This is a genomic window from Longispora urticae, from assembly GCF_053902585.1.
This window is the reverse complement of the sequence record NZ_JAQZSH010000035.1, coordinates 57,672-115,342: the sequence shown is the minus strand read 5'-3', so window position 1 is coordinate 115,342 and position 57,671 is coordinate 57,672. Positions and strand designations below refer to the sequence as shown.

At 71.7% G+C, this 57,671-nt stretch carries 54 protein-coding genes (2 of these 54 cut by a window edge); 21 read left to right on the top strand and 33 right to left on the bottom strand.

The window, feature by feature from the left end; translation table 11 throughout:
• The 6 genes from PT931_RS23045 to PT931_RS23020 form a co-directional block, all read right to left on the bottom strand.
• On the bottom strand, positions 1-1,102 hold the 5' portion of the coding sequence (locus tag PT931_RS23045) for a family 16 glycosylhydrolase (RefSeq protein WP_456247832.1). 275 nt of this gene lie to the left of the window's left edge; only the first 1,102 of its 1,377 coding nucleotides appear in the window; its start codon is at positions 1,100-1,102; its stop codon lies off the left edge, out of view.
• Positions 1,103-1,235: 133 nt separating this feature from the next.
• Positions 1,236-2,399 carry an ABC transporter substrate-binding protein gene (locus PT931_RS23040; protein ID WP_456247831.1) on the bottom strand — a complete coding sequence of 388 codons (1,164 nt, stop codon included), beginning with the start codon at positions 2,397-2,399 and terminating at the stop codon, positions 1,236-1,238.
• Between the two features lie 91 nt (positions 2,400-2,490).
• A complete protein-coding gene (locus PT931_RS23035) occupies positions 2,491-3,207 on the bottom strand; it encodes an ABC transporter ATP-binding protein (RefSeq protein ID WP_456247830.1) in 717 nt (238 codons plus the stop codon).
• Complete coding sequence (locus PT931_RS23030; protein WP_456247829.1) at positions 3,204-3,971, bottom strand: ABC transporter ATP-binding protein; 768 nt, start codon at positions 3,969-3,971, stop codon at positions 3,204-3,206. The genes PT931_RS23035 and PT931_RS23030 overlap by 4 nt, the downstream gene beginning before the upstream one ends.
• Positions 3,968-4,942 (bottom strand): branched-chain amino acid ABC transporter permease, encoded by a 975-nt coding sequence (locus PT931_RS23025; RefSeq protein ID WP_456247828.1) that lies wholly within the window; start codon positions 4,940-4,942, stop codon positions 3,968-3,970. The genes PT931_RS23030 and PT931_RS23025 overlap by 4 nt, the downstream gene beginning before the upstream one ends.
• Positions 4,939-5,808 carry a branched-chain amino acid ABC transporter permease gene (locus PT931_RS23020; protein ID WP_456247827.1) on the bottom strand — a complete coding sequence of 290 codons (870 nt, stop codon included), beginning with the start codon at positions 5,806-5,808 and terminating at the stop codon, positions 4,939-4,941. Before PT931_RS23020 ends, PT931_RS23025 begins: the two co-directional genes overlap by 4 nt.
• Positions 5,809-6,181: 373 nt before the next feature.
• Between PT931_RS23020 and PT931_RS23015 the strand changes: the two genes are divergently transcribed.
• The 5 genes from PT931_RS23015 (at position 6,182) to PT931_RS22995 (ending at position 12,535) form a co-directional block, all read left to right on the top strand.
• Entirely contained in the window at positions 6,182-10,273 is a 4,092-nt protein-coding gene (locus PT931_RS23015; RefSeq protein WP_456247826.1) for a nitrate- and nitrite sensing domain-containing protein, read from the top strand.
• The gene (locus PT931_RS23010) at positions 10,270-10,683 is read left to right on the top strand and encodes a roadblock/LC7 domain-containing protein (protein ID WP_197006867.1); all 414 of its coding nucleotides are present in this window, start codon (positions 10,270-10,272) and stop codon (positions 10,681-10,683) included. The genes PT931_RS23015 and PT931_RS23010 overlap by 4 nt, the downstream gene beginning before the upstream one ends.
• Before the next feature lie 29 nt (positions 10,684-10,712).
• Positions 10,713-11,078 carry a DUF742 domain-containing protein gene (locus PT931_RS23005; protein ID WP_363730761.1) on the top strand — a complete coding sequence of 122 codons (366 nt, stop codon included), beginning with the start codon at positions 10,713-10,715 and terminating at the stop codon, positions 11,076-11,078.
• Position 11,079: 1 nt separating this feature from the next.
• Positions 11,080-11,685, top strand: a complete 606-nt coding sequence (locus PT931_RS23000; RefSeq protein ID WP_372445278.1) for a GTP-binding protein — start codon at positions 11,080-11,082, stop codon at positions 11,683-11,685.
• A 127-nt stretch (positions 11,686-11,812) separates the two neighbouring features.
• Positions 11,813-12,535: an HAD family hydrolase gene (locus PT931_RS22995; protein WP_456247825.1), complete on the top strand. Its 723-nt coding sequence runs from the start codon at positions 11,813-11,815 to the stop codon at positions 12,533-12,535.
• A 14-nt stretch (positions 12,536-12,549) separates the two neighbouring features.
• On the opposite strand, the gene PT931_RS22990 is transcribed toward PT931_RS22995, so the two are convergent.
• The 8 genes from PT931_RS22990 to PT931_RS22955 form a co-directional block, all read right to left on the bottom strand.
• Positions 12,550-12,912: a roadblock/LC7 domain-containing protein gene (locus PT931_RS22990; RefSeq protein ID WP_231400526.1), complete on the bottom strand. Its 363-nt coding sequence runs from the start codon at positions 12,910-12,912 to the stop codon at positions 12,550-12,552.
• Positions 12,913-12,939: 27 nt separating this feature from the next.
• A complete protein-coding gene (locus PT931_RS22985; RefSeq protein ID WP_456247824.1) occupies positions 12,940-15,075 on the bottom strand; it encodes a transposase in 2,136 nt (711 codons plus the stop codon).
• Between the two features lie 34 nt (positions 15,076-15,109).
• On the bottom strand, positions 15,110-15,979 hold the full coding sequence (locus PT931_RS22980) for a DNA primase (protein WP_456247823.1): 870 nt from the start codon (positions 15,977-15,979) through the stop codon (positions 15,110-15,112).
• 183 nt (positions 15,980-16,162) lie between these two features.
• Complete coding sequence (locus PT931_RS22975) at positions 16,163-17,797, bottom strand: enoyl-CoA hydratase-related protein (RefSeq protein WP_456247822.1); 1,635 nt, start codon at positions 17,795-17,797, stop codon at positions 16,163-16,165.
• A gap of 159 nt (positions 17,798-17,956) precedes the next feature.
• Positions 17,957-18,772, bottom strand: coding sequence for an aldehyde dehydrogenase family protein (locus tag PT931_RS22970; protein ID WP_456247821.1), 816 nt, complete (start codon positions 18,770-18,772; stop codon positions 17,957-17,959).
• Entirely contained in the window at positions 18,765-20,183 is a 1,419-nt protein-coding gene (locus PT931_RS22965; RefSeq protein WP_456247820.1) for an aldehyde dehydrogenase family protein, read from the bottom strand. Before PT931_RS22965 ends, PT931_RS22970 begins: the two co-directional genes overlap by 8 nt.
• The gene (deoC, locus tag PT931_RS22960; RefSeq protein WP_456247819.1) at positions 20,183-21,115 is read right to left on the bottom strand and encodes a deoxyribose-phosphate aldolase; all 933 of its coding nucleotides are present in this window, start codon (positions 21,113-21,115) and stop codon (positions 20,183-20,185) included. Before deoC ends, PT931_RS22965 begins: the two co-directional genes overlap by 1 nt.
• Positions 21,116-21,156: 41 nt before the next feature.
• Positions 21,157-21,501, bottom strand: coding sequence for an MmpS family transport accessory protein (locus PT931_RS22955; RefSeq protein ID WP_456247818.1), 345 nt, complete (start codon positions 21,499-21,501; stop codon positions 21,157-21,159).
• Positions 21,502-21,546: 45 nt separating this feature from the next.
• On the opposite strand from PT931_RS22955, the gene upp reads away from it, so the two are divergent.
• Positions 21,547-22,179: a uracil phosphoribosyltransferase gene (upp, locus tag PT931_RS22950; protein WP_363730780.1), complete on the top strand. Its 633-nt coding sequence runs from the start codon at positions 21,547-21,549 to the stop codon at positions 22,177-22,179.
• A 120-nt stretch (positions 22,180-22,299) separates the two neighbouring features.
• On the opposite strand, the gene PT931_RS22945 is transcribed toward upp, so the two are convergent.
• A complete protein-coding gene (locus PT931_RS22945; protein WP_456247817.1) occupies positions 22,300-23,946 on the bottom strand; it encodes a phospho-sugar mutase in 1,647 nt (548 codons plus the stop codon).
• A gap of 32 nt (positions 23,947-23,978) precedes the next feature.
• Positions 23,979-25,778, bottom strand: coding sequence for a serine/threonine-protein kinase (locus PT931_RS22940; protein ID WP_456247816.1), 1,800 nt, complete (start codon positions 25,776-25,778; stop codon positions 23,979-23,981).
• A 453-nt stretch (positions 25,779-26,231) separates the two neighbouring features.
• On the opposite strand from PT931_RS22940, the gene PT931_RS22935 reads away from it, so the two are divergent.
• Entirely contained in the window at positions 26,232-27,482 is a 1,251-nt protein-coding gene (locus PT931_RS22935; RefSeq protein WP_456247815.1) for an amidohydrolase, read from the top strand.
• 53 nt (positions 27,483-27,535) lie between these two features.
• On the opposite strand, the gene PT931_RS22930 is transcribed toward PT931_RS22935, so the two are convergent.
• From PT931_RS22930 to PT931_RS22920, 3 genes are read right to left on the bottom strand one after another with little or no spacing between them, the layout of a single operon-like run.
• Positions 27,536-28,300: a class I SAM-dependent methyltransferase gene (locus PT931_RS22930; RefSeq protein ID WP_456247814.1), complete on the bottom strand. Its 765-nt coding sequence runs from the start codon at positions 28,298-28,300 to the stop codon at positions 27,536-27,538.
• Complete coding sequence (solA, locus tag PT931_RS22925; protein WP_456247813.1) at positions 28,284-29,411, bottom strand: N-methyl-L-tryptophan oxidase; 1,128 nt, start codon at positions 29,409-29,411, stop codon at positions 28,284-28,286. The genes PT931_RS22930 and solA overlap by 17 nt, the downstream gene beginning before the upstream one ends.
• Positions 29,398-30,024, bottom strand: coding sequence for a hypothetical protein (locus tag PT931_RS22920; RefSeq protein WP_456247812.1), 627 nt, complete (start codon positions 30,022-30,024; stop codon positions 29,398-29,400). Before PT931_RS22920 ends, solA begins: the two co-directional genes overlap by 14 nt.
• Before the next feature lie 83 nt (positions 30,025-30,107).
• On the opposite strand from PT931_RS22920, the gene PT931_RS22915 reads away from it, so the two are divergent.
• Positions 30,108-32,075 carry a hypothetical protein gene (locus PT931_RS22915; protein WP_456247811.1) on the top strand — a complete coding sequence of 656 codons (1,968 nt, stop codon included), beginning with the start codon at positions 30,108-30,110 and terminating at the stop codon, positions 32,073-32,075.
• Here PT931_RS22915 and PT931_RS22910 read toward each other — a convergent pair.
• Positions 32,072-33,460, bottom strand: coding sequence for an NAD(P)H-quinone dehydrogenase (locus tag PT931_RS22910; protein ID WP_456247810.1), 1,389 nt, complete (start codon positions 33,458-33,460; stop codon positions 32,072-32,074). The genes PT931_RS22915 and PT931_RS22910 overlap by 4 nt on opposite strands.
• 75 nt (positions 33,461-33,535) lie before the next feature.
• On the opposite strand from PT931_RS22910, the gene PT931_RS22905 reads away from it, so the two are divergent.
• Positions 33,536-33,979 carry a gamma-glutamylcyclotransferase gene (locus PT931_RS22905; protein WP_363730801.1) on the top strand — a complete coding sequence of 148 codons (444 nt, stop codon included), beginning with the start codon at positions 33,536-33,538 and terminating at the stop codon, positions 33,977-33,979.
• Between the two features lie 138 nt (positions 33,980-34,117).
• Here PT931_RS22905 and PT931_RS22900 read toward each other — a convergent pair whose 3' ends face one another.
• Both PT931_RS22900 and PT931_RS22895 read right to left on the bottom strand, forming a co-directional pair.
• Positions 34,118-35,059 (bottom strand): GNAT family N-acetyltransferase, encoded by a 942-nt coding sequence (locus PT931_RS22900; protein ID WP_456247809.1) that lies wholly within the window; start codon positions 35,057-35,059, stop codon positions 34,118-34,120.
• 49 nt (positions 35,060-35,108) lie between these two features.
• Entirely contained in the window at positions 35,109-35,852 is a 744-nt protein-coding gene (locus PT931_RS22895) for an SCO6745 family protein (RefSeq protein WP_456247808.1), read from the bottom strand.
• A gap of 131 nt (positions 35,853-35,983) precedes the next feature.
• Here PT931_RS22895 and PT931_RS22890 point away from each other — a divergent pair, with 131 nt between their 5' ends.
• Positions 35,984-36,961, top strand: a complete 978-nt coding sequence (locus tag PT931_RS22890; protein ID WP_456247807.1) for a DUF4349 domain-containing protein — start codon at positions 35,984-35,986, stop codon at positions 36,959-36,961.
• 64 nt (positions 36,962-37,025) lie between these two features.
• Here the strand turns inward: PT931_RS22890 and PT931_RS22885 are convergent, their stop codons facing one another.
• Positions 37,026-37,466 (bottom strand): DoxX family protein, encoded by a 441-nt coding sequence (locus PT931_RS22885; RefSeq protein ID WP_456247806.1) that lies wholly within the window; start codon positions 37,464-37,466, stop codon positions 37,026-37,028.
• A gap of 72 nt (positions 37,467-37,538) precedes the next feature.
• On the opposite strand from PT931_RS22885, the gene PT931_RS22880 reads away from it, so the two are divergent.
• A complete protein-coding gene (locus tag PT931_RS22880) occupies positions 37,539-38,072 on the top strand; it encodes a TetR/AcrR family transcriptional regulator (RefSeq protein ID WP_456247805.1) in 534 nt (177 codons plus the stop codon).
• Between the two features lie 354 nt (positions 38,073-38,426).
• Complete coding sequence (locus PT931_RS22875) at positions 38,427-38,954, top strand: helix-turn-helix transcriptional regulator (protein WP_456247804.1); 528 nt, start codon at positions 38,427-38,429, stop codon at positions 38,952-38,954.
• A gap of 127 nt (positions 38,955-39,081) precedes the next feature.
• Here the strand turns inward: PT931_RS22875 and PT931_RS22870 are convergent, their stop codons facing one another.
• The 4 genes from PT931_RS22870 to PT931_RS22855 all read right to left on the bottom strand — a co-directional run bounded on the left by PT931_RS22870 (position 39,082) and on the right by PT931_RS22855 (position 44,179).
• Positions 39,082-40,827: an acetyl/propionyl/methylcrotonyl-CoA carboxylase subunit alpha gene (locus PT931_RS22870; RefSeq protein ID WP_456247803.1), complete on the bottom strand. Its 1,746-nt coding sequence runs from the start codon at positions 40,825-40,827 to the stop codon at positions 39,082-39,084.
• 287 nt (positions 40,828-41,114) lie between these two features.
• Complete coding sequence (locus PT931_RS22865) at positions 41,115-42,467, bottom strand: ABC transporter substrate-binding protein (protein ID WP_456247802.1); 1,353 nt, start codon at positions 42,465-42,467, stop codon at positions 41,115-41,117.
• A gap of 12 nt (positions 42,468-42,479) precedes the next feature.
• The gene (locus PT931_RS22860) at positions 42,480-43,286 is read right to left on the bottom strand and encodes a carbohydrate ABC transporter permease (protein WP_456247801.1); all 807 of its coding nucleotides are present in this window, start codon (positions 43,284-43,286) and stop codon (positions 42,480-42,482) included.
• A complete protein-coding gene (locus tag PT931_RS22855) occupies positions 43,283-44,179 on the bottom strand; it encodes a carbohydrate ABC transporter permease (RefSeq protein WP_456247800.1) in 897 nt (298 codons plus the stop codon). Before PT931_RS22855 ends, PT931_RS22860 begins: the two co-directional genes overlap by 4 nt.
• A 160-nt stretch (positions 44,180-44,339) precedes the next feature.
• Here PT931_RS22855 and PT931_RS22850 point away from each other — a divergent pair, with 160 nt between their 5' ends.
• Genes PT931_RS22850 through PT931_RS22840 form a run of 3 tightly spaced genes read left to right on the top strand, consistent with a single transcriptional unit; the run spans position 44,340 to position 47,290 of the window.
• Positions 44,340-45,293, top strand: coding sequence for an ATP-binding cassette domain-containing protein (locus PT931_RS22850; protein WP_456248191.1), 954 nt, complete (start codon positions 44,340-44,342; stop codon positions 45,291-45,293).
• A complete protein-coding gene (locus PT931_RS22845; RefSeq protein WP_363730831.1) occupies positions 45,290-46,060 on the top strand; it encodes an ABC transporter permease in 771 nt (256 codons plus the stop codon). The genes PT931_RS22850 and PT931_RS22845 overlap by 4 nt, the downstream gene beginning before the upstream one ends.
• Positions 46,061-46,111: 51 nt before the next feature.
• Positions 46,112-47,290, top strand: a complete 1,179-nt coding sequence (locus PT931_RS22840; RefSeq protein WP_456247799.1) for an MFS transporter — start codon at positions 46,112-46,114, stop codon at positions 47,288-47,290.
• A 36-nt stretch (positions 47,291-47,326) separates the two neighbouring features.
• Here PT931_RS22840 and PT931_RS22835 read toward each other — a convergent pair whose 3' ends face one another.
• The gene (locus PT931_RS22835; protein ID WP_456247798.1) at positions 47,327-47,944 is read right to left on the bottom strand and encodes a Maf family protein; all 618 of its coding nucleotides are present in this window, start codon (positions 47,942-47,944) and stop codon (positions 47,327-47,329) included.
• Between the two features lie 153 nt (positions 47,945-48,097).
• Between PT931_RS22835 and ddaH the strand changes: the two genes are divergently transcribed.
• The 4 genes from ddaH (at position 48,098) to PT931_RS22815 (ending at position 51,155) form a co-directional block, all read left to right on the top strand.
• A complete protein-coding gene (ddaH, locus tag PT931_RS22830; RefSeq protein WP_456247797.1) occupies positions 48,098-48,898 on the top strand; it encodes a dimethylargininase in 801 nt (266 codons plus the stop codon).
• The gene (gene rocD / locus PT931_RS22825) at positions 48,898-50,091 is read left to right on the top strand and encodes an ornithine--oxo-acid transaminase (protein ID WP_456248190.1); all 1,194 of its coding nucleotides are present in this window, start codon (positions 48,898-48,900) and stop codon (positions 50,089-50,091) included. The genes ddaH and rocD overlap by 1 nt, the downstream gene beginning before the upstream one ends.
• A gap of 148 nt (positions 50,092-50,239) precedes the next feature.
• Positions 50,240-50,599 (top strand): nucleotide pyrophosphohydrolase, encoded by a 360-nt coding sequence (locus PT931_RS22820; protein WP_456247796.1) that lies wholly within the window; start codon positions 50,240-50,242, stop codon positions 50,597-50,599.
• 10 nt (positions 50,600-50,609) lie between these two features.
• Positions 50,610-51,155, top strand: a complete 546-nt coding sequence (locus PT931_RS22815; protein WP_456247795.1) for a UTRA domain-containing protein — start codon at positions 50,610-50,612, stop codon at positions 51,153-51,155.
• A 3-nt stretch (positions 51,156-51,158) separates the two neighbouring features.
• On the opposite strand, the gene PT931_RS22810 is transcribed toward PT931_RS22815, so the two are convergent.
• The gene (locus tag PT931_RS22810; RefSeq protein ID WP_456247794.1) at positions 51,159-51,371 is read right to left on the bottom strand and encodes an acyl-CoA carboxylase subunit epsilon; all 213 of its coding nucleotides are present in this window, start codon (positions 51,369-51,371) and stop codon (positions 51,159-51,161) included.
• Positions 51,368-52,945 (bottom strand): acyl-CoA carboxylase subunit beta, encoded by a 1,578-nt coding sequence (locus PT931_RS22805; RefSeq protein ID WP_456247793.1) that lies wholly within the window; start codon positions 52,943-52,945, stop codon positions 51,368-51,370. Before PT931_RS22805 ends, PT931_RS22810 begins: the two co-directional genes overlap by 4 nt.
• Before the next feature lie 15 nt (positions 52,946-52,960).
• On the opposite strand from PT931_RS22805, the gene PT931_RS22800 reads away from it, so the two are divergent.
• Entirely contained in the window at positions 52,961-53,764 is an 804-nt protein-coding gene (locus PT931_RS22800) for a biotin--[acetyl-CoA-carboxylase] ligase (protein ID WP_456248189.1), read from the top strand.
• Positions 53,765-53,809: 45 nt separating this feature from the next.
• Positions 53,810-54,328 (top strand): PH domain-containing protein, encoded by a 519-nt coding sequence (locus PT931_RS22795; protein ID WP_456247792.1) that lies wholly within the window; start codon positions 53,810-53,812, stop codon positions 54,326-54,328.
• Positions 54,329-54,364: 36 nt separating this feature from the next.
• On the opposite strand, the gene PT931_RS22790 is transcribed toward PT931_RS22795, so the two are convergent.
• The 3 genes from PT931_RS22790 to PT931_RS22780 all read right to left on the bottom strand — a co-directional run.
• A complete protein-coding gene (locus tag PT931_RS22790) occupies positions 54,365-54,835 on the bottom strand; it encodes a GtrA family protein (protein WP_363730853.1) in 471 nt (156 codons plus the stop codon).
• A gap of 111 nt (positions 54,836-54,946) precedes the next feature.
• Positions 54,947-55,429, bottom strand: coding sequence for a GtrA family protein (locus tag PT931_RS22785; RefSeq protein WP_456247791.1), 483 nt, complete (start codon positions 55,427-55,429; stop codon positions 54,947-54,949).
• A gap of 10 nt (positions 55,430-55,439) precedes the next feature.
• A protein-coding gene (locus tag PT931_RS22780) for a sigma-70 family RNA polymerase sigma factor (protein ID WP_456247790.1) crosses the window boundary here: on the bottom strand, positions 55,440-57,671 show its 3' portion. 231 nt of this gene lie beyond the right edge of the window; 2,232 of the gene's 2,463 nt are visible here — the last part of the coding sequence; the start codon falls outside the window, past its right edge — the gene reads right to left on this strand; the stop codon is at positions 55,440-55,442.

The window sequence follows — 57,671 nt, the reverse complement described above, 5'->3', positions numbered from 1 at the left end:
TCTGGTTCGCGCCGTCGTGACAGCCCCACAGGTGCAGCCGCTCGCCGTCGGAGGGCGAGCCGCCGGGGATGTCGATGCACTTACCCCCGAAACCGATCAGACGGGTACCGGTCGGGGTGCCGCCGTACGTCTGCACCCGGACGTAGTCGACGACCATCTGCTGGGGGAACGCGGTGCTCGCGTCGGGGTAGCCCGGCCAGTCCCCGCCGACGGCCACGTTCATGATCATGAAGAAGGGGTGGTTGAACACCCAGGTCTTGCCGGGGATCGCGGCCGGGGTGACCCGGAAGTACTCCTGGCCGTCGAGCTTCCAGACGATCAGGTCGGGGCTCCACTCGACGCCGTACCGGTGGAAGTTGTCAGCGAGCTTCTCCCCGTTCGGCAGGGTCCGCGAGCCGCCCTTGCCGCCCGCGCCGGAGTAGCCGGGGCCGTGGATGGTGCCGTACACCGTGGAGGGTTCGCGGCCGATGTTCTCCATGATGTCGATCTCGCCGCGGTCGGGCCACGTGGAGCCCTCGCCGAGCATCCAGAACGCGGGCCAGATGCCCTGCCCGCGCGGGATCTTGATGTTGGCCTCGAAGGTGCCGTACGTCTGGGTGAACGTGGCCGCGGTCAGCAGCCGCGCGGAGGTGTAGGAGCCGTTGGCCTCCTTCCGGGCCGTGATCACCAGGTGGCCCTGGCCGTCGTGGGCGGAGTTGGCGGTGCTGTTCGTGTACGTCTGCAGCTCGTGGTTGCCCCAACCGCCGCCGCCGAGGTCGTACCGCCATTTCGTGGAGTCGGGCGCGGTGCCGGCGGGCCGGTCGAACTCGTCCCCCCAGGAGGCGGCGAGGGCCACGGCGGGACCGGCGCCGGGCGCGAGGGCCGCGGAACCGGCGGCGGCGAGCGGGCCGGAGCCCGGTGCGGAACCGGTGGCCGTCCCGGGCGCGGCGTGCGGCGCGGAACCGGTGGCGGCGAGCGGGTGGGAGCCCGAAGCGGAACCGGCGGCCGTCCCCGGTGCGGAACCGGGTCCCGCGACGGTCCCCGCGTTCCCGGTTGCCGGCGCGGCCAGCACGGCGGCGAGCAGCACCCCGGCCGTACCCATCAGACGCATTATTCTGAACACGGTTCCTCCTGAGGGGATGGAGAAGATCAGTGTCGATATGTGTATCGCGAGAGCGCTCTCTCAACAAGGGTTGTGATCAGATGCGGCACGAAAAAGGCCCCCTCCGCGGAGGGGGCCTTTCACGGGGTCACGCCTAGGAGGCCAGGCGCCACTCGCCGTTCTTCACGACGACGATCTTCAACGCGTCGGGCTGGAGCCCCGAGTGGTTCTCGGCCGTCATCTTGATCGGGCCGGTCATCCCGTCGAGCTGGATCGTCTCGAACGCGTCCCGCAGCTTCTCCGGGTCGGTGTTGCCCGTCTTCTTGACCGCCTCGGTGATCAGCGACACCGCGTCGGCCCCGAACGAGGCGAAGCCGGAGTAGTTGCCGTAGGCCGTGGAGTAGTCCTTGAACCACGCCTTCTGGGCGGTGACCTGCGGCGTCGTCGCGACCGCGTCGTTGATCGCGAGGATGCCCGGGAACACCATGTACGTGTTCTCGGCCGCGTCCTGCGCGCCCTTCACGAAGAGCTCGGCCCCGGCACCGGCGTCGAGGTACACCGCGCCGGTGAACTTGGCGGTGCTCAGCGACTGGGCGATCAGGCCGGCGGCGGGCATGACGGCCCACGCCACGATCGCCTGCGGGTTCTTCTCGACGAGCTTGCTGACCTGGACGGTCATGTCCTTGTCGTCCTGGTTGAACTCCTCAGCCGCGACGACCTGGATGCCCTTGGCCTGCGCCTTGGCGGTGACCTGGGCCTTGCCGTCCTGGCCGTAGACGTTCTTGACGCTGATCAGGCCGATCTTCGTGATGTTCTTGCGGGCCAGCTCGTTGACGATCACGTCGGCGTCCTCGGCCGGGTTCGGCGCGATCTTGAAGACGAACTTGCTCTCGGCGATCGGGCTGGTGATGGCGCTCGCGGCGCCCAGCGCGATGATCGGCACCTTCTTGGTGTTGGCGACGGCCTTGGCCGGCACGACGCAGCCGCTGCAGCCACCCGTGATGATCGCGGAGACCTTCTCGTTGTCGATGAAGTGGTTGACGTTCTTGACGCCCTCCGCCGGATCCGTGCGGTTGTCGCGAATGATCAGGTTGATCTTCCTGCCGTTCACCCCGCCGGCATCGTTGATCTGCTTGACCTTGAGCTTCAGTGCCTTCTCGAACGTGGTACCGATCGAGGCGGTCGCGCCCGACAGCTCCAGGCTCGCGCCGATCTTGATCTCGCCCGCCGGCGCCTTCTTGTCCTCAGCGGCACAGCCAGCCATGCCGGCAGCGACACTTAAGGACAGCAGTGCGACGAGAATGCGGGGTTTCCTCACGGGTGGTCCTCTCCGTTATCTCCCCAAGTCAGGTTCGCTCGGGATGCTATGGGCGATATTCGAGCGCGGTCAAGACCTCGTCACGGAGAGTTCACACAGTCTCGCCCAGATACGCCGCGCGGACCCGGGGGTCCGTCCGGAGTTCATCCACGGGTCCTGAGAGGACGACCCGGCCGCGATCCAGCAGGTAGCCGCGCTGCGCGACCTTGAACGCGACGTGCGCGTTCTGTTCGACCAGGACCAGCGTGGACCCGCGACGGACCAGTTCACAGAGGACTTCTGTGACCTCACCGACAGCCTTGGGCGCGAGGCCCAGTGACGGCTCGTCGAGGAGTACGACACTCGGGCGGGCCATCAGCGCCCGACCGATGGCCAGCAGCTGCTGCTCGCCACCCGACAGGGTGCCGGCCTGCTGGTGCCGGCGCTCGGCCAGCCGGGGGAAGAGTTCGTACACGTCGGCGCTGGTCTCGGCCCTTTCGGCCCGGCTGCGGTGGTACCCGCCGAGTTTGAGGTTGTCGGCGACGCTGAGGCCGGCGAACACCCTGCGGCCCTCGGGGACCAGCACCAGGCCGTCCCGGGACCGCTTCTCCGCCGCCCGGCCGGTGACGTCGCGGCCCTGCCAGGAGACGGTGCCCCGCCAGGGCCGGATCAGGCCGGCGACACTCTTGAGCAGCGTCGTCTTGCCCGCGCCGTTCGAGCCGATCAGGGTGACCGCCTCGCCCCGGGCCACGGTCAGGTCCACGCCGTGCAGGGCCTCGATCCGGTCGTACCCGGCGACGAGCCCGCTCACCTCCAGAACGGCGGTCACTCTTCTTCTCCCAGGTAGGCGGCCCGGACGAGCGGATCGGCCGCCACCTGGGCCGGGGTGCCGTCCGCGAGCAGCGCGCCCCGGTCCAGGACCAGCACCCGGTGGCTGACGCTCATCACGCTCGCCACGTCGTGCTCGACCAGGATCACGGTCACGCCGTCGGCGGCGAGTTTGCCGCACAGTGCGGTCAGGTCGGCGCTCTCGGAGCGGGACAGGCCCGCGAGCGGCTCGTCGAGCAGCAGGAGCTGGGGCCGGGCGGCCAGGGCGCGGGCGATCTCCACCCGGCGTTGCAGGCCGTACGGCAGGCTCGCGGCGTTCGTGTCCGCGTACGCCGAGATCCCGACCCGGTCGAGCAGGCCGGCGGCGAACGCGGCCTGGGCCCGGCGGGACCGGCGTGCGGCCGGCAGCCCGACCAGCCCGGCGACCGCGGTGGCCCAGTGCCCGACGAGCTGGGGGACGAGCACGTTCTCCGTCACGGTCAGCGAGCCGAAGAGCTGCAGGTTCTGGAACGTCCGGGCCACGCCGAGCCGGGCGACCCGGTCCGCCGGGTACCGGCCGATGCTCCTCCCGTTGAGCCGCAGGGTCCCGGACGTGGCCCGCCCGACGCCGGAGAGCACGTTGAGCAGGGTGGTCTTGCCCGCGCCGTTCGGGCCGATCAGCCCGACCACCCCGCCGGAGTCGTGCCGCAGGGTGACCCGGTCGACGGCGGTCACCCCGCCGAACCGGACGGTCAGGTCGTCGAGTTCCAGGGTCGCCGTCGTCATGTCCGCGCCGTCCTCAGCCGTCGCCACAGGGAGGTCAGCCCGCCGGCGACGCCGTTGGGCAGGAAGACGAGCACCAGGATCAGGGCCAGGCCGTAGACCACGATCTCGTAGCTGCCGCGCGCGTTGGGCAGCACCAGCGGGATGTACAGCTTCGACATCTCCGACAGCGTGGTCACCGCGAACGCGCCGAGCAGCGGGCCCCACACCGTGCGCAGGCCGCCGACCGTCGCGAAGATCAGCAGGTACACGGAGTTGAGGATGTGCAGCATGCCCGGGTCGACCGTCATCTGCCAGTGCGCGTGCAGCGCCCCGGCCAGCCCGGCCAGGCCGCCGGCCAGCGTGAACGCCCACCGCCGCAGGGCCGAGATCGAGATCCCGCTCGCGGCGGTGGCGATCGGGCTGTCGCCCAGCGCGGTCAGGGCCCGGCCGATGTCGGAACGCAGCAGCGCGTCGACGGCCAGCACCGCGAGGAAGAGCACCGCGGCGATGAAGTACCACATGGTGACGTTGTCGGACAGGTCCAGCCCGAACGGGCGCAACGGCGGCAGACCGCTGAGCCCGTTGTTCGCCCCGGTGAACTCCAGCTGGTTGAACAGGAAGCCCAGCGCCAGGCCGAACGCCAGGGTGGCCAGCGCCAGGTAGTGCCCCTGGGTGCGGAAGATGAACAGCCCGACCAGCCAGGCCACCAGCGCGCCGAGCGCGACCCCGGCGAGAACCGAGAAGAGCACGCCCATGTGGTACTTGGTGGTGAGCAGCGCCGTCGTGTACGCGCCGATCCCGTAGAACGCGGCCTGGCCCATGGAGACCTGCCCGGCCCGCCCGGTCAGCGGCACGAGGCCGAGCGCGGCGAGCCCGAACAGCGCGATGAAGATGGCCACGCTCATCGTGTAGAACGGCACCCGGGTGAACACCGCGGGCACCGCCAGCAGGACCGCGGCGAAGACCGCGAACCCGAGGACCCTGTTCCTCATACCTTGACCACCGAGGCCCGGCGCAGCAGACCGGTCGGCCGGAACAGCAGCACCGCCAGGAGCAGCCCGAACCCGATCGTGTCCTTGTACGTGCTCCCGATGTACCCGGCGATCATCGCCTCGGCCACCCCGAACATCAGCCCGCCGGCCACCGCGCCCGAGGGCGAGTTCAGCCCGCCGAGGACGGCCGCCGCGAAGCCCTTGAGCCCGAGCGGCACCCCGACCATCGCGTCGAACTGCTGCAACGGGGTCAGCACGATCCCGCCGAGCGAACCGAGCGCGGCGGCCAGCGCGAACGCGAGCAGTGCCATCCGGGCCGGGGAGACGCCCATCAGCTGGACGGTCTCGCGGTCCATCGAGGTGGCGCGCATCGCGGTACCCATCGTGGTGCGGGTCAGGAAGAGCCACATGGCCACGACGGCCACGGCCATGGTCCCGGCGCACCAGACGTACTGCGAGTCGATGAGTACCCCGAGGATCTCCACCGACCGGTTGGAGCTGAACCGTGGGGTGACGTGCGGGTCGGGCCCGAACGCCAGGAGCGCCGCACCCTGTAACGTGATCGAGGCCCCGATCGTCAAGATGATCAATCGGTCGTGGGTGGCCTTGCGGGCCGGCGCGATGACCAGGAGATTTATCAGAGCTCCGACGGCCGTGGTGACGCCGAGGGCGATCAGTGCCGCCTCGATCGTGCCCATGTGCTCGGTGAGAATCGCGAAGAGAACGCCGCCGAGCATCACGAAATCGCCCTGTGCGAAATTGATGACTCCGGTGACCTGGTAGACGAGAGCGATGCCGAGACCTACCATCGCGTAGGTGGTCCCGGTTGCGAGTCCAATAAGGGCGTAATTAAGAAATTGTGCCATTTGTCCCACCGGGAGAAAGATCACCAAGCCACCGGCCATCCTGTCGGCACTCCTCCCCGCCAGTCAAGGGAACGCCCAAATAGTGTCTTCCTCGACCGTTCTACGCTTACCGACAGTCCGTGAACGGACACGTTGTGCGATCGATCGGGCCAATGATGGCGGGGAATAGACGCACAGGCCGGCAAAGTGGACCGAGGGGCTCTTTCTCTTTGCCACAGACCGTGATGGAATCTCGGGGGCTCGATATCGTCAAGACAGCATCGAGTACGTCGAGCACCGCGTCGGGAGGACGTCAGTTGTGAGCACGCCGACCACCAAGGCGACGGTCTCCGCGCCCCGCCGTGGCCGTTTTCCTCGGCTTCGCGACTTTCGGGTGCGTTCCAAGCTGGGGTTGATCCTTGCCGTCCCCATTACGGCAATCGTCACCCTGTCGGCGATCAGCCTCATCGACGCCGGGCAGCGGGCGGTTGTCGCCGACAACGTCAACTCCCTCGCCAAGCTGAGCGCGGACGCCTCCGAACTCGTCCACCACCTGCAGAGCGAACGCACCGCCGCCGTGAACCTGCTCGCCGGGCTCAGCGACGTGCCTTCCTACACCGCGCAGCACAACGGCACCGACGTCGCCGTCGACGCCTACAAGAGCAGCCGCAACGGCCTCACCGACCTCAGCCCGGCCGTCACCGACAAGCTCAAGCCGATCGACGACAGCCTCGCCAAGCTCAAGGACCTCCGCGGCGAGGTCACCAAGGAACGCGGCGTCGACCGACTGTCCCTCGGTGCCGCCGTGTTCCGGTACGACGTGCTGGTCGACAACCTCCTCGCCTACCGGGACACGGTGTGGCAGAGCAGCGACGACGCCAACGTCACCGACGAGGTCCGGGCCGCCTCCGCGTTCTCCCGCGCGAAGGAGTACGCGGCCCAGGAGCAGACCATCGTCCTCGGCTTCGGCGGCAAGGCCTCCCCGGCCCAGTTCCGCGCGTACCAGATCGCGACCGCCGGCCAGCAGGAAGCGCTCCGCGAGTTCTACAACGCGGCGACGCCCAGCCAGCGCATGGTCGTCGAGTCCCTGGTCAAGGGCCCGGCGGTGCAGGACGTCGAGAAGATGGAATCGCAGATCAACGAGGCGATGTCCAACAGCAACGTCCCCGTCGCCCCCGGTGACTGGGTCCGCGCCACCGTCGGCAAGCTCGAACAGATGCGCGCCGCCGAGCAGCAGCTCGACCAGCTCGCCTCCGGCAGCGCCACCAGCGCCCTCAACACCGTGCGCCGCCAGGTGATCACCGAGTCCGCGCTGGTCCTCGCGACCCTGCTGCTGGCCGTCGTGCTCACCCTCGTCGTGGCCCGGTCCATGGTCCGCTCGCTGCGCCAGCTCCGGGAGGCCGCGATCGGCGTGGCCTACGAGGGCCTGCCCAAGGCCGTCGCCCGGCTCCGTGACCCGGAGGTGGCCGGCGAGGCCAACCCGGAGACGATCGCCGCGCAACTCGACGATCCACTGCCCGTGCGCGGGCGCGACGAGTTCGGCCAGGTCGCCCAGGCCTTCAACGTCGTGCACCGCGAGGCGGTCCGGATCGCGGCCGAGCAGGCCGTACTCCGCGCCAACGTCTCCACGATGTTCGTCAACCTGGCCCGTCGGTCCCAGATCCTGGTCGACCGGCTGATCGGCCACCTCGACCGCCTGGAGAAGGGCGAGGAGGACCCGGACCGGCTGGCCGCGCTCTTCCAGCTCGACCACCTGGCCACCCGGATGCGCCGCAACGACGAGAACCTCCTCGTCCTCGCCGGTGCCGACTCCACGCGTATCCAACGCGACCCGGCCCCGCTGGGTGACGTGCTGCGCGCCGCCCAGTCCGAGGTCGAGCACTACACCCGGATCGAGTTCGGCGTCATCGAGCGCGACATCGAGATCGCGCCGCACGCGGTCAACGACCTCGTGCACCTGGTCGCCGAGCTGTTCGACAACGCCACCGCCTTCTCGCCCCCGGACACGGCCGTCGTCGTGGACGCCCGGCGGGTCGGCGAACGGGCCATCCTCCAGGTCGAGGACCGGGGCATCGGCATCTCCGCCGAGCAGCTCGCGTCCCTCAACGACCGGCTGGCCAACCCGCCCATGGTCGACGTCGCCGTCTCCCGGATGATGGGCCTCGTCGTGGTCGCCCGGCTGGGTAACCGGCACGCCGTCCGCGTCGAGCTCCAGCCGGCCAGGGAACGGGGCATCATCGCCCAGGTCCTGCTGCCCGCCGAGGTGCTCGCCGGCGCCCGGGGCCCCGCCCGCAACGCGCCGAACGCCCTGCCCCAGCCGGCCTCGCCGCTGGCCCTGGACAGCGCGCCGGCCCGGACGAACACCGGCTCCATGTTCGCCACCAACCCGGCCCCCGCGCCCGCGCCCGGAGCCAACGGCACCCCGGTCAACGGTGCGACCATCGCCGCGGCCCTGGCCGGCGGGCGTACCGAGCTGCCGCCGCGCGACACCGGCGGCTTCGCGACCACCCCGCCGCCGAGCGGGCCGCAGGGCGGGGCCACCCGTCCCGTCCCGGCCTGGCACGACCTGACCGGCGCGGGCCCCGCCACCGAGGACCGGCCGACCCCGCCGCCCGCGGCCCCGGACGCCGACCAGGCCAGAGGCGGGCTCCCCGTCCGCCGGCCCGGCGCGACCGTGGACGCGTCGGGGGAGTTCCCCGCCGTCGGTTCGCCCACCACCGCGCTGCCCACCGTGAGCCCGGCCGTCGGCTCCCTGGTGCCGGTCAACCGGCCCGGGGTGCCCGGCGACGACATCGTCGAGGCCGAGATCGTCGAGGACGAGCCGGCCGCCAAGGGCATCCCGCGCCAGCTGCCGTCCTCGCCCGAGGTCCCGCCGCCGGCCGACCACCCGACCGGGCTGCTCGGTCTCGTCGCCCCGCCGGTCCCGCCGACCGTCTCCCCGTACGCGCCGTCCGCCCCTCCCGGGCAGAACCGGCCGGACGTCACGTTCGAGATGCCGACCGTGGACCCGGCCGAGGCCGCCGCGCCGCAGACCTTCTCCGGTTTCGAGCCCCGGCCCGCCCAGGGCGAGTCCGCCGACCCGCCCCGGCAGGTCTCGGGGAACACTGAGTCCTCGGCGACCGGCGCGCTGCCGACCGTGGGCCGGTCCTCGGGAGCCTTCCCGACGGTGTCGGGGGACAAGACCTCGACGGGTACGGGTTCCTTCCCGACCACCTCCCCGACCCCCGCCGGGTCCGGTGCCTCCGGTGCCGAGTCCACGGGCCGGCACTCCGGGGCCTTCCCGACCGTGGTGCCCACCAACTCGGGCGCGTTCCCGTCGGTGCGGACCAACACGGGTGCGTTCCCGGCGGTCGGCACCCCGGTGGGGCCGGACGGGTCGTCGCAGGGCCCGGCAGCCGGGAAGGACGCTTCCGGTCAGCCGGCAACTCAGCCGACGGCCGGCCAGGATGCTTCCGGCTCGACGGCCACCGGCCCGGGTGCGCCCGGCCAGCCAGTGTCCGAGCAGGCTGTTTCCGGCCAGGCTCCGTCCGCCCAGACCCCGTCCGGTCAGGACGTGAACGGTTCGGCAGCCGGCGGTCCGACGGCGGGTGCGGCCACGGCCTCCGACCCGACCGCCGGTTCGGCCACGCCGACCGAACCCGCCACCCCGGCCACCGGCCCGACGTCCGGACCGGGTCCGGTGTCGACCTCGGCTCCGACGCCCGGCCAGACGACGCCGCCCCCCGCCGCCGAGCCGACCCCGGCCGCCCCGGCCGCCCCCGCCACCCCGGCCCCGGCACCCGACGCCCTGAGCGCCGCGCTGCCCGCCGAGGACGACGGCGAGGAACTCCTGATCTTCCGGGAGATGGAGTCGGCATGGTTCACCACCGGCCACGACGTCCCTGAGCTGCACAGCGAGCCCGAGCCCTGGTCGTTCGGCGCCGACGCCCCCGTGGCCGAGGCGACGCCGGCCGACGCCGGGGCCAAGCCGTCCGACGCTGGGGCGGTGACCTCGGCGCCGGATCCGGCTACGGTGGTCGCACCGGTACCAGTACAGGAGGCGCCCGTGGTCGCGGAGCACAACCCACCGCCGACCCCGGCCCGCGTCCCCGTGGAGGCGCCCGCCCCGGCCCCGCGCCGGGTCAGCCCCGCCCCGCCGCCGTCCGCCGACGAGAGGTGGCAGACCGCCGCCGACCGTGGCTGGCAGGCAGCGTCCGCCGCGTCCGCGCCGGCCGTGGGCGGCACGACGGGTACCGGCCTGCCGCGCCGGGTGCCGATGGCGCAGCTCGTTCCCGGTGGCGTGGCCGCCGGGAGCAACGTCACGGACAAGCGGAACCCGGAAGCGGTCCGGGGCCTGCTCTCCGCGTACCACCGCGGCGTGCAGCGCGGCCGACAGCGTCCCAACGGCGAGGGCGACGCGCCCGCACCCGGTGACGAGTCCGGCCAGCCCAAGACGACCACCCCTCAGCACACCCAGAACGGCCCAAGCAAGGAGCAGAAGGCATGACATCCCAGATGGGAATCCAGGATCTCAGTTGGCTCCTCGCGAGCTTCGCCGACCGTGTGCCCGGAGTGGCACACGCGGTGGCGGTGTCCGCGGACGGGTTGCTCCTCGCGGCCTCGCGGGACCTGCCCCGGGACCGCGCCGACCAGCTCGCGGCAATCGCCTCGGGTCTGGTCAGCCTGACCCAGGGCGCGGCCCGCTGCTTCGAGGGCGGTGCCGTGCTGCAGACGGTGGTGGAGATGGATAACGGGTTCCTGTTCCTGATGTCGATCTCGGACGGTTCGTCGTTCGCGGTCCTCGCGGCGCGTTCCTGCGACGTCGGTCAGGTCGGGTACGAGATGGCGCTGCTCGTGGACCGGGTCGGCGAGGCTCTCACGCCTCCGCCGCGTCCGACCGCGTCAGCACTGAACTAATGTCCGACGAGTCGGGGGAGTGAGGCAACATGGCTGAGCGTGATGAGCCGACCGGGGCACTGGTCCGGCCGTACGCTGTCACCCGTGGCCGCACCAGGCCCCGGCTGGATATAGCACTGGAGGCACTGGTCGAGACCACGGATCGTGGTCGGCGCGAAGGGCTGGTGTTCGGGAGCGAGCAGCAGCACATCGCCGGGCTGTGCACCGGACGACTCCAGTCCCTCGCGGAGATCTCCGCCAGAATGGCGCTGCCCCTCGGCGTCACGCGGGTCCTGGTCGCGGACATGGCGACGGATGGATTGGTAGCGGTGCACGCGCCCTCCGGAATAGATGCCAACGGTGGCGTAGGCACAGATTTGCTGGAGCGAGTTTTGAGTGGACTTCGGAGGCTGTGACGTGACGTACGAGAATGCGGCGTACGACGCTTCGGCCGCCCAGAGAGTGACCTCCGCGAAGATCGTGATCGCGGGCGGTTTCGGCGTCGGCAAGACCACGCTGGTGGGCTCGGTTTCGGAGATCACCCCGCTGACCACCGAGGCGATCATGACCTCGGCCAGCGTGGGCGTCGACGACAACAAGGACGTGCCCGGCAAGACGACCACGACGGTGGCCATGGACTTCGGTCGGATCACCATCGACCGGGATCTCATCCTGTACCTGTTCGGCACCCCCGGCCAGACGCGGTTCTGGTTCATGTGGGACGAGCTGGTACGCGGTGCGATCGGTGCCGTGGTGCTCGTGGACACCCGACGGCTCGCGGACTGCTTCGCGGCCATCGACTTCTTCGAGCACCGCCGGCTGCCGTACCTGATCGCGGTGAACTGTTTCGACGGCCAGAACTTCCACGAGCTGCAGGACGTCCGCGAGGCCCTGGCGATCCCGGACGACATTCCGGTGATCTCCACGGACGCGCGGAGCCGGGAGTCGACCAAGCAGACTCTCATCACCCTCGTGGAGTACGTGCTGTCGATGCGCAAGCCGCGCGCGGGAGCACCCGTCTGATCCGAACTGGACGCGGCCCCCGGATTCCACAGTGGAGTCCGGGGGCCGTGTTTTTCGGGGCTACGGGCGAGGTGGCCGGCGGCTAGAGTTCGGCGGGTAGCCGATCCGTTCCGCTCGGGAGTGCGCCGTGCCGACCAGCCATGTCCTGTTCGACTTCTTCGGCACCCTCGTCGGTTACTCCGGTCGGCCGGCCCGCCCCGTACCGCACCGGACCCACGCGCTGGCCCGCGAGTTCGGGGCGGAGGTGGGACTCGGGGAGTTCACCGCCGGATGGTCGGCTGTCCGGGCCGAGTTCAAGGCGCGATGCGACGTCGATGACAGCGAGTACGCCACGGTGGACGCCGCCGCCGAGTACCTGACGAACCGGTTGGGCCTGCGGTCGACGCGCGCCGAGGCCGAGGCGTTCGCCGACTGCCTTCTCGACGAGTGGGCCTCCGACCTGGTCTGGTTCGACGGGCTCGCGCAGCTGCTCCGTACGCTGCGCGCCGACCACCGGCTCGCCGTGGTGTCCAACACGCACAGCTCGACCCTGGTCCCCCGGTGTCTGCGGAACCTGGGGGTGGCCGACCTCTTCGACGTGGTGGTGCTGTCGGTGGATGTCGGCTGGCGCAAGCCGCACCCGAGGATCTACGCGGCGGCCCTGGCCGAGCTGGGCGCGGAGCCGGCCGACGCGGTGTTCGTGGGCGACACGCATCTCGCTGACTTCCTCGGCCCCGAACGGGCCGGCATCCGGTCCTACCTCATCGACCCGCGGGGCGAGGCTCCGATCCCGGACGACCGCAGGCTGTCCACGGTGTTCGACCTGCCGGACGCGCTGGCCCGGCACGCTGCCGGCCCCGGTCCCGCGTAGCCCCGCCGAACCGCCTAGAGCAGGGTCACCAGCAGCGGCCGGACCCGGTCCACGAACAGCCCGACCTCGTACCCCAGTCGTTCGCGGTCCGCGTCGCTGTTCGCCAGCATGGTCAGGCCGACCCGGGCCGCCACCGGCGCGGCCAGCACCAGCCCCATCTGCATCTCGACGATCACCTGGTGCGGGGCGCCGAAGCCCATCACCTGACCGGCGCCGCTGGCGATGCTCAGCAGCCCGGCGCCGATGCCGGCGAGCTGCTCGGCGCGGTCGGTCGGCAGGCCCGGCGACACGGCGACGGGAATGCCCTCAACGGAGGCCAGGACGGCATGGGTGAGCCCTGGGGTGTCGGTGACGAGCGTGCCCAGCAATGAGCCCATGCTGCTCGCGTAAAAATCCACTTCCGCCTATGCTTCGACGCCGCGTCCGCGCTGCCAGCCGCGGAAGTATCCACTGGTGTGTGCCGCGATCTCGGCCGCGTCCCGTCGGGCGGGCATCGGCCTCTCCACGGTGAGCGGGGCCGCGCTGCCGGGCACCAGGTTGGCCTGGGGCACCCGACGGGGCAGCCCTCCGCCCGTGGTGCCGCCGACGGCCGGCCGGCTGGCCTTGTCCGCCGCACGCCATCCGGCGTCGGCGGTGCCACCCCATTCGAACTCGGACTCCGGGTTCGGGTCGGTGAACCACGCGGACCGGGCCGCGGAGAAGATCAGAAGTTCGCCGTCGCCGCCCTCTTCGGGGATCGGGGCGGTCCGGGGCTCGACGGTGGCACGCGCGGCGGGCCGGCGCCGGGACCCGGCACGACCGCCGTCCCGCTCGCCGACGAGCCGCAACGGGCGCTCCTCGGGGGCGTGCGGGGCGGGGGCCAGGGAGTCCGGGCCGTCGAGATTGAGCGTGGGCTCGGGGCCCGGCATCAGCGAACCCTCGGCGAAGCTGGGCTTGCGCGGGGGCGCGGCCTGCGGCGGCGGGGGCGGCGGCTGGCGCAGTGCCGGGTCGGCCAGCGGGGCCGGCTCGACCAGGCGGAGCGCCGGCGGCTCCTCCGGCAGGTCGTCGGACTGCCACGGCGGGGCGATCCGGGTCTGCTGGGGCTGGTTCGGCGGGGCCGGCAGCAGCGTCGGCTGGGTGTTCACGATCGTCGGCGCGACGGGCGGCGGCACAGGCATGACCCGGGGCGTGAACGGCGCGGACTGCTCGGTCGGCGCCGGGGGCTGGGCCGGCGGCGCGGGCGGGGGCGTGGGCTCGGGGCCCCGGCGGCGGCCGGAGACCTGGCCGGGCATGGTCGAGAACGCGCCCGACAGGTTGCGCCGGCCGCGACCGGTGGTCTGCTCCTCGGAGGCCGCCGGTACGACGGGCATCGCGGCCGTGGTCGACGACGGGGTCGGGACGCTCGTCAGGGTCAGCTTGGGCTGCGGCCAGTCCTGGGAGGTGGGCGGGGTGGCCGAGGCGGCGGGGGCCAACGGGGCCGGCGTACCGGGGAAGACCGGCACGATGCCCGGGGGCGGCGGCGGCAGCGTACCCCCCGTGCGGGTGGGCAGTTTCTCCACCGGCGGCTGCGGGGCCGCGGCGGCGGCCGGGGGGAAGGACTCGGGCGCGGCGGGCGGGAAGGCCTGCGGCGCGGGGGTCGGCTCCGGCTCGGGACGGGCCCGGCGGCGGGTCGACGGCGCGGCCGGGGCGGCCGGCGGCGGGGTCGTGGCCCGGTTGGCGGCGGTGATGGCGGCGGCCGGCCGGCCGGGCAGGCCCGGGGGCTCCAGCCGGTCGTTGAGCGCCTCGACGAGCGCGGCGGCCCCGGACTCCCCGGCCCGGACGGCGGCGACGGCCTGACGCACCGCGGCGGCCACGGCGGCCGTCGTGGAGCGGCCCAGGCCGGCCTTGCGGGGGGAGCCGGTCACGGCGGTGCGCAGCGCCTCGATGGAGGCCGCGACCTCGCCCACGTCGGCGGCGAGCCCGTCGTTGACCAGGTTCTCGGCGAGCTGGGCGGGCTTGACCCGGACGGGCAGGCCCGGCTCGGGCAGCGAGTCGAGGACGGCGAGCGGGATCAGCTCGGCCGGGTCCCGGTACGCCCGGAGCGCGGCCGGGTACAGCTCGCGGAGCACCTCGCGCAGGGCGACCGCGCTGGCCTGCCGGCCCGTGATCAGGGCGGAGTGCGCGGCGAGCACCGGACGCAGTGCGGCCAGGTCGCGGGGGGCAGGGTGTGGCGTGGGCAGCAACGCGCCGCGCTGCAGGGCCCGGGCGAGCATGCCCGCGTGCCCCGCCTCGTCGCGGCCGTCGGTGTCGGGGTCGCCGACACTGGACGGGTCGGCGAACGCGATCAGCCGACCGGCCGCCGCGAAGAGCCGGGCGATGACCCGGGTCTCGGCGTCGGCGGCGATCGGCACGGCCGCGGGCGTCGCCGTCTGCTCAGCGAGCAGCCCGACGACGGTGCCGTACCCGGCCGGGTCGTCCGTCACCTCGACAACGGCGAGAACGCGCCCGGCGTCGTCGACAACCGCGACGCCGAGTCGTTCACCGGCTTGTGCCAGTCCGCAGTACACGCCCAACGATGCCACCTCCAAGGACTACACCGATGCTCCCTGGTCAGGGTCAGTCGCGCCAGTCCGTAGCGGCAGAGATCTTGCCGATGATCGTGCGCCAGGCGAGAGCTGCCTGTTCTGCCCCGATTTTCTTGGTACGCCGCTTCGCGAGGAAGCCGCCGAATCCACCCTCGACACTCTTGCGGAGCGACTCGTCGAGATCGTCGAGCGGGGAACCGGGGGAGATCGAGGTCCGGACCGACTCGAGCTTGAGCGCGTAGGCCAGATCGCGGGTCAGTTCGCCTGCGGAGATCAGCAGGTCAGCGTCCCAGGCGTCGTGGCCGCCGCGGAGGTTCTCCACGACCAGGTCCAGCTCGTAGGTGTCGTCCTCGGCCGGGACCAGCTGCTCGACGGACAGTTTGCCGGCGACCTTGTCCCACCCGTCGAGCGCGGCGAGGTCGTGCGGCGCTTCGGAGGAGACAAAAGCGGCGAGCCCTTCCACGGTACGGAAGAGCAGCAGCTTGCCCCGGCGCGACAGGAAGAGCGGAACCTCCTCGACCACGGGTTCCGCCGGCTCGGCGTCCTCGTCGTCCTCGGGCTCGTCCTCGAAATCCTTGGGGTCGGGCTCGTCGTAGTCGGCGTCCTCGGGGTCGACGTCGTCGTCCCCGTCGTGGTCGACCTCGGCCTTCTCCTCGCCACGGACGACCCGGCGGCGGGCCACGGGCTCGTCGTCGTCGGCGACCCGGGTGACCAGCTCGTCGGTCTCGGACGCCTCGTCGTCGGAGGTGTCCTCCTCGACGGCCTCGGGGAGTTCGTCGGACATCCGATAGGCGCGGAGTGTGTAGCCCACGCCGGCGGGCAGTGCCACGCACACCGGCTGAATCCGGACATCGGTCCAGAACTCGTCTACCTCGTCGGTCCGCTCAAACTCGTTATCCACAGCGTTGTCCACAACTCCGCTACCCGATGCCACGTGGTCCCCGCCACCCTACCGTCTGGGCGCTCAGGCGCTCGCCAACCGAGGCTCGCGACTTCGCACCTTAGTCCTTGCCGACCACAAACACACGGACGAGGGGCCCGCCAAACCCGGATCATCGGGTGAGGCGGGCCCCTGACACCGATGTCAGGGTCGGCAGGTGAGCTTCGCCGGGGTCTCGCTCGGACGCCGTTTGTGGACGAAGGTGTCCCGGGCGGCGGCGAACCCGCTCCGGTCGTCGTACATGTCCACGGCCATCTCCGCCAGCTCCCTGGCCTCGTAGTAGTCGAGCGGCCGGTCGCCGGTGTGCCGGGCGTCGACGATGTTGCGCCACGCGCCCGGCTCGGCGTACCGGTCGGCGAGCGACGCCAGCCAGCTGTCGAACTCGGCGGGCGCGCCCGGCCCGACGAGGTCCACGAGGCCGAGCTTCATGGCGCGTTCGGTGCCGACGGGCAACTTGGCGCCGAGGAGCTCCAGCGCGGTCTCCTGGCCCACCCGGCGGGGCAACGTCAGGGAGTGCAGCTCCGAGCCGTACAACCCGATGTCGTAGTAGGGGTTGAGGACGACGCCCGAACGGGCGGTGACCACGTCGGCGCCGAGGGCCATCATGACCCCGCCCGCGCCGGCGTTGCCGGTGAAGGCGGTGATGGTCAGCTGGCCGGTGGACTCGATCAGGGCCCGGCACACGTTGTTGATGGCCCGGATGTTGGCCCAGGCCGCGGCGGCCGGGTCGGTGGCGGCCTCGATCTCGCCGAGGTGGATGCCGTTGCAGAACACGTCGTGCCCGGCCCGCAGGACGAGCACCCGGGTGTCCTGGCCGGCGGCGTGTCGCAGGGCCGCCTCCAGCCGCATGCACTGTTCGACGCCGGCCGCGCCGTTGTAGAAGGTGAAGGTGAGCTCGCCGACGGGGCCACGCCGCCGGTACCGGATCTCGCGGGGGCCGTCGGCGACCCGGGGCGCGTGCACGGGCAGCACGGTCGTCGCGGGCAGCTTGATCCCGCCGGGCAGCTTGAGCTGGCCGATCCAGACGGCGCCCTTCCCGGCGGCGACGAGCAGGTGCCCGTTGCGCCGGCCGACGATCTGGCCCGGTTCGCCGGGGGCGGTGCCGGGTGGGGCGAGCCGGGCGTCGAAGGCGCTGACCTCGGTGCCGTGCAGCACGGTCCGGACGCCGGGGTAGCCGTCGGCCGCCCGGATCCGCCGGACGATGTCGGCGGCGTCGTCGGCCCAGTCGAAGCCGCGGGCGGCCTGCTTGAGGACCGGCTGGGACCGGGTGCCGGGGACGGGGCGTTCGGCCTCGGCGAGCGGGACGGGGTGGAAGCCCGGGTCGGCGGCCTTCTCGGCGACCTCCAGGGCGATCTCGACGGCCGCCTCGGTGACGGGGCCGCCGTAGAGGGCGGACTTGCGGACCGGCTCGGTCGGCATGGGGAACGTCCGGTGGGCCCAGATCGGGCCGGCGTCGAACTCCTCGACGGCCTGGATGGCGGTGACCCCCCACACGGGGGCCGCTTCCATGATCGCGCGGTCCAGTGAGGACGGACCCTGATCGCCGACGGGTCCGGGATGGATGATGACCGTCGGCCACTTCCGCCAGACCTCGGCGGGAACCCTCTCCTTCAGGTACGGGCACAGGACCAGGTCCGGTTGCGCTGCGTGCACGGCGTCGGTGACCTGCTCGGAGTCGAGACACAGCTCGACGGTGACGTGATGGCCCTTTGTTCTGAGTTCGTCCCAGACGCGCTGGGTCAGGCCATTGAACGCGGAAACCAGGAGGAGTATGCGCACGAATACAGAGCGTACGGATGACTACGCGAAAGGGACAAGAGAACAACTCCACTTTGGCACAGTCTGCATCATGCACTGTATCGAACTGGTTCAGTTCGGTCACGAACGCGCCAACGGGCACACAGTACTAACGCTGTGTGCCCGTCGTGCGTTACGCGGTCAGGAGCCCTTGGGGTGCCAGACGGTCTTGGTCTCCAGGAAGGACGTCAGCCGCTTCAGGCCCGGCTCGGCGGCCCAGTCCGGGGTCGACGGCCGCAGGACCCGCTTGAGGTTCTGGGCCGCGGCGATCTCCAGGTCCACGCCGAGCGCGGGGTCGGAGACGCCGGTCAGGTCGAGGGCGTTGACGTCGAGGTGCGAGGCCAGCCACGGGGCCACCTCGGCGGTCGAGCCGGTCAGGATGTTGACCACCCCGCCGGGCAGGTCCGAGGTCGCCATGACCTCGCCGAGGGTGACCGCCGCGAGCGGGGACTCCTCGGACGCGAGCACGACGACGGTGTTGCCGGTGGCGATCACCGGCGCGATCACGCTGACCAGGCCGAGCAGCGGCGAGGCGGGCGCGACGACCGCCACGACACCGGTGGGCTCGGGGGCGGACAGGTTGAAGTACGGGCCGGCGACCGGGTTCGCGCCGCCGACGACCTGGGCGATCTTGTCGGTCCAGCCCGCGTACCAGACCCAGCGATCGACCGCCGCGTCCACCTCGGCCGGCTTCGAACCGAGCGCGACGAACTCGTCCCGGCGGCCCTCCAGCATCTCGGCGATCCGGTAGAGCACCTGGCCCCGGTTGTAGGCGGTCGCCCCCGACCAGCCCTTCACGGCCGCCCGGGCGGCGAGCACCGCGTCCCGGGCGTCCTTGCGCGACGCCTTGGCGACGTTGGAGTCCTGCACCCGGTACGTCCGTCCTGACTCGCTACGCGGGAACTTGCCCCCCACGTACAACTTGTAGGTCTTGAGAACCGCCAGCCGGTCAGACATCGAGGTACCCCTCCAGGCCGTGCCGGCCGCCCTCCCGGCCGTAGCCGGACTCCTTGTAGCCGCCGAACGGCGACGTGGGGTCGAACTTGTTGAACGTGTTGGCCCAGACAACACCGGCGCGCAGCTTGTCCGCCATCGACAGGATTCGGGAGCCCTTCTCGGTCCAGATCCCGGCCGACAGACCGTAGGGGGTGTTGTTGGCCTTCTCCACCGCCTCGGCTGGGGTGCGGAAGGTCAGCACGGACAGCACCGGCCCGAACACCTCCTCCTGGGCGATCCGGTGCGCCTGGGTCACGCCGGTGAAGATGGTCGGCGCGAACCAGAAGCCCTTGCTCGGCAGCTCGCACGGCGGCGACCAGCGCTCGGCCTCCGCGGAACCGATCTCCGCGAGGGCGGTGATCCGGGCCAGCTGCTCGGCGGAGTTGATCGCGCCGATGTCGGTGTTCTTGTCCAGCGGGTCGCCGACGCGCAGGGTCGCCATCCGGCGCTTGAGGGCCTCGAGCACCTGGTCGGCGACCGATTCCTGCACGAGCAGCCGGGAGCCGGCGCAGCACACGTGGCCCTGGTTGAAGAAGATCCCGTTGACGATGCCCTCGACGGCCTGGTCGAGCGCCGCGTCCTCGAAGACGATGTTGGCGGCCTTGCCGCCCAGTTCCAAGGTCACCTTCTTCCGGGTACCGGCGACGCTGCGCGCGATCAGCCGGCCCACCTCGGTCGAACCGGTGAAGGCGACCTTGTCCACGCCCGGGTGGTTGACGATCGCGGCCCCGGTCGCGCCCGCGCCGGTCACGATGTTGACCACGCCCGGCGGCAGGTCGGCCTGCTGGCAGATCTCGGCGAACAGCAGCGCGGTCAGCGGGGTGGTCTCCGCCGGCTTGAGCACCACGGTGTTGCCGGTGGCCAGGGCCGGGGCGATCTTCCACGCGAGCATCAGCAGCGGGAAGTTCCACGGGATGACCTGGCCGGCCACGCCCAGCGGCTGCGGGTTCGGGCCGAAGCCCGCGTACGACAGCTTGTCGGCCCAGCCGGCGTAGTAGAAGAAGTGCGCGGCGACCAGCGGCACGTCGACGTCGCGGGACTCCTTGATCGGCTTGCCGTTGTCCAGGGACTCCAGCACCGCGAGCTCGCGGGCGCGCTCCTGGAGGATCCGGGCGATCCGGAACAGGTACTTGCCCCGCTCCTTGCCCGGCATCTTCGACCACTTCTTGAACGCCTTGCGCGCGGCGGCCACCGCCCGGTCCACGTCCGCCTCGTCGGCGAGCGCGACCTCGGCGAGGACCTCCTCGGTGGCCGGGTTGATCGTCTTGAACGCGCCGGAGCCGTCGGTGAACTTCCCGTCGACGAACAGCCCGTAGCTGGGCTTGAGGTCGACGATCGCCGTGGACTCGGGGGCGGGAGCGTACGTAAACATCAGTCCACCGTCATGTAGTCGGGGCCGGAGTAGTGGCCGGTCCGCAGCTTGTGCCGCTGCATGAGCAGGTCGTTGAGCAGGGTGGACGCGCCGAACCGGAACCAGTCCGGGTCCAGCCAGTCGGGGCCGGCGATCTCGTTGACCGTCACCAGGTACTTGATCGCGTCCTTGCTCGTCCGGATCCCGCCGGCCGGCTTCACGCCGATCTTGGTGCCGGTGGCGTCGCGGTAGTCGCGGACGGCCTCCAGCATCAGCAGCGTCGTCGGCAGGGTGGCGGCGGGGGACACCTTGCCGGTGGAGGTCTTGATGAAGTGCGCGCCGGCCATCATCGCGAGCCAGGAGGCCCGGCGGATGTTGTCGTAGGTGGCGAGCTCGCCCGTCTCGAGGATCACCTTGAGGTGGGCGTCGCCACAGGCCTCCCGGACCGCCTTGATCTCCTCGTAGACGTGCAGGTAGTCCCCGGCCAGGAAAGCGCCCCGGCTGATCACCATGTCGATCTCGTCGGCGCCGGCCGCGACCGCCGCCCGGGTGTCGTCGAGCTTCACGTTCAGCGGGGCCTGCCCGGCGGGGAACGCGGTGGCGACGCTGGCGAGGTGGACCTTCGACCCGCGAAGCTCCTCGTGGGCGACCGCGACCATGCTCGGGTACACGCAGACCGCCGCCGTCGAGGGGCAGTCCGGGTCGCTCGGGTCGGGCCGCATCGCCTTGGCGCACAGCGCGCGCACCTTGCCCGGGGTGTCCGCGCCCTCCAGGGTGGTCAGGTCGACCATCCGCAGGGCGAGGTCCAGCGCGTACGCCTTCGCCGTGGTCTTGATCGAGCGGGTGCTCAGGCCAGCGGCCCTCTGCTCCAGCCCGACCGCGTCAACTCCCGGGAGACCGTGGAGAAATGCGCGTAAAGTCGCATTCGAGGGACTGGTTAACAACGCCGTCATGCCCCGGAGTCTAGTGCGGGGGCATAACGGGCGGACCCGTCTCAGCCCAGAGTGGTGTCACACTTCACGACGGGTACGTCCGTGCTGGTCTTCGTGCTGACCACCTGCCCGTCGACCTTCAGGACGCAGACCAGCGCGCCGTCGCCGGCCCCGTTCGTCAGCACCGACATGTAGGCGCCGGTGCGCGATTTCACGGTCAGCGTCCACGGCAGGGCCACCACCTGACCCTTGATCAGCTGGGCGTCGCCGTTGACGTACGCGACCTCGGCCGTCTCCTGTCCCGACACCTCGTACACCACCGTGTGCTCGCGGGTCGGCTCCCGGCCGCCACACGCCCCGGTCACGGCCACCGCGGCGCACAGCACGCCGATTCGCAGGAAGGACATGGCGGACAAGATACCGTGACGCCGGACACCCGCTAGCCTGAGTCCGTGGATGTCCTCGTTGTCGAACACCCCCTTGCCCAGGCCCGGCTCACCGTCATGCGCGACGAGCGCAGCGACTCGGCCACCTTCCGGGCGGCCCTGCACGAACTGACCACGATGCTCGCGTACGAGGCGACCCGTGATCTCGCCGTCGACCGGCCGGCGATCCGGACGCCGGTGACCGACACGTACGGCATCGCGCTGGCCAACCCGCCGCTGCTCGTACCCGTGCTGCGCGCCGGCCTCGGGATGGCCGACGCCGCCCTGGGCCTGCTCCCGGAGTCCTCGATGGGCTTCGTCGGCCTGGCCCGCGACGAGGCCACCTACGAGCCCCGCGCGTACCTGGAGTCGCTGCCCGCCGACCTGACCGGCAAGCCCGTGATCGTGCTCGACCCGATGGTCGCGACCGGCGGCTCGCTGGAGCACTGCGTCCGGCTGCTGCACGACCGGGGCGCCACGGACATCACGGTGCTGTGCTGCCTGGCCGCCCCGGAGGCGCTGCGCCGGCTCGACGAGAGCGGGCTGCCGATGCGGATCGTCACGGCGAGCATCGACGAGGGCCTCAACGAGCACCGGTTCATCGTCCCGGGCCTCGGCGACGCGGGGGACCGCCAGTTCGGCGGCATGCCTCGGTTCTAGGCATACCGTGCCCCAAGGCATGCCCCGCTTCTAGGCATACCGTGCCCCAAGGCATGCCTCGGTTCTAGGCATACCGGAGCCGGCGCCGCCCGCGTCCCGCGCGGCCGGCGCCCGCCCGACTCACCAGATCCCCAGTGCCGCTGCCATCTCCGTGCGCAACGCCGAGATGGCAGCGGACCCCAACTGCCGGGCCGCCGCCACGTCCCCGTCGTGCACCGGCTCCACGACCTCCAGGTACGCCTTCAGCTTCGGCTCCGTCCCCGACGGCCGCACCACCACCCGCAGCCCGTCGCCGCGCAGGATCACCACGTCCGCGTCGGGCAGCAGGTCCTCGACCCGGACGGACTCGTCCAGGAGCGTGGTCGGCGGCTTCGCCCGCAGCCGGGCCATCGCGCTGGTGATCTCGGACAGGTCGTCCACCCGGACCGCGAGCTGGTCGGTGACGTAACAGCCGAACTCGCTCGCCAACTCGTCCAGCCGGTCGCCCAGCCCGCGCAGTTCGGACCGCAGCCCGGCGGCGAGCTCCGCGACGGTCAGCGCGGCCGTGATCCCGTCCTTGTCCCGGGCGATGGCGGGGGCGACGCAGTAGCCGAGGGCCTCCTCGTAGCCGAAGGCCAGGTCCTCGCCGGCCCGCACGATCCACTTGAACCCGGTCAGCGTCTCGCCGTAGGGCACGCCGCGCTTCGCGCACAGCGCGCGGAGCATGGAGGAGGACACGATCGTCGTCGCGTACCGGCCGCGCACGCCCCGGCGGATCAGGTGGTCGGCGAGCAGGATGCCGACCTCGTCCCCGCGCAGCGTCCGCCAGCCGGTGGGGGTGGGGATCGCGACGGCGCACCGGTCGGCGTCGGGGTCGGTGGCGATCGCGATGTCCGCGCCCACCTCGCGGGCCAGCGCGGTCACCAGGTCCATCGCCCCCGGCTCCTCCGGGTTGGGGAAGGCCACGGTCGGGAAGTCCGGGTCGGGCTCGGCCTGCAACGGCACGACGGCCGGGGCGGCGAAGCCGGCCCGGGTGAACGCCGCCGGCAGGACGGCCCCGCCGACCCCGTGCATCGGCGTGTACGCCACGGCCAGCCCCCGGGGCGAGTCGGCGTCCACGACCCCGGCGGCGGCCGCCAGGTACCCGTCGAGCAGTTCCGGTCCGAGCACCTCCCCGGACTGGCCGAGCGGCACGTCGGCGAGCGGCCCCACGGCGCGGATCGCGGCCTCGATCTCGGCGTCCGCCGGCGCCACGAGCTGGGCGCCCGCGCCGAGGACCCCGCCGAGCTGGGCCCCCAGGTACACCTTGTAGCCGTTGTCCTGGGGCGGGTTGTGGCTCGCGGTGACCATCACGCCCGCCGCCGCGTCGAGCTTGCGGACGGCGTAGGCGAGCACCGGGGTGGGCAGCGGGCCGGGCAGCAGCAGCGCTCGGCGGCCGGCCCCGGTGCTCACCCGGGCGGTCTCCTCGGCGAAGAGCTTCGAACCGTGCCGGGCGTCGTAGCCGATCACCAGCGGGCCGGTGGCGCCCTGTTCGGCGAGCCAGCGGACGAGCCCGGTGGCGGCGGCGCGCACCACGGCGAGGTTCATGCCGTTCGGGCCGGCGCGCAGGGGGCCGCGCAGGCCGGCGGTGCCGAAGGTCAGCGGGCCGGAGAACCGGTCGGCGAGGTCGGCGGCGGTACCGGGCAGACCGGCGAGCAGCCGGGACAGCTCGGAGCTCGTGATCAGATCGGGGTCGTCGGCCAGCCACTCTTCAGCCTGGGCGCGCAGTCGCTCCACGTCGAGGTTCATGGAGCCATGCTGGCATATTTGCGAAGATCGGTTCAGGTTCCCAGCTTGAACGACCGGACCAGTTCCTCGTGGATCGGCAGGCTCTCGGTGAAACGGGTGGCCGGCACGGTCAGGTAGAAGTGGTAGACCTTGCCGTCCTTGACCACGCCCCGCCACAGCCCGCGCCGCAGGGTGTCGCCCGTGCCGCAGGTGTAGTCGAGCTCGGCGGCGGCCAGCCCGGACAGGGTGGTGTCCTTCAGTCCGAGCTGGATGAAGCTCGGGCAGACGTCGGTGCGGGTCTGCAGGCCGTGCGCGGCGACCTCGGCCCAGCGGCGGGAGCTGGTCGCGTTCTCCACGTTGACCCGGATCCGCCGGCCGGTCTTGCCCGGCTCGGTGAAGTCGTAGTACGGGTTCGCGGTGGCGGGGCCGGTCTTGTCCCACCCGGTGGGCACGTTGAGCGAGAACCCGCGCGGGTCCTGGTACGCCGTCGTGGCGAACGCCGGCCCGCTCGGACTGGCGACGGGCTTCTTGCCCTTGTCGGGTTCGTCGCCGGAGAACAGCGCGATCGCACCCACGACGAGCAGCACGAGGACGAGGGCGGCGGCCCCGGCGGGGATGACCCAGCCCGGGAACCTGCGGCCGGCGGCCGGGCGCAGAGCGAGCCCCGGAGGGAGGTTGGCCGGGGGATACCCGCCACCGGGCGGCGGCGGGTATCCGCCATGGCCCTGCGGGGGCACCCCGTGGTGCTGCTGCTGTTGCTGCCAGGCGGGCGGCGGCGGGCGGTCGGCCAGGTTGATGGTCTGCTGGTCCTCGGGCGGCTCGACGGTCGGCGCGGCGCCGGTGGCGACCTCGACCGCTTCGGGCGCGGGGCGGGCGGCGTTCATCCGGGCGTGCCGCTGCGCGGGGGTCTCGCCGGGGGCGAGCATGGCGCGGCCGCCGATCACGCTGTCGGGCTGCTGGTAGACGGGCTTCGGCGGCGGGGCCATCCGGAGCACGGCGTGCGGGTCGGTCTCCTCGGGCGGCGGCTGGCGGTGCGACAGCGGGCCGTCGATCAGTTCGCGGAGCGCGGCGCGGGTCCGGGCGACGTCCCAGCGGCGGCGCGGGTCCTTCTCCAGGAGCCCGTGCAGGATGGCGGTCAGCGGGCCGGCGTTGCGCGGCGGCTCCGGCTGGGCCTGCACGACGGCGTGCATCGTCTCGATCGGGTCGCCCCGGTCGAACGGCGGCCCGCCCTCGACGGCGGTGTACAGCGTGACCCCGAGCGAGAACAGGTCGCTGGGCGGCCCGAACGCCTGCCCCATGGCCCGCTCCGGCGCGATGTAGTGCGGGGAGCCCAGCACCATGCCCGGGGTGGTGAGGTCGCTCTCCATGGTGAGCCGGGCGACCCCGAAGTCGGTGAGTACGCACCGGCCGTCGCCGCTGATCAGCACGTTGGCCGGCTTCACGTCGCGGTGCAGGATGCCGGCGGCGTGCGCGGCCTCCAGGGCGCCGAGCATCGCCAGCCCGATCTTCGCCGTGGCCCGGGCGGTGAGCGGCCCGTCCTCGGTGACGATCTCGGCGACGCTGCGGGCGGCCAGCAGCTCCATGACGAGCCAGGGCCGGCCGCCGTCGGTCACGACGTCGTACATCCGGACCACGGCGGGGTGGTTCAGGCCGGCTGCGGCCCTGGCCTCGCGCAGGGTCCGTTCGATGAGGACATCGCGGTCCGTCTTGGCCATGTTGACCGGGATCAGGACCTCTTTGATGGCCACATCGCGACGAAGTAGCTGGTCGTAGGCGCGCCAGACGGTGCCCATGCCTCCACTGCCGACGGCGGCGCGGAGCATGTACCGTCCGCCGACCGTGGAGCCAGCCACTCCGGGGGTGCTAGGTGCCTCAGTCGTCACGTGGTCGTTCCTCCCGAACCCGACGCGCCTAGTGTCCTAGAAGACCGCCCGGATGCGAAATCGGGAGACGAAATCGTCGTACTCCTTGACGATGCGTCTATGTGACTGGCACACAGGGTGGTATCTCGCCGCTTGGCCCGGCGGCGTGACCGCGTGATGCGGGTCGATGCCGGGCGCGCGACGATCGTAGCCAGAATTATCGGCCTTCCGACATGGAAAGTGGCGCACAAAGTGTCCGCTTGTCGCCCTATGGGTAACGGTTAGTGTTGAGCGCGACCCCCACCGAAACTACTCACCGTAGTTAGATCATGACCTTTTTCTTCCCATGTTATGGATACTTCACCTGCGGAGCGTGACCGGGACGGGGGTCGGACGTTATAAAGAACATATTCCTTAGTCCCGACTGGAAATCGAGAAAAGACAGTGACGAGCGCACTGAGCACGCTGACGTCGCCCTGGCCCTCTGACTCCGACAGCCTCACCGGCTCCGACCCGCTGCCCGGTCAACTCGACCGCTGGCTCGCGGCGCACGGCGCCGAGCTCGTGGCTACCCGACGACACATCCACGCCCACCCGGAGCTGTCCGGCCAGGAGTTCGGCACCGCCGAGCTCGTCGCCGAGAAACTGCGCGCGGCCGGCCTCTCGCCGCGACTGCTACCCCGGGGCAACGGGCTGTTGTGTGACATCGGCGAGGGCGACCGGGTCGTGGCACTCAGAGCCGATCTCGACGCCCTTCCCCTCCCGGACGTCAAGGACGTGCCGTACCGGTCGACCCGCGACGGCATCGCGCACGCCTGCGGCCACGACGTGCACACCACGATCGTGCTCGGCACCGGGCTGGCGCTCGCCCAGCTCGCCCGGGACGGCCAGCTCGACGGCCGGGTCCGGCTCGTGTTCCAGCCGTCGGAGGAGAAGACCCCGCAGGGCGCCCCCGAGATGATCGGCTTCGGCGCGCTCCAGGACGTCAGCGCCATCTACGCCCTGCACTGCGACCCGCGGCTGCCCGTCGGCCTGCTCGGGGTGCGGCCCGGCCCGATCACGGCCGCCGCCGACATCCTCGAGGTCGAGCTGACCGGCCCGGGCGGGCACACCTCCCGGCCGCACCTCACCGTCGACCTGGTCAACGCCCTGTCGAAGATGGTCACCGACGTGCCCGCCCTGCTCAGCCGCCGGGTGGACCCCCGGGCCGGGCTCGTGATGGTGTTCGGCGCGATCGGGGCGGGCGAGGCGGCCAACGCGATCCCGAACACCGGGTTCGCCCGGGCGACGGTGCGGGTCCTCAACCGCGATGTGTGGCGCACGCTGCCCGACCTGGTCACCGAGCTGGTGCACGACGCGCTGGCCGGCACCGGGGCGAAGGCCAACGTGACGTACACCCGGGGGGTGCCGCCGGCGATCAACGACCGGATGGCCAACGCCGTCCTGGCCGGGGCCGCCAGCGCCGCGCTCGGCGCGGACCAGGTGGTCGAGACCGAGATCAGCCTGGGCGGCGAGGACTTCGCGTTCTACCTCGACCAGGTGCCCGGCGCGCTGGCCCGGCTCGGCGTCGGCGTGCCCGGCTCGGGCAAGGTCGTCGACCTGCACCAGAGCGGCTTCGACGTGGACGAGCGCGCGATCGGCTACGGCATCCGCGTCCTGACCCACACGGCCCTCGCGGCCGTGGCGACCGCATAGAAGATCAACAGCTTCATCTAGTGACGAATGCGGGAGTGACCGGGTCTCCTCGGTCACTCCCTTCGTGCGAGTACCACCAGGTCGACCGCGCTGGTCACCGGCGCGGGCGGCTCCGACGCGGCGGCGGCCGCCAACTGGTTGAGCCCGTTGGCCAGCTCCACCTCGGTCAGGTGCCGGAACGCCGACACCGCCCGGTGCCGGATCCGTTCCAGGTAGGCCGTCAGGTTCGGCGCGATCTCCAGGGTGAGCGTCGACAGGCTCACCAGGCCCAGCCCGGCCCGCAGTGCCGCCTTCTCGGTCTCCTCCACGGTCGGCAGCCCCGACTCCTCGACCTCGTGCGCCCGGGGGAAGTACGGCGACCAGGCGCGGGGGGACGGGCGGCCCGCGAAGTTGCCGCACAGCAGGACCCTGCCGCCGGGCCGGAGCACCCGGGCGATCTCGGCGAACGCGCCGGCCCGGTCGGCCACGTGGTGGTACACGAGGAACAGCAGCACCACGTCGCACGCGTTCGCCGGCAGCGGGAGGCACTCTGCGCTGCCGTCCAGGTAGAGCACCCGGGGGTGCGGGCGGCGGGCCAGGGCGAGGGCGCGCATCTGCGCGGAGGGCTCGACGGCGTACACGGTGCCGCCGAACCGGTCGGCGAGGCCGGGGCTGAACCGGCCTGTGCCGGCGCCGAGATCCAGCGCGGTCAGGGGGCGGTGCGCGGGCGCGCGGGACGTGAACTCGGCGAGGAGCTGTTCGGTGGTGCCGGGCGGGAGCGACTGGCCGTCGTCGTACCCGACGTAGAGCCCGTCGTCGTAGTTAACGTCCCGGGTCATCGAACCGCCGGGGGTCGAAGAGGTCGATCGCGAGGTCGGAGCCCCCGTCGACGGCCAGCCCGGCGGCGGCCTCCCCGATGGCGGGGGCGAGTTTGAACCCGTGACCGGAGAAGCCGCCGAGGACGGTGAGCCCGTCGCGCGCGCCGACGAGGAAGTGCCGGTCGGGGGTCAGCGAGTACATGCAGGTGGCCATGCGCAGCGGCCGCGGGTCGACCCCGGGCAGGGTGCCGGCCACGATGTCGCCGAGCCGGGCCGCGTCGAGCGCGTCGGCCGGCCGGACCCCGGCGCGCGGGTCCACCGGCTCGTCGATGCCGGGCCAGGCGTGCAGCCCGAGCTTGACGGCCCCGCCGATGGCCGGGAAGCCGTACCAGTTGTGCTCCCAGCTCTCGTCCATCCGGATGAACACCGGGAACCGGTCGGCCGCGTACGCGGCGGTGGCCGCGAACCAGCCGACCACCCGGCGGACCACCCGCACGTGCGGGGCGAGCCCGGGCACCAGCCGGGGCGTCCAGCCGCCGCCCGCGACGACGACGTGCCGGGCGGACACCGTCGTGCCGTCCGCCAGCCTCACGCGGCCCGGTTCGACCTCGACGGCCTCGCCCCGGACCACCTGTGCCCCGAGGGCCACGGCGGCGTCCACGGCCGCGTGGACGGCCTTCTCGGGATAGATGACGCCCGCGTCGTACTCGAAGACGGCCATCATGTCCTCGGACACCCGGTGCTGCGGATAGAGCCGGTGCAACTCGCGCGCGTTGAGCACGTTGTACTTCAGGCCGTGCTCCTCGGCCGACGCGATCGAACCGGTGATCGCGGGCGAGTCCTCCCGCCCGAGCATCAGGCCACCCGTGCGGTCGAGCAGAGTCGTGGCGGACTCCTTTTCGAGTTCCGCCCACAGCCGCCAGGAATCGAGGAGCAGCGGCACATAGGCGGCGCCCTCCGCGTACGCGGTGCGGATGATGCGCGACTCGCCGTGGCTCGCCCCGCGCGAGTGTCCGATGTCGAACTGCTCGACGCCGACGACGTCCACGCCGCGGTGCGCGAGGCGCCACAGGGTCTGGCTGCCCATCGCGCCGAGTCCGACGACGACGACGTCCGCGTTAATAGTCCTCATGATTCTCGGCTTCCCTCTGCGCGCTCTCTGCGGGCTGCTTGGGGGCGTGCCGGGCGGGCGTCTTGCGGATGTGGAATGCGCCCTTCTCGAATACTACCCAGGAGCGCAAGAGGCTGGTCACGGTCTCGGGGGCCAGCGGTTCGCGACTGATGATCGCGGTACCGGCGGCGGGATTGAGATCGTGGTCGTACGCCAGCCAGATGCCCGGGATGATGCCCGCGTTCGAGGGGATCCGATTCACGAAGCGGTAGACCAGAGTTTCGGTGTGCGTACGGCCCTGGAAGACCATCACGTAGTGGTCGTGTTCCTCGTACACGCTGCCGCGATAGCGCAACGGTGGCGGCGTGGCACCGAAAGTCGGCGGTGGATAGCGACCGAAGTTCTCCCGGCTGACCACATAGCGCTGGAGCACCCCGGAACGCACGTGGAACGTACCGTGCCGCAGGTGCAGCCGGCCGTCGATGAAACTGTAGCTGTACGAATACCAGAGGCCGCCGAGCGGATGTCGGCGCAGTCTCCGAAAGGGATAGAGGATGACGCGGTAGAAGGGAACGACCAGCACGCCGATCACGGCACCTACGACGGACGTGATGATCCAGTTCGGTTCCACCACCCGTTTTCCCCCTCCCGACAGGGATTGGTTCGGACAGCATAGGTGATCTATCTCTTTGCGTCGATATCGGTGACACTCTGGGTATGCCTCACACCGAACTCCGGGTGCACGGAGTCGCCGGCCATTCCGCCGAACACATCCTCGGCCGCCAGCACACCACCCGGGTCGCGGGCGACGCCGACGCGGGCTTCTACCGGCCGACGCCGCCCGAGGACCCGCAGGGCCCGGCGGGCCTGGACCTGGAGGCGTACCGGTGGGGGAGCCTCACCTCCGGGGCCGCGTCGAGGGCACTGTGGCTGCTGCTCCTGCCGTTCACGCTGGCCAACCTGACGTTCTGGCTGCGGCCCGCCGGCCCCCGGGGCGCGGGCCTGAGCCGCCTGTTCGCGCTGTCGCTGACCAGCTCCTTCGTGGTCGGGATCAGCGGGGTCACGATGGACGTGCTCGGCTGGCAGCGCGGGCGCGGCGACTGGGTCGGACCCGGCGCGCTCGGCACGGCCGCCGTGATCGGCGTGCTCTGGTTCCTCGGCCGGCAGACCTGGAAGCGGTACGAGTCCTACCGCGGCACCGCCACCCCGCCCGGCACCGCCAGCCTGTGGAACGGCGAACTGCCCGTCGTCCGGGGCCGCGCGCTGCACGTCGGGGCGGCGTTCGCGACCCTCGCCGCGCTCGTACCCGGGCCGCGCGGGTTCACCGTCGCCGCCGTGCTCGTGCTGGCCAGCGCGGCCGTCCTCGTCCTGGTGCCCGCCGTGCACGACAGCGGGGGCCGGCGACCCGGGTGGACGCTCGGCACCGGGGCGGTGCGCACCGCCGGCCTGCTGGTCGCGGCGGTCACCGTCACGCACGCCATGAACGCCGACGTCCCGTACGCGCGCTACGAGCCGCTGCCCGGGTACGCGGCCACGGTCGTCTGGCTGTTCGCCGGCCAGTCCCTGCTCCTGCTGGTCCTCGCCGCGCGCGCCGGCCGCACCCCGGCGCTCGTCGGCTCCTACGCGCTGTGGATCACCGCCCTGTTCAACGCGGGGCTCACGCACCGGGTGGCCCGGCTGGTCGAGCGGCCGTGGGACGACTGGGTGCTGCCGGCGGCGTACAAGTGGACGGCTCTCGGTTTCGACTTCGCGCTCGTCGTCGGCGTGGTCGTCGTGCTGCTCGCGTGGCGGGTGCTCCGCCGGGGCAGGGCCGCCGCGCGCGCCGTCACCGACCGGGACTTCCCCGGCGGCCGGGCCGCCGACCCCACGCGGGCCGGGAGGATCGACGCGGCGATCAGCGGGTCGCGGCTCACCGAGGCGGCCAGGCCCCTGCTCCTCGGGGCCTACGTGCCGCTGCTGCTCGGCGCGCTCGCCGCGACCGGGCTCGCCATCGCCGACGCGCGGGTGCCCACCGCCCTGGTCTGGGCGGTCAACCTCGGGACCTGGCTGATCGGGGCGTGCGTGCTGGCCACCATGGCGCTCGGGCTGTGGGCCTACAGCTCCCAGACGATGCGCCGGACCGTCGGCGCGCTGTGGGACATCGGCACCTTCTGGCCGCGGCTGGCCCACCCGCTGGCCCCGCCGTGCTACGCCGAGCGCGCGGTACCGGAACTGGCCGGCCGGATCCGCGAACTCCGCTCCGTGGTCCTCGTCGGCGACAGCCAGGGCTCGGTGCTCTCCGCCGCCGCGCTGCTGCACCTGCGCGACGTCGAACCCGGCTGGTCCGTCGGCTACGTCTCGCACGGTTCCCCGCTGACCAGGGTGTACGCGACGTACTTCCCCGCGTGGATCAACCCCGGCGTGCTCGGCGAGGTGCACGTGCCGTGGGTGAACCTGTGGCGGGACACCGACCCGCTGGCCGGCCCCGTGACGGCCGCCGACAACCGCCGGCTGCGCGACCCGGTCGAGTTCACGGGCCCGATCAGAGGACACGGGGGGTACCGGGCTGACCCGGCCTACTCGGCGGCGATCTGGGACGTGGCGGCACACGAACCACCGGAGTCCGATGCCGCCCCCGTGCCGGCCCAGCGGGAACCCGGCGGGACGCCGGGGCTGGTGGGGCCCCGGCGACCGGAACGGTCCTAGACGAACTCGTGCTGCATCAGCTGCCGGGCGGCCTCGGCCAGCGACCCCGCCAGCGACGGGTAGATCGTGATCGTCTGGGCCAGCTGCGACACCGTCAGGTGGTGCTCGATGGCCAGCGAGATCGGCAGGATCAGCTCGCTCGCCTTCGGGGCCACGACCACGCCACCGATGACCAGCCCCGACGCCGGCCGGCAGAAGATCTTCACGAAGCCGTCGGTGATGTTCGCCATCTTCGCCCGGGCGTTGCCGTCCAGCGGCAGCATCACGGCCCGGGCCGGGACCTTGCCGGTGTCCACGTCGTTCTGCGACACGCCGACCGTGGCCAGCTCCGGGTCGGTGAACACGTTCGCGGCGACGGTCTGCAGGCGCAGCGGGGAGACCGCCTCGCCCAGGGCGTGCCACATCGCGATCCGGCCCTGCATGGCCGCGACGCTGGCCAGGGGCAGGACGCCCGTGACGTCGCCGGCCGCGTAGATGCCCGGCACGTTGGTCCGCGACACCCGGTCGGTGGTGATGTAGCCCCGGTCGGTCTTCACGCCGTACTCGTCGAGCCCCAGGCCCTCCGTGTTCGGCACCGAGCCCACGGCCATCAGCGCGTGGCTGCCCTCGACCTTGCGGCCGTCGGCCAGCTCCACCAGCACCCCGTTCGCGGTCCGGGTAACCTTGTCGGCGCGCGACCGGCCCAGGATCGTCATGCCCCGGGCCCGGAACACCCGCTCGATGGCGGCGGCCGCGTCGGCGTCCTCGTGCGGCATGACCCGCTCCCGGCTGGAGACCAGCGTCGTGTCCACCCCGATCGCGTTGTACGCGCTGGCGAACTCCGCGCCCGTCACCCCGGAACCGATCACGATCAGCTTCTCGGGCAGGTCCGGCAGGTCGTACACCTGGCGCCAGGTGAGGATGCGCTCCCCGTCCGGCACGGCGTCCGGCAGCACCCGGGGGGTGGCCCCGGTGGCCAGCAGCACGATGTCGGCCTCGACCACGTACTCGGTGCCGTTCGTTGGCTGTATCACCACCCGGTGGGTGTGCCCGAGCGCGTCGGAGCCCAGCCGGGCCCGGCCGTGCACGAAGTCCACGCCCACCTTGCAGAGCTTTGCCCGGATATCCTCGGACTGGGCGATGGCGAGGTGTTTCACCCGGCTGTACACGGCCTGGGCGTCCACCACCGCCGGACCGGCGCTGACCCCGAGGGCCGACGCCGCCGACATGGCGGTCACGACGTCCGAGGACGCGATGAAGGTCTTCGACGGCACGCAGTCGGACAGGACGCACGCCCCACCGGCCCCGTCCGCCTCCACCACGGTGACGTCGGCGTCGAGTTGGGCGGCGACGAGCGCGGCCTCGTACCCGGCCGGGCCACCACCAATGATCACGATGCGAGACACAAGCCAACTCTCCAAACAACTCGACTGCCGGCCAGGCTTATTCTCCACCACGGCAATTCAAGCTATCGTCGGCTGGTGCCGATGTACGCAGCGTATGGCTCAAATCTCGATCCCGGCCGCATGCGGGCCTACTGCCCGCACTCCCCGATGGTGGGGACCGGCTGGCTGGAAGGCTGGCGTCTGACCTTCGCCGGGGAGAAGGAGATCGGGCCGGAGGGCTCGGTGGCCACCCTGGTGGAGTCCCCGGGCGACCAGGTGTTCGTCGCGCTCTACGACATCCACTCCTTCGACGCCCAGGCGCTCGACGACCTGGAGGGGGTGGCCTCCGACACGTACCGGAAGCTGCATGTCCGGGTCGCCACGCTGGAGGGCGAGTACACGGCGTGGCTGTACGTCTTCACCGGCTACGAGGGCGGCCTGCCCTCGGCGTGGTACCTCTCCGAGATCGCCAACGCGGCGGAGAAGGCCGGCGCGCCCGACGACTACGTGGCCGCGTTGCGGGCCCGACCTGCGGCGTAACGGGGCGACACGCCCGGGCGCGGGTACACGGGAAAACTTTCTGGGCGGGGCCACCGGGGCCAGGAGAGGCCCAGGTCTGGGCGGCGCCGTCCGGCCCGAGCTGGAGCACCGGGCGCCCCCGGTACGCCGCTGCAGGGTCTAGACCGGAACGGTCTGCTTGTAGATGTTCGCCACGTAGGCCGGCGTCATGCCCAGCGACTCGTACAGCCGGTACGCCCCGGTCGGGTTCGTCGTGTCCACGCCCAGCCCCACGGCCGTGCGGCCCTTCTCCGCGTACAACGCGAAGGCCGTCTCCAGCAGCATCCGGGCCAGGCCGCGCCCCCGGTGCGCCGCCAGCACGCCCAGGGTGCGCACCCAGCCCTCGTTGCGGTCCAGCGCCTGGTTGGAGGACCGCAGCACCCCCACCATGTCCCCGTCGACCTCGCAGACCAGCCACTCGTCCCACGGCACCTCGCCGGTCAGGGTGGCCTGGAACTCCTCGAACGACCGGTGCAGCGGGTGCGCGGTGTCCGCGAACGTCGCGACCGCGATCTCGTCGAACCGGCGCAGCTCCTCGGGGCGCATGACCCTGATCACCACGTCCTCCGGCGGCACCGGGGCCTTCTCGTCGCCGTCGAGCGGCCTGCTCATCCGGGCGTGCTGGGTGGCGAACTCGAAGCCCGCCTCGGCGAGGAAGCCGATGTAGCGCTCCTCGGTGCCGGGCACCGCCCCCGCGGCGAGACCCAGCTCGGTCGCCCCCTTCGCGGCGGCCCGCTCCACCGCCCGGGCCATCAGGAGGGCGATCATGGTGCGTTGCAGCTCGGCCGGTTCGTCCGGATGCTGGTAGGCCTCGCAGAAGATCTCCTGGTCACCGTCCTCCAGATACCCCCAGCAGACCAGGCGGCCGTCCGGATCGCGGACCAGCCACGAGTCGGCCCCCGGGTCGAAGCCGCTGGCGGTGAGCACCTCCGTGACCTGCGACTCGTCGAAGTCGGGGAAGCCGATCGTGGCGATGTCGCTCGCGTGCAGCATCGTCAGGATCTCCGGGACGTCGTCCAGGTGCGGTCGCGCGGTCGTGAACCCCGTGGGAAAAGTGCTCATGTTCCCAGTGAAGTCCGGCCACCCCACGTCGTCCACCAGATTTCATAAATCAGGGCTTGCGGGACACGACTTCCCGCGCGGCGGAGACCAGGCTCACCAGTTCGGAGCGCTCCGCGGGGGCCAGCGCCCGGAACGCGTCACCCGCGAGCCGGTCCGTCAGGACCTCCGCGTTCGCCCGCCGGCGGAAGAGCGGAGCGATCTCCGGGTACGGCGGCTGCCAGCCGAACGCCATCGCCCCCGCCGGACCCTCCGGCCCCGCCACGATCGCCTCGATCGGGGTGAGCCCCACCGCCCGGACCGCCAACAGGTGCACCCCGCCCCGGAACTCCCGCAACAGGTGCAACGCCACCGCCGCCCGGGCCCCGGGACCGTCCTCCGGGGCCGGCGTCGACCGCCACGCCCCGAACAGGGGCAGCCCCGCCGCGTCCGCCGCCGCCGCGACCCGGCCCGCCAGGTCCGCCAGCCGGGCCACCCCCGCGAAGCCGTCCAGCCGCTCCCTGCCCCACCGGCAGCACTCCGCCAGGCTCGCCTCCGCGATGTCCGTCGGCCGGGCCGTCCGGCGCGCCGCGTGCCAGCCGTCGCGCACCGCGTCCAGCGCGATGAAGCCCATGGCGCTCGCCACCACCTCCGGGCGGACGTCGCCGAGCACGCCGCCCCGGCCGGCCACGTAGAAGCCCCAGCCGGTCAGGCCCATCGCGCGGGCCCGGCGCAGGGTCTGCGGGCACTCGCCGTACGCCGCGCCCAGGGTGTGCACGGCCGCCTTCAGGGCCGCCGCCGTCTCCGCCGGGGTCATCGGGTCAGGCCGGGCGGCCGGGACGCGCGCGGCCGGGCCGGGCGTGCTTCGTGAGCTCCATGTGACCTAGCCTATGCCGACTCGCAACCGACCGGACGGAACCGGGTGCCCAGGACGCACATCGGATCGACATGCGTACCAAGTGGATAGTCATCCCCCTGTTGGCGGTCGCCCTGACCGGCTGTTCGTCCGCCTCCGACGACCGTTCCGAGAAGAGCGCCGCGGGCCCGGCGGCGCAGGCGCCCAACGGGGCACCGCCGCCCGCCAAGGACGCCGCCCCGCCGCTCAAGGGCGCCCCGGCCCAGGTCGACGTGAGCACCCGCTCGATCATCTACACCGGAACGACCACGGTGAAGGTGGACAACATGGAGACCGCGGCCGGGGACGCCGCCGCCATCGCGGAGCGGGCCCGGGGCTTCGTGGGCGGGGAGCAGCGCGGCACCGGGCGGGGCGCGCCGACCGCGACCCTGACCCTGCGGGTACCCTCCGCCGCGTTCTACGCCACGGTCACCGAGATCGCGAAGCTCGGCAAGGAGCAGGCCCGCGAGATCAAGACCGAGGACGTCACCTCCGCCGTGGTCGACGTCGACGCCCGGATCATCGCCCAGCGGGCCAGCGTGCAGCGGATCCGGGGCCTGCTCGACAAGGCCACCGGCCTGTCCGAGATCACCACGATCGAGGCCGAGCTCGCCAAGCGGGAGGGCGAACTGGCCTCGCTGGAGGCCCGCAAGCGCAGCCTCGACGACCAGGTGACGCTGTCCACGATCACCGTGAAGCTGATCGGGCCGGACGCGCCGGTCAAGGTGGTCGAGCCGAAGAAGCCCGAGACCGGGTTCCTCGCGGGGCTGAAATCCGGGTGGAAGGGGTTCACCGGGCTGGTCGACGCGGCGCTGACGGTGTTCGGGGCGCTGCTGCCGTTCCTGGTGGTGCTGGCGATTCCGCTGGTGGGGCTGTTGGTGTGGCGGCGGCGGAGCCGGGGGGTCGCGCGGGTGGCGCCGACCGCGTCCGCGCTGGTGACGTCGGCTCCGACCGGGTCGGTTCCGGTCACGTCGGCTCAGACCGGGGCCGTTCCGGTCGCTCCCGCCCCGGCTGCTCCGAAGGAGAGCTGACCGGACGCCGAACCCGGGCCGGTGGCCGCGACCCGCCGTCGCGACCACCGGCCCGGGGCTCGGGCTACAGCGCCGCCACCACGCACGCCGCCAGGAACACGACCTGCTCGACGGTGCGGGGCAGGAGCGCCGTCGCGGGCCGGCCGCCGAACATCAGCTTCGCGCGGGCCGCGTACACGTTCGCCGGGAACATGGCCAGGAGCAGCAGGCCCAGGCAGATCGCGGCGAGCCGGGCCGTCGGGGGGAACAGCAGACCGGCGGCGCCGGCCAGTTCGAGGACGCCGGTGGCGGTGACCAGCAGGGCGGGGGCGGGCAGGGCCGGCGGCACCATCGCGATCATGTCGCCGCGCAGCTTGGGGTGGAAGTGTGCGATCCCGGTGACCAGGAACATCAGGGCCAGCCCGCCGCGCAGGGCCTCCGGCCAGGTGTCGAAGAGGTCCACGCCGAGCCAGCCGGTGCCCCGGAACAGCAGCGAACCGACCACGAGTGCGATGAGGGGTGCCATGTCCGTACTCCAATCTTGTCAGTGTCAAGACTAGGGCTGGCGTCCTGAACTTGTCAATGGCAAGATGTGGGCATGGGCTACCACCACGGAGATCTCCGCCGCACGCTGCTCGCCACCGCCGCCGAGGCGATCGCCGAGACCGGCCCCGCCGCGCTCAGCCTCCGCGACCTCGCCCGCCGGGCCGGCGTCTCGCACGCGGCGCCCGCCCACCACTTCGGCGACAAGCTCGGGCTGCTCACGGCACTGGCCATCGAGGGGTACGAGCTGCTGGCCGAGGCCCTCACGGCGGCCGGCGGCGACATCCTCGACGCGGGGGTGGCCTACATCCGGTTCGCCATGGCGCACCCGGCGCACTTCGAGGTGATGTTCCACCCGACGCTGTACCGGGAGGACGAGATCGGGCCCGCCCGCGACGCCAGCGCCGCCGCGCTCCAGGCCGGACTGGCCAACCGCCCCGCCCGGGAACTCGGCCCGGACCCGCAGCTCACCGGCTACGCGGCCTGGTCCATCGTGCACGGCTTCGCCACCCTGGCCCTGGCCGGCAACCTGCCCCCCGAGGTGGTCGCCGACCCCCGCCCGGTGATCAGACTCCTCTTCGCGAAATAGGGGGGTGCATTCCTGCACCCTGGGGGTGTACTCTTGCACCGTGCTGGCGGACAACGGCACTCCCAGGAGGTAGGACGCATGTTTCTTAGGAGAGCTCTGTGGTCAGCGCGGGTCGACACCCCAAGAAGGACATCGCCGAGGCGCTCAAGCGGGCGCGGGACGCGGGCCTGAGAGTCGATGAAATCCACCGAGGCCACCGTTGGGGACAGGTCACCTGTGACAGCTGTCGGGACACGTTCGCCGTTTTCAGCACGCCGAAGGACCCCGGCGCGCACGCCAAGCGCCTCGACGGATTCGTAAGGGGGCATGATCATGCTTGAGGCGACGATGGCTGCGAGTCGAGGGAGGCCGACGGTGGCGACTTACGCGTTCACCCTTGTGCTCAACCGGGTGCCGTCCGACGAGGAGTTGGACGAGCTCTACGAAGCGGGCTGCGAAGACGCGTCGTTCGGCACCGAGGGCGGCGGCACGATCGGGATCGCCGAGTTCGACCGGAACGCCGAGACGCTGGCCGACGCCATCGCCTCCGCTGTCCGCGATGTCGAGAAGGTGTCGGGCCTCAAGGCGGTTCGCGTGGCCGATGACGACCTGCTCACCCTGGCAGACATCGCCACCCGGGTCGGCCGCAGCCGCGAGTCGATCCGGCGGTACGCGCTGGGTGAGAGGGGCGGTGGGGAGTTCCCTGTGCCGGTCAACCCCGGTCGTGAGGGCACCACGTTCTACCGGTGGAGCGAGGTCGCCCCCTGGCTGCGCGAGCGGATGGGCATGGAGGTCGACATCTCCTACGCGGCGTTGACGATGGCCAACCTGGTCCTCCAGGTGCGGATGCACCAGGCGCACGTCGAGCATTCCTCGGCCCTCACCGACCTTCTCGATGCCTGACGAACAGGCCGAGCGACAAGGTGGCTTCGGTCCCCGCGACAAGGCGGGTGGTCGGCGAAAGGGTGGGTGGCCGGCGAACGATAGAGGGCCGGCCCGCGAACGGACCGGCCCACCTCGTACCCGAAAACTAGTCCTTGATCTCGCAGAGCACCGCGCCCGCCGAGACGACCTCGCCCACGACCGCGGCCAGGCCCGTGACCGTGCCCGCCTTGTGCGCGTTCAGCGGCTGCTCCATCTTCATGGCCTCCAGGACCACGATCAGGTCGCCCTCGGCCACCTGCTGGCCCTCCTCGACGGCGATCTTCACGATCGTGCCCTGCATGGGGCTGGCCAGCGACGAACCGCTCGCGGCCTTCTTCGCGCCACCGCCGCCGCCCCGCTTCGGGGCCGCCTTCTTGGCGGCGGGGGCGGAACCGGCGCCCAGCCCGGCGGGCAGCGTGACCGACAGCCGCTTGCCGCCGACCTCGACCACGATCGTCTCGCGCGGCTCGGACTCCTCGGACAGGGCCGGATCGGCGAACGGGGTCACCGAATTGACCCATTCCGTCTCGATCCACCGGGTGTGCACGGTGAACGGGTCGGCCGTGAACGCCTCGTCCCGGACGATCGCCCGGTGGAACGGCAGCGCGGTGGCCATGCCCTCGACGACCAGCTCGTCCAGGACCCGGCGGGAGCGCTCCAGGGCCTCCTCGCGGGTCGCCCCGGTCACGATCACCTTGGCGAGCAGCGAGTCGAAGTTGCCGCCGATCACGGAGCCTGACTCGATGCCCGCGTCGACCCGCACGCCCGGCCCGGACGGGGCCACGAAGCGGGTCACGACGCCCGGCGCGGGCAGGAAGCCCCGGCCCGGGTCCTCGCCGTTGATCCGGAACTCGAAGGAGTGGCCGCGCGGCGTCGGGTCCTCGGTGATCTCCAGCGCGAGCCCGTCGGCGATCCGGAACTGTTCGCGGACCAGGTCCAGGCCCGTGGTCTCCTCCGAGACCGGGTGCTCGACCTGGAGCCGGGTGTTGACCTCCAGGAAGGAGATGGTGCCGTCGACCCCGACGAGATACTCGACGGTACCGGCGCCGTAGTACCCCGCCTCGCGGCAGATGGCCTTCGCGGACGTGTGGATCTGGGCCCGCTGGGCGTCGCTGAGGAACGGCGCCGGGGCCTCCTCGACCAGCTTCTGGTGCCGGCGCTGCAACGAGCAGTCCCGGGTGCCGACGACGATCACGTTGCCGTGCTGGTCGGCCAGGACCTGCGCCTCGACGTGCCGGGGCTTGTCCAGGTACCGCTCGACGAAGCACTCGCCCCGACCGAACGCCGCGACGGCCTCCCGGGTCGCGGACGCGAACAGCTCGGGGATCTCCTCCAGGTCGCGGGCGACCTTCAGCCCGCGCCCGCCGCCGCCGAACGCCGCCTTGATCGCGATCGGCAGGCCGTGCTCCTTGGCGAACGCCACGATCTCGTCGGCGTCGGACACCGGGTCGGCGGTGCCCGCGACGAGGGGCGCGCCGGCCCGGGCCGCGATGTGCCGGGCGGTCACCTTGTCGCCGAGGTCCCGGATGGCCTGCGGGGACGGGCCGATCCAGGTCAGCCCCGCGCTGGTCACGGCCTCGGCGAACTCGGCGTTCTCGGAGAGGAAGCCGTAGCCGGGGTGCACCGCGTCGGCGCCGGACTTCCGGGCGACGTCGATCAGCTTGTCGATCACCAGGTAGGTGTCGCCGGGGGTGTCACCGCCGAGCGCGAACGCCTCGTCGGCCATTCGGGCGTGGGGGGCGTCCCTGTCCGAATCGGCGTACACGGCGACGCTGGCGAGGCCGGCGTCCCGACAGGCCCGGATGACACGAACCGCGATTTCGCCACGATTGGCGATCAATACCTTGCGCACGGTCCGGAGTCTAGCGGTCCCCGTTTCCCGGGGGCCCCGAACGGGCCCCCGGGAAATGTCACTCCGGAGGGTCTTGCGCGCGGCTCCGGTGACCGGGCCGGATCAGGCCCCGGGACCAGGCCGGGCCACGTCCCGCGGCAGGGCCGGATCAGGCCCGAGACCAGGCCGGGGCACATCCCGCGGCAGGGCCGGATCAGGCCCGAGACCAGGCCGGGGCACATCCCGGGACCGGGCGGGGCGGGCTCCCGGGGCTCGGTCGTGGCCGGCCCGGCGAGCCCGCCCGGGACCTACTTGACCGCCCTGTTGTACGCGTCGATCGGCGACTTCAGCGTCCCCGCCGCATCGGTCATCGCCTCGTCCGCGTTCTTCGTGTCCGTGATCGCGGCCTCCAGCCCGTCCTCGGCGGCCTTGCGGGCCTGCGGCATCACGCCGAGCGCGCACCCGGCCGAGGCGACCGACGGCGGCAGGTCGTGCAGCTGGGTCACCGCCGTGCCGAACTGCGGGGCCGCGTCGATCACGGCCTTGCGGTTGACGGGTACGTAGCCCGTGCCCGTGTGCCACTGGGCCTGCTGGGTCGCCCCGACCGCCCACTTCGTGAACTCCCACGCGGCCCTCTGCTCGGCGGCCGAGTGCCCGATCCCGTTGATCCACAGTGACGCGCCGCCGATGATCGGACCGCCGGTCGAGGTCTTCGAGACCTTCGGGAACGGCGCGGTGGCCACGGTGAACTTGCCCTTCGCCGCGTCCAGGTAGCCGCGGAGCGTCGAGGTCGACTCCAGGTGCATGGCGACCGTGCCCGACTTGAACGCGGCCTGCGCGTCGTCGGTCTTGCGGCCGGTGTTCGTGGCGTTGCCGGACTTCACCAGGTCCGCCCACCACTGGGCGACCTTGATCCCGGTCGGGGACGCGAAGTTGACCTTCGTGGCGAGACCATTGCGGCCGTTGCCCTGGTCGCAGTACTCCTCGGCGTTGGTGGCCAGCAGCTGTTCGACGAACCAGCCGTAGATGGCGGCGTTGAAGCCGTACTGGGTGACCTTGCCGGAGGAGTCGCGGACGGTGAGCTTGCGCGCGTACTCGGAGAGCTCGTCGAGCGTGCGCGGCGGCTTCGTCACGTCCAGCCCGGCCCGGTCGAACGCCTCCTTGTTCAGGTAGAGCAGGGGAGTGGAGGAGTTGAACGGCATGGACTGGAGCTTGCCGCCGACCTTGTAGTAGCTGGCGATGTTGGGTTCGAGGTCGTCGAGGGCGAACTTGTCGGCGTCCACGAAGCTCTGCATCGGCACCGTCTGCTTCGAGTCGACCATGAACCGGGTGCCGATGTCGTAGATCATCACCAGGGTCGGCGTGTTCTTCTGCTGCACCGCCGCCTTGTACTTGGTGACGGTCTCGTCGTAGCTGCCCTGGTACACCGGACTGATCTTGATCTTCCCGGCGTGCTCCTTGTTGAACGTCGAGGTCAGCGCCTCCAGGGCGGTCGCGTTGGCGCCCTTCATCGAGTGCCAGAACTCGACGTTCGTCTCACCCTTCGCGTTGGCGAGCGCGTCGGCGCCCGGCGCGTCGGTCGGGGCCTGCGCCTTCGGGGAGCTGGTGCACGCGGCGGCCAGGCCGAGGACCAGCAGCAGGGGGAGCAGCCTTCGTTTCATGGGCGAGCCTTTCTACTTGACCGCACCGGCGGTCAGACCACGGACGATGTGCCGCTGCCCGAAGATCACGATGGCGAGGGTGGGCAGCAGGGAGAGCACGACCCCGGCGAGGATCAGGCCGGGCGAGGCGGCCTCGGCGTCGTTGAGCTGGGACACGCCGATCTGCAACGTCTGGTACGACGGGTCCCGGACCAGCAGCAACGGCCAGAGGAACTGGTTCCACGCGGACAGGAACACGTACACGCCGACGGCCGCGATCGCCGGCTTGGACAGCGGCACCAGGATCCGGAACAGGAACCTCAGGTGCCCCGCGCCGTCCATCGCCGCCGCGTCGCGCAGCTCGGCGGGGAACTGCCGGAAGCTCTGCCGGAGCAGGAAGGTCCCGAAGGCGCTGGCGAGAAAGGGCAGGACCAGTCCGAGGTACGTGCCGGGGCCGCGCGCCAGGCCCCAGTCCGAGATCCGCAGATAGTTCGGGATGATGATCGACTCGACGGGCACCATCAGGGTGGCCAGGAAGCCCCAGAACACGAACTTCGGCAGGCGCAGGTAGACGAAGGCGTAGGCCGCGAGAATGCTGGTGAGCAGCTGGCTGACCGTGATCACCCCGGCCTGGACCGCCGAGTTGGCGTACTGCCTGGCCAGCGGCACGGCCGCCAGCACGTCGCCGAAGTTCTCCGGCCGCACCCCGGTGCGCGGGAACAGCGCCGGCGGGCTCAGGTCGCCGGGCACCATGACCGAGCCGGCGAACGCGTAGTACACCGGGAAGAGCACGGGGATCGCGGCGAGGACGAGTACCAGGTAGACGGGCAGTTTTCTCATGTGTAGTGCACCCGCCGCTCCAGCACGCCGAACTGCACCGCCGTGCACGCCAGCACGATCAGCAGGAGGACGATCGCCCGCGCGCTGGCCCCGCCGAAGTCCGAGGAGCCGTACGCGAAGGCCTTCTCGTAGATCGAGTACACCAGGGTGGTGGTCTGCCCGTTCGGCCCGCCCCTGGTGAGGATGTGGATCTGGCCGAAGCTCTGCAACGCGTGGATCGTCGAGACCACCACCAGGAAGAACAACTGCGGGGACAACAACGGGATGAGTACGCCCCGGGCGAGTTTCCAGCCGGTCGCCCCGTCCAGCCGGGCCGCCTCCACCACCTCGGACGGGATCGAGCCCACCCCGGCGGACAGCACCAGCACGTTGTACCCGAGGTTCATCCAGACCGTCGTCGCCGCCACCGAGACCAGCGCCATCGAGGGATCGGTGAGCCAGTCGACCCGGTCCGCGCCGAGGCTGCCGAGGGCAGCGTTGGCGATCCCGACCGCCGGGTTGTAGATCACGGCGAACACGACGCTCGCGGTGGCGACGCTGAACGCGAAGGGCAGCGCGAACACGGTCCGCAGGAAGCGGACGCCCCGGATCCGCGCCTCCAGCAGCAGCACCACGAACAGGGCGCCCACGACGGCCGGCACCACGGACAGCACGGTGAACCCGAGGGTCACGAGCAGCACCTGGCCGAACTCCGGATCCGCGAACATCTCCGTGAAGTTCAGCAGCCCGACATACGCGCTCGGCCTGCCGAACAGGTCGTTGCCGTGCAGTGACAGCGAGACCGACTGGCCCAGCGGCCAGAAAATGAAGAGGCCAAAACCGACAATCGACGGCAGGATGAAGGCCCAGCCGAGTCCGGACGCGGACGCGGAGCGACGCGGGGGCGGGGACACGGAGCTCCTTCGCGCTATGACCGTTATAGCTACTGGCGGGTACATCCTGTCGGAAACTGTCGGTGGTGACCAGCACAATGCGGGTGCGGTTTCGTGAGTTGACGTGACGTCATAGTGATGTCACCATGATGCCGAGAATTGACGTCTGGAGCATGTAGTGATCATTGAGACAGTGGGGCTGAAAAAGACCTTCAGCTCCCGTAAGGGAGATGTCGAAGCCGTCCGCGGCGTCGACCTCGCCGTGGAGGAGGGCGAGATCTTCGGCTTCCTCGGCCCCAACGGCGCCGGCAAGACCACGACCCTCCGAATGCTCGCCACCCTGCTGGAGCCCTCCGGCGGCACCGCGACCATCGCAGGCGCCGACCTGCGCAAGCAGCCCGGGGACGTCCGCGCCCGGATCGGCTACGTCGCCCAGGGCGGCGGCACGTGGGACGAGGTCAGCGCCCGCGAGGAGCTCGTCTACCAGGGCCGGCTGCACGGCATCAACCGCACCGAGTGCAAGGCGCGCGCCGAGCACGCCATCAAGGCGTTCCAGCTCGAGGAGTTCGCCGACCGCAAGACCAAGACCTACTCCGGCGGCCAGCGCCGCAGGCTCGACATCGCGCTCAGCCTGATGCACAAGCCGCAGCTCGTCTTCCTCGACGAGCCCACCACCGGCCTGGACCCGCAGAGCCGCGCCCACATGTGGGGCGAGGTCCGCCGGCTCCGGGACGAGGGCATGACCGTCTTCATCACCACCCACTACCTGGACGAGGCCGACGCGCTCTGCGACCGGATCGCGATCATCGACCACGGTCAGATCGTCGTCACCGGCGGCACCGACGAGCTCAAGCGCCAGGTCTCCGGGGACGTCGTGAACATCGGGGTCCTCGCCCACGACCTCGCGGCCGCCGAGGCCCTGGTCAAGCAGGAGAGCTACGTCCGCGAGGCCGAGACCACCGCGTCCGGCCTCCGGCTGTACGTGGAGGACGGCTCCGCCGCACTCCCGCACCTGCTGCGCCTCCTCGACAGCAAGGCCATCCCGCTCAGCTCCATCGAGCTGCACCGGCCCAGCCTCGACGACGTGTTCCTGCGCCAGACCGGCCGCTCGCTCCGTGAGGGAGAGAACGCGTGAAACTCCTCCGTGACACCTGGCTCGTCTTCGCCCGGCAGATGGCGCTGCTCCTGCGCAACCCGGTCTGGGTCATCGTCGGCATCATGCAGCCGCTGTACTTCCTCTACCTCTTCGGCCCGCTGCTCACCAAGGCGTTGCAGGCCCAGCTCCCGCCGGGCGCGCCCGAGTCGGCGGCGTACCAGTTCTTCATCCCCGGCCTGCTGATCCAGCTCGCCATGTTCGGCTCGATGTTCGTCGGCTTCGCGCTCGTCGCCGAGCTCCGGCAGGGCGTCATCGAGCGGATGCGGGTCACCCCGGTCAGCCGGCTCGCCCTGCTGCTCGGCCGGTCGGGCCGCGACATCGTGATGCTGATCTTCCAGTCGCTGGTGATCGTGCTGCTCGCCCTGCCGCTCGGGCTCAAGGTCGAGATCGGCAACCTGGCGTTGGCGTTGGCGCTGCTCGCCCTCATCGGGCTGCTGATGTCCTCGTTCTCGTACGCGATCGCGCTCATCCTGCGCAGCGAGGACGCCCTCGCCCCGCTGCTCAACACGATCAGCATGCCGATCTGGCTGCTCTCGGGCATCCTGCTGCCGATGACGTTCGCCCCGGGCTGGCTGTCGACGATCTCCAAGTTCATCCCGTTCAAGTGGGCCGCCGACGCCGCCCGGCAGCTGTTCGCCGGCAACCCGGGCGACCCGGTGGTGTGGAAGGGCCTGCTGTTCGTGGCGATCCCGACCCTGCTGTGCGTGGTCTGGGCGAGCCGGAAGTTCGCCAAGTCCGTCCGTTAGTTTCGCTACACGGTTGCGAATCTGCACGCCCCTGGCGCTAGCGTCAGGGGCGTGCCCCGTCTCCTGCGCGACCGACTCACCTGGCTGAGCTACGCCCAGCTCGGCATCTGGGGCTACTTCCTCTACGCGTTCGCCCCCGTCGTCCCGTTGCTCCAGGACGAACAGGGCACGAGCAAGTTCGTGGCCAGCCTGCACGGCAGCGCCCTGGCGGTCGGCTCGATGATCGGCGGGGGCCTGGTGTACCCGCTGCTGCTCCGCCGGTTCGGCCGCGGCCGGGTCGTGTGGATCGGCCTCGCCGGGGTGGCCGTCGGCGTCACCGCCCTCGTGCTGTCCGAGCCGCTGCCGCTCACCCTCGGCGCGACCCTGCTCACCTCGATCTTCGGCATCGTCGTGGTCAGCTACATCTCGCCCACCCTCACCGACGCGCACGGACCCAGCGCCCCCGCCGCGATCAGCGAGGCCAACGCGATGGCCTCCGGGCTCGGCGTCGTCGCCCCGGCCGTGGTCGGCGGCGCGGTCGCCCTCGGCTACGGCTGGCGGCCCGCCATCGCCGTGACCGTCCTGCTCATCGCCGCCCTGGCCGTCTACGCCAAGGTCACCCACACGAGCACCGTGACCGGCGGGTACGCGGTCGTGCACGGCGACCGCCCCGGCCGGCTGCCCCTCGCGTACTGGTTCGCGTGGGCCGTCATGGCCCTGTTCGGCGCGGTCGAGGTGTGCCTCACCCAGTGGGGGAGCACCGTGCTGCGCGACCACGCGGGCATGTCCGACGGCGCGGCGGCCGGCAGCATCTCGGCCGTCATCGGCGGCATGTTCCTCGGCCGGCTCGTCGGCGGCCGGCTCGGGCTGCGGTACCGGCCGGCGACCCTGCTGCTCGGGTCGCTGGCGTTCGCGCTCGCCGGGTTCGCGCTGTTCTGGACGAGCACCGTGCCCGCCCTGGCCATTGCGGGGCTGGTCCTCGCCGGGCTCGGGATGGCCGTGCACTACCCGATGGGCATCGCGCTGTGCATCGACGCGTCCGGCGGGCACCCGGACCGGGCGACGGCCCTGTCCTCGTACGCGATGGGGATGTCCTTCGCGGTGACCACGTTCGTCCTGGCCCCGGTCGCGGACCGGATCGGCACCCACCGGGCGTTCCTGCTGCTGCCGATCCTGCTGGCGGTGGGGGCGGTGTGCGTGTGGCAGGCGAGCCGGCGGCTGTCGGCGCGGGTGCCGGTCGCCACGGGCTGAGCGGGACCCGGGCTCCCGGATCGGGTGGGCCCGCGCCTAGGGGGCCGGCGGGGCCCAGAGGTCGGTCACCGCGACGCCCAGCTCGGCGAGCATCCGGCGGAACAGCGGCAACGACAGGCCCAGTACGTTGCCGTGGTCGCCCTCGATGCCGTCCACGAACCAGCCGCCGTACCCGTCGAGGGTGAAAGCGCCCGCGACCCACAACGGCTCGCCGGTGGCCACATAGGCGTCGATCTCCGCGTCGGACGGGTTCCCGAACCGGATCACCGTGCCGGCGACGGCGTTGACCTCGCGGTCGCCGAGGACCAGGTGGTGGCCGGTGTGCAGGATCCCCGACCTGCCGCGCATCCGCAGCCAGCGGTCCCGGGCGTCGGCGGCGTCGTCGGGCTTGCCGTAGACCTCGCCGTCGAACTCCAGGACGGAGTCGCAGCCGAGGACGAGGGTGCCGGCGCTTGGGGCGTCGGAGGTGGTCGTGCCCTGCCCCGCGGCCACCGCCCGGCACTTCAACCGCGCCAACTGCCCGGCCACGAACGCCGCCGCCCCGGTCACGACGGACTCGTCCACGCCGCTCACCACGACCGCGGGATCCAGGCCCGCCGATCGGAGCAGGGCCAACCGGGCGGGACTGGCGGACGCCAGGATCAGACGGGGCATCGGGGGATCGTAACCCGCGCAACGAATCGCCGTTGAGGCCGGGAAAGACGCAACGAGTCGCCGTAATCGAGCAACGAAGCGCAATGGTTTTCGGTCTGCGCGTTGCCTACCGTTTGGGTCATCACGATAAGACGATCTCGCCCCGGAGGATCAATGAAGCTCCAGCCCAGGCACTATCTCATGTGCCGCCCGACGTACTTCACCGTGGAGTACGTGATCAACCCGTGGATGGACCCCGAGGTGCCGACCGACACCGCCCTCGCCGTCTCCCAGTGGGAGAAGTTGGTCGAGATCTACGGGCAGCTGGGCCACAAGGTGGACTTCATCGACCCGATCCCGGGCCTGCCGGACATGGTCTTCGCGGCCAACGGCGCGACCGTCGTCGACGGCCGGGTGCTCGGCGCCCAGTTCCGCAACGTGCAGCGCGCCGACGAGGGCCCGGCCTACTCCGCCTGGTTCGAGGCCGCCGGCTACGACGTCAAGGCCCCCAAGCACGTCAACGAGGGCGAGGGCGACTTCCTCGTCACCGAGAACTTCGTGCTCGCCGGCACCGGCTTCCGCACCGACCCGGGCGGGCACTCGGAGGCGCAGGAGTGGTTCGGCCGCCCGGTCATCTCGCTCCAGCTGGTCGACCCGCGCTACTACCACCTGGACACGGCGCTGTTCGTGCTGGAGGCCGACCAGGTGGCGTACTTCCCGGGCGCGTTCAGCCCCGGCAGCCAGCAGGTCCTGGCCCGGCTGTTCCCGGAGGCCCTGCTGGTCAGCGCCGAGGACGCGGGCGTGTTCGGCCTGAACTCGGTCTCCGACGGCCACAATGTGATCGTCCCGCCGCAGGCCACCCAGCTGATCGCGGACCTGACGGCCCGGGGCTACAACCCGATCACGGTCGACCTGTCCGAGCTGCTCAAGGGTGGCGGCGGCCCCAAGTGCTGCACCCTGGAGATCCGGCCGTGATGACCACCGACGCCGTCGAGTACGCCGAGCGGCACACCGCGCACAACTACCACCCGCTGCCGGTGGTGATCGCCGACGGCGAGGGCGCATGGGTCACCGACATCGACGGCAAGCGGTACCTGGACTGCCTCGCCGGCTACTCCGCCCTCAACTTCGGCCACCGGCACCCGGTGCTGATCGAGGCGGCCAAGGCCCAGCTCGACCGGGTCACGCTGACGTCGCGCGCGTTCATCCACGACCAGTTCGGCCCGTTCTGCGAGGAGCTGGCCGAGCTGTGCGGCAAGGAGCTCGTGCTCCCGATGAACACCGGGGCCGAGGCCGTGGAGACCGCGATCAAGGTCGCCCGCAAGTGGGGCTACCAGGTCAAGGGCGTGCCGCAGAACAAGGCGAAGATCATCGTCGCGGAGAACAACTTCCACGGGCGTACCACGACGATCATCAGCTTCTCGACCGACGAGGACGCGCGGGCCGACTTCGGGCCGTACACCCCCGGCTTCGAGATCGTGCCCTACGGCGACCTGGCGGCGTTGACGGCGGCGATCGACGAGAACACCGTCGCGGTCCTGCTCGAACCCATCCAGGGCGAGTCGGGGGTCCTCGTGCCCCCGCCCGGCTACCTTGCCGGCGTCCGCGCCGTGACCAGCGCCAACAACGTGCTCTTCCTGTGCGACGAGATCCAGTCGGGCCTCGGCCGGACGGGGCGCAACTTCGCCATCGAGCACACCGGCGTCGTCCCGGACATGTACCTGCTGGGCAAGGCCCTCGGCGGCGGCGTCGTACCCGTCTCCGCCGTCGCGGCCAACCGGGACGTCCTCGGCGTCCTCAAGCCCGGCCAGCACGGCTCCACGTTCGGCGGCAACCCGCTCGCCTGCGCGGTCGGCCGGGCGGTCGTCGGCCTGCTCCGCACCGGCGAGTACCAGGCCCGGGCGGTCGACCTGGGCAAGCAGCTGCACGCCGGGCTGGAGGACCTGGTCGGGCACGGCATCGTCGCCGTCCGCGGCCAGGGCCTGTGGGCCGGGATCGACATCGACCCGGCGCTCATGACGGGCCGGCAGGCCTGCGAGAAGCTGATGGACCTGGGCGTCCTGGTCAAGGACACCCACGGCTCCACCATCCGGCTCGCCCCGCCGCTGGTCGTCACGGGCGACGAGATCGACATGGCGGTGGAGCGGCTCCGCACGGTCCTGGGATAACTCTCGGGGCGGCTCCGACCGGGAGCGGCGTCACCTCCGGGTGGCGCCGCTTCCGCGCGTTCCGGAACACCCCGACCCCTTCGACGGGTACTCCGCTGGAGCGCCGACGGTTGTCCCGCCGCCGACCGGCCGGCACTAGACTCGCCGGGTGACCCAGAGTGACGAATTGCGCGCCCGGTTGGCGAAGTTCACGGCGGACCGGGACTGGGGACAGTTCCACCGGCCGAAGAACCTGGTCATGGCCCTGGCCGGCGAGGTGGGCGAGCTGCTCGCCGAGTTCCAGTGGCTGACCCCCGAGGAGTCCGACGCGGTGATGGCGGACCCGGAGCACGCGGCGCGGGTCCGCTCCGAGATGGCCGACGTCTTCACGTACCTGTCCCAGTTGGCGATGCGGCTGGACATCGACCTGTACGAGGTCGCGCACGAGAAGATGGACGAGGTCGAGGTGCGCTACCCGCCGGGCGTCGTACCCCGCTCGGCGGGGCCGCAGGCCGGCGACGGCAGCTGAGGAGCGGCAGGTGTCCGGTACCCCTCGATGGTCCGCTTCCTCACTGCCCTACCTGCTGCCGCGCGCGGCCGGGCAGCCCGACGCGTGGACGGCGGAACTCGCCGGCTCCGGGCTGACCGGATCGCAGCAGCTCACCGAGGTGGCGGAGGTCGAGGCACCGGCCGATGTCGCGGCGGCGCTGGGGCTGCCGGCCGGCGGGCGGGTGGTGGTGCGGCGGCGGGTGATGCGGGTCGGGGACCGTGCCGTCGAGCTGACCGATTCCTACTACCCGGTGCACATCGCCGCTGGTACCGGCCTCGCCGAGCGCCGGAAGATCCCCGGCGGGGCGGTCACGCTGCTCGCCGCGCTCGGCCACGTCCCGGCGCGGGCGCGCGAGGACGTCACCGCGAGGATGCCCACCCCGGCGGAACGGGCCGCGCTCGCGTTGGGCGAAGGGGAGCCCGTGCTCGTGCTGTGCCGGTTGTTGTCCGCCGCCGGGGACGTACCCGTCGAGGTCAGTGTCATGACGATGCCGGCGCACGGCCGGCACCTGGGCTACGAGACGGCGCTCGGCTAGAGGTCAGCGCGGCAGGGCGCTGGAGCGCCAACCCTTCTGCGGCGCGGGCAGGGCGCTCGCCCGCCACGGGGTGAACCCGGTCGGGGCCGGCTCCGCCGTGGCGGCCGGGCGGGCGGACAGCACCGCGACCAGGGCGGCCAGCTCCTCCGGGGACGGATTCCCCGACACGGTGATGGCCGGGGCGCCGACCCCGGGAGTGGCTCCGGTCCCGGTCACAGCGGGATGTTCCCGTGCTTCTTCGGCGGCAGCGTCTCCCGCTTACCGCGCAGGGTCCGCAGCGCCTTCACCAGCTGCACCCGGGTCGACGACGGCGGGATCACCGAGTCGATGTAGCCGCGCTCGGCCGCCACGTACGGGTTCGCCAGCGTCTCCTCGTAGTCCGCGATGAACTGGGCGCGCGCCGCCTCCGGGTCCTCGGCCGCCGCCAGCTCGCGCCGGTAGAGGATGTTGACCGCGCCCTGGGCGCCCATGACCGCGATCTGGGCGGTGGGCCAGGCGAAGTTCAGGTCGGCGCCGAGGTGCTTGGAGCCCATGACGTCGTACGCGCCGCCGTAGGCCTTGCGGGTGATGACCGTGAGCTTCGGGACCGTGGCCTCGCCGTACGCGTAGATGAGCTTCGCGCCGCGCCGGATGATGCCGTCCCACTCCTGGCCGGTGCCGGGCAGGAAACCCGGAACGTCCACAAAGGTGAGTACCGGGATGTTGAACGCGTCGCACGTGCGCACGAAGCGCGCGGCCTTCTCGGAGGCGTCGATGTCCAGGCAGCCGGCGAAGTGCATCGGCTGGTTGGCGACGACGCCGACGGGGGCGCCCTCGATCCGGCCGAAGCCGATCAGGATGTTCGGCGCGAACAGCGGCTGGACCTCGCAGAACTCGCCGTCGTCCAGCACGGCCTCGATGACCTTGTGCATGTCGTACGGCTGGTTGGCCGAGTCCGGGATCAGCGTGTCGAGCGCGCGGTCCTCGTCCGTGACGTCCAGGACGGCCGGCGCGTCGAACACCGGGGCCGGGTCCAGGTTGTTCGACGGGAGGTAGGACAGCAGCGTCTTGACGTACTCGACGGCGTCGTCCTCGTCGGTGGCCAGGTAGTGCGCGACGCCCGACTTGGTGTTGTGCGCGCGGGCCCCGCCCAGTTCCTCCATGCCCACGTCCTCGCCGGTGACCGTCTTGATCACGTCGGGGCCGGTGATGAACATGTGCGAGGTCTGGTCGACCATGACCGTGAAGTCGGTGATCGCGGGCGAGTACACCGCGCCGCCCGCGCACGGGCCCATGATCAGGGAGATCTGCGGGATGACGCCCGAAGCGCGGACGTTGCGGAAGAAGATCTCGCCGTACAGGCCCAGGGAGGCGACGCCCTCCTGGATCCGGGCGCCGCCGGAGTCGTTGATGCCGATCACGGGGCAGCCGGTCTTCATCGCCAGGTCCATCACCTTGACGATCTTTTCGCCGAACACCTCGCCGAGGGAGCCACCGAAGACCGTGAAGTCCTGGGCGAACACGCAGACCGGGCGGCCGTCGACCGTGCCGTAGCCGGTGACGACGCCGTCGCCGTAGGGCCGGTTCTTCTCCTGGCCGAAGTTCGTCGACCGGTGCCGGGCGAACTCGTCCAGCTCCGTGAAGGAGTCCTTGTCCAGCAGGGCGTCGACGCGCTCGCGGGCGGTCTTCTTGCCGCGGGCGTGCTGCTTCTCCACGGCACGGGCGGAGCCGGAGTGCACGGCCTCGTCGTACTTGTGCAGCAGGTCGGCGATCTTGCCGGCGGTCGTGTGGCGGTCGGGCGCATCGGTCACGCTGCTGATCCTAGGCTGTTACCTGTGAGTGAATACAAGGAGTTGGACCGGCCGCCTTTGCGGCAAACGGAGTTAGTTCGGTCACTCCTGCGCCCGGGATCGATCTGGACGAACATCGAGGTACTCCACGAAACGGGCTCCACCAACGCGGACCTCGCCGACCGGGCGCGCGCCGGGGCCCCCGAGGGCACCGTGCTGATCGCCGAGCGGCAGACGGCGGGTCGCGGCCGGCTCGACCGGCAGTGGGAGTCCCCGGCCCGGGCCGGGATCGCGCTGAGCCTGCTGGTCCGGCCGACGGCCCCCATGGCCCGCTACAGCTGGCTGCCCCTGCTCGCGGGCGTCGCCCTGGTCGAGGCGGTCGGCGTCGGCGGCCTGAAGTGGCCCAACGACCTGCTGATCGAGGGCCGCAAGTGCGCGGGCATCCTCGCCGAGGTCGTCGACGGGGGCGTCGTGATCGGTATCGGGCTCAACGTGTCCCTCCGCGCCGACGAGCTGCCCCGGCCCGACGCCACCTCGCTCGTCCTGGCGGGCGCGCCGCTCACCGACCGGGGGCCGCTGGTGAAGGCGCTGCTGCGGGCCTTCGAGACCCGGTACACGGCCTGGAACGACGCCGGTGGGGATCCGGTGGCCAGCCGGCTGCTCGCGGAGTACTCGGAAAAGTGTGTGACCCTGGGGCAGACCGTGCGGGCCGAGCTTCCCGGCGGGAGGTCCCTCACCGGCACCGCCGCCGAGATCGACAGAGACGGCCGACTGGTACTGGAGCACGACGGCGGACGGATCCCCGTCGCGGCGGGTGACGTGGTGCACGTCAGGACCTAGACTCAGCGCGTCCACGCCGCGACATCACCATTCAGGAGGCTGGCGGTGGCGTTCCCCGATGAGGTTCTCGCCGACGATGAGCAGGTCGTCGTCCACCTGCACCCGCACTGGAAGACCATGGTCCGGCCCGGGTTGGTGTTCCTGCTGGTCGTGGGTGCCCTCGCGTTCGCCGCGGTCGCGTTGCCCGACGAGAGCTGGGCGCACGTCATCCTGATGGTGCTCGCGGCCTTCGGCCTGATCGCGCTGCTGGTCTGGGTGCTGGTGCCGTTCCTGCGCTGGCGGACCACGCACTACGTGTTCACCACCCACCGGGTGCTGCTGCGCGACGGCATCCTGTCCCGGCACGGCCGCGATGTGCCGCTCAGCCGGATCAACGACGTGTCGTTCTCGCACAACGTGCTGGAGCGCATCCTCGGCTGCGGGACGCTCGTGGTGGAGTCGGCCGGCGAGAACGGCCAGGTGACCCTGAAGGAGATCCCCAGCGTGGAGCAGGTGCAGAGCACGCTGTACCAGCTGGTGGAGGACGATCACGACCGGCGCACGACCGACGACGACGGGATCTGAGCGCCGGGGCCGCGGGTCGGCCCCGGGTCAGCGGCTCTAGCGCGAGGCCAGCTCGGGCTCGGGCACGACCGGGGCCTGCCGGAACACGAACGTCCGGTAGGCCCAGAACCGGAACATGGTGCTCAGCACCAGGCCGACGACCTGCGCGGCGTTGAACGCGGCGACGCCGTCGAGGCCCAGCGGGTACTTCGTGATCCAGGTGACCAGGGCCGTGATGCCCATGCCGACCGCGTTGAAGAAGAAGAACAGCGCGTACTCCCGGCGGAGCGAGCCGCTCGGGCGGTGCCGGTAGGTCCAGAACCTGTTCATCAGGTACGCGAAGACCGTGGCGATCAGGGAGCCGGCCGTGGCGGCCTTGACCTCGCCGTGCTGGAACACGGTGTGCAGCAGCAGGTTCGCCACGCCGAAGCTGACGATCGTGTTGATGACACCGACGACACCGAACTTGGCGACCTCGCGGGCGAGGCCGTGCCAGCGTTCGGGAACCAGCTTGAGGATAGGACGCACCGACCAACCATACGGGGTACGAACAAAGTGCGGCAGTGACCCGGACCTGGGAGCTTTGTGAGGATACTCTCCGCAGTCGAATAAATGTCCTGCGTCACCAAAATGGGGCGGCTACTCCGCTGCGGCGAACACCCAGCGGCGGTACGCGTAGAACCGGAACATCGTGCCCAGGACCAGGCCGAACACGTTCGCCGCGATGAAGTCCGCGATCTCGGTGTCGAACACGCTCGGCCACACCGAACCGAGCGCCGAGTGGCTCAGCCACAGGCAGCCCAGCGCGATGCCGAGGCCGATCGCGTTGAACAGGAAGTACAGCAGGTACTCCCGGTGCAGGCCCGACTTCGGCCGGTCCCGCCAGGTCCAGAACCGGTTGCCGAGGAAGGCCAGGGTCGCGGCGACGGCCACGGCCAGGGTCTTGGCGGCGTAGGTGTTCCAGCCGAGCGCGAGGCCCGCGGCGTAGATCCCGGAGTCGACGACGAACGTGATCCCGCCCACGACCCCGAACTTGCCCAGCTCGCGCACGAGCCCGGCGAACCGGTCATAGAGTCGCAGCACGAAGTTCCGTGGCGGGGTGGACGTCAACTCGGTCGACATCGTTGGGATTCTACCGGTTGACGCTCACCGCCAGCAGTCCGAGCTCCATCGGGTCCTCCCCTGGCCGCAGGGCGAGAACGGACGCGCCGGACAGACCGGTCTCGAAGTGCGCCGCGTCCACGCCGTAGGTGCGCCAGTCGTACCCCTCCAATGCGGTCGCGGAGCGGCTGTGGCCCACGTTGTCGGCGAGCAGTGTCCGGCCGAGGGCCAGGGTGTCCTCCTCCAGCGGGGCGTCGCCGTCCCAGAGCAGCAGGTCCGCGCTGACCCTGGTACCGGCCACCCGGACGCTCAGTGGGCCGTGCCGCAGGGCCGTCGGGCCCTGGTAGACGGCGACGTCGCGGAGCGGGCCGGGCGACTCGTAGACCACGGCGAGGCCCCAGCCGGCGTACTCGCCGACGCCGGTGGGCAGGCCGCTCGCCGACACCCAGACGGTTCCGGCGCGCACCAGGTCGGTGACCTCCGCGTACGCCTGGCCGAGCTTGCGGGACCCGTTCTGCACGGTGCTCCGGCCGTCGGCGGTGACCGTGCTGCCGTTCAGCTGGACCGAGTAGGGGGCGGCGCGTTGGGAGGTGGCCCAGTACAGGCCCGCCCAGCGGATCTTCGCGCCCGCCGGGATGGTCAGCCGGGCCCCGCTGGAACCCTGCTCGGGGCCGCCGGGCGCGCCGGGTGCCCGGTACGGGGCCATCACGGCGTCCTGGTTGTCCTCGGCCGTCGTCCGGCACCACGGGCGCGGGGTGCAGGACAGCAGCGTGTTGCCGGCCAGGGCGACGGCGGACGGGGTGCCCGCGACCGCGTACCCGACCCGGGTGCCCGTGGGGGCGACCGCGACCCGGACGTCGGCCTGGCCGCGCAGGCCGAGGCCGGTCACCGACAGTTTGACCGGGTAGAAGCCCGAGGCGTCGGCGGTGACGGTGAGCTTGACCCGGGCCGTGCTGGACGCGCCGGGGGCCAGTGGGGGCCTGGTACACGTGATGGCCGTGGTTTTCGCGCAGGTCCAGCCCTCGCCGGCGTCGGGGGCGGTGAGGGTGAACTGCGGTGGCAGGTCGAGGGTGAGGACGACGGGGGTGGCGGTCGGTGCCGGGGTGGCGTCGGCGTTCTCGATGGGGGGCGCTGCGGCGGGGCCGGAACCGCTGCCCGGTTCGGTGGGGATGAGGGCGCGGGCCGGCGCGGGGCGCAGCTGGCGCGCCGCGGCGGCCTCGGTGACCGGCGCCGACTCCGCGCGGGGTTCCGTGACGTCCCGGATGTCCATGTTGATCGACCGGGCCGCGACGCCCGCCGGCCGAGGGTCCCGGACCGTGACCGGCAGCTCGCCCGGCCCACCGGCCGACAACCCGCCGCCGTCCAGCGCGGGGGCCACCTCGAAGTCCCCGGGCACCGGAACCGGCGCGGGGGCCGGGGCGGGCGGGGTCGGGCGCGGCGTGGGGGCCGACTCGACCGGCGGGGGCGGCTCCACGGGCGGCGGCGGCACGACCACCGGCCCGGGCGGCACCACCACGGGCTGCGGCACGGTCGGCGCGAGGGCCGCGTCCGGCGGCGGCTTCTGGTCGCCGGAGACCAGGATCAGCGCCAGCACGGCGGCCACCACGGCCGTCGCCCCGCCGCCGATGGCCACGTTGCGGGTCCCGAGCCGGCGCACCCAGCCGACCAGGGCGAGCCAGTGCGCGGCGATCCAACCCCCGACCATGATCTTGGTACCGCCGGCGCTGAGTCCCAGATACCCGACCGTCGCCCCGCCCAGCACCACGGGCCCGATGACGACCCGGATGCTGGAGTTGATCTCCATGAGTTCGACGTGCCGGAGCTTGCAACCGGCGCACCCGCCCAGGTGCCGCTGCACCTTGTCGGAGTCGCGGCCGGCCAGCCCGCCGCGCACGTACGCGCCGAGCCGCTCCGCCGTCCAGTGGCACTCGGTCGGGCTCTCGGCTAAGTGTTCCTGCAGGTAGATCTGCTTGAGCCGCTCCCGGGCCCGGTACGCCAGCGCGGACACCCCGTTGGGGGTGAGCCCGAGCAGCGGGGCGACCTGGGCGGGGGACTCGCCCTCGACCTCGGTGTGCCAGAGGACCATCCGCCAGCGTTCGGGCAGCTTGGCGAAGGCCCGGGCGGCGTACGTCTGCTCGGCCCGGGTCACCACCGGGTCCTCGAACGTCTCACCGTGGTCGATGACGGCCATATCGTCGGTGAGGAGCAGTTTCTTGTCCCGACGGGCGCGGTCGTAGCAGACGTGCCGGAGGCTGGTCAGCAG

Bases quoted from the DNA above. Each gene is read 5' to 3' on its own strand.
- PT931_RS23030 (WP_456247829.1), bottom strand. From the start codon at position 3,971: ATGACGACGGCGACCCTGGAACTCGACGACCTGACCGTCCGGTTCGGC.
- PT931_RS23025 (WP_456247828.1), bottom strand. From the start codon at position 4,942: ATGAGGAACAGGGTCCTCGGGTTCGCGGTCTTCGCCGCGGTCCTGCTG.
- PT931_RS23020 (WP_456247827.1), bottom strand. From the start codon at position 5,808: ATGGCACAATTTCTTAATTACGCCCTTATTGGACTCGCAACCGGGACC.
- PT931_RS23010 (WP_197006867.1), top strand. From the start codon at position 10,270: ATGACATCCCAGATGGGAATCCAGGATCTCAGTTGGCTCCTCGCGAGC.
- PT931_RS23005 (WP_363730761.1), top strand. From the start codon at position 10,713: ATGGCTGAGCGTGATGAGCCGACCGGGGCACTGGTCCGGCCGTACGCT.
- PT931_RS22990 (WP_231400526.1), bottom strand. From the start codon at position 12,912: ATGGGCTCATTGCTGGGCACGCTCGTCACCGACACCCCAGGGCTCACC.
- PT931_RS22970 (WP_456247821.1), bottom strand. From the start codon at position 18,772: ATGTCTGACCGGCTGGCGGTTCTCAAGACCTACAAGTTGTACGTGGGG.
- PT931_RS22965 (WP_456247820.1), bottom strand. From the start codon at position 20,183: ATGTTTACGTACGCTCCCGCCCCCGAGTCCACGGCGATCGTCGACCTC.
- deoC (WP_456247819.1), bottom strand. From the start codon at position 21,115: ATGACGGCGTTGTTAACCAGTCCCTCGAATGCGACTTTACGCGCATTT.
- PT931_RS22955 (WP_456247818.1), bottom strand. From the start codon at position 21,501: ATGTCCTTCCTGCGAATCGGCGTGCTGTGCGCCGCGGTGGCCGTGACC.
- PT931_RS22945 (WP_456247817.1), bottom strand. From the start codon at position 23,946: ATGAACCTCGACGTGGAGCGACTGCGCGCCCAGGCTGAAGAGTGGCTG.
- PT931_RS22930 (WP_456247814.1), bottom strand. From the start codon at position 28,300: ATGACCCGGGACGTTAACTACGACGACGGGCTCTACGTCGGGTACGAC.
- solA (WP_456247813.1), bottom strand. From the start codon at position 29,411: ATGAGGACTATTAACGCGGACGTCGTCGTCGTCGGACTCGGCGCGATG.
- PT931_RS22915 (WP_456247811.1), top strand. From the start codon at position 30,108: ATGCCTCACACCGAACTCCGGGTGCACGGAGTCGCCGGCCATTCCGCC.
- PT931_RS22900 (WP_456247809.1), bottom strand. From the start codon at position 35,059: ATGAGCACTTTTCCCACGGGGTTCACGACCGCGCGACCGCACCTGGAC.
- PT931_RS22895 (WP_456247808.1), bottom strand. From the start codon at position 35,852: ATGACCCCGGCGGAGACGGCGGCGGCCCTGAAGGCGGCCGTGCACACC.
- PT931_RS22890 (WP_456247807.1), top strand. From the start codon at position 35,984: ATGCGTACCAAGTGGATAGTCATCCCCCTGTTGGCGGTCGCCCTGACC.
- PT931_RS22885 (WP_456247806.1), bottom strand. From the start codon at position 37,466: ATGGCACCCCTCATCGCACTCGTGGTCGGTTCGCTGCTGTTCCGGGGC.
- PT931_RS22880 (WP_456247805.1), top strand. From the start codon at position 37,539: ATGGGCTACCACCACGGAGATCTCCGCCGCACGCTGCTCGCCACCGCC.
- PT931_RS22865 (WP_456247802.1), bottom strand. From the start codon at position 42,467: ATGAAACGAAGGCTGCTCCCCCTGCTGCTGGTCCTCGGCCTGGCCGCC.
- PT931_RS22860 (WP_456247801.1), bottom strand. From the start codon at position 43,286: ATGAGAAAACTGCCCGTCTACCTGGTACTCGTCCTCGCCGCGATCCCC.
- PT931_RS22835 (WP_456247798.1), bottom strand. From the start codon at position 47,944: ATGCCCCGTCTGATCCTGGCGTCCGCCAGTCCCGCCCGGTTGGCCCTG.
- ddaH (WP_456247797.1), top strand. From the start codon at position 48,098: ATGAAGCTCCAGCCCAGGCACTATCTCATGTGCCGCCCGACGTACTTC.
- rocD (WP_456248190.1), top strand. From the start codon at position 48,898: ATGACCACCGACGCCGTCGAGTACGCCGAGCGGCACACCGCGCACAAC.
- PT931_RS22785 (WP_456247791.1), bottom strand. From the start codon at position 55,429: ATGTCGACCGAGTTGACGTCCACCCCGCCACGGAACTTCGTGCTGCGA.